The organism is Nostoc mirabile CHAB5784 (assembly GCF_020829645.1).
Taxonomy (GTDB): domain Bacteria; phylum Cyanobacteriota; class Cyanobacteriia; order Cyanobacteriales; family Nostocaceae; genus Nostoc; species Nostoc mirabile.
Genome location: NZ_JAIVFS010000023.1, coordinates 57,672 through 107,688, shown reverse-complemented (window position 1 = coordinate 107,688; position 50,017 = coordinate 57,672). Strand labels below are relative to the sequence as shown.

Below are 50,017 nucleotides of genomic sequence, written 5' to 3'. Positions count from 1 at the left end.
TGGAGCAGATATACTACAGAATTGTTAAAGGTCGCGGATGCTTTGAGGCTGACAAGATAATATTTTTAATCTCTAATTCCATTTGATTTGCGTTCTCTCATATCGCTTTTAGTCTAAACTCCAGTTTGAGATAATAGCTGGATTTACGCCGTGCTGTGCTAGCAGGGCTATTTCATTCTCCGAAAAGCCCGCCTCAGAATGAATTCTGAGTCTAATAGCGAAAGTCATCTAAAGATGACTGAGAAAAGGTTCTAGTCCGTTTTAACGGACTTTAGCTATTAGCCTAGAACTTTAGTTATGGGCGGTTTATGTATAGAATGAAATAGCCGTGCTGTGCTAGTTAATTTAACTGCGGTAAGCTATAACGGCATAAAACGGATCTCCTCCAGCTGCACCCAACCACTGTAAGAAATTGGGTAATGTTGACTTATGAGCTATAACTTCTGCGGTTGTAAATCCTGGAACTGAGGCGAAATACTCTTTGACTAATTCTACTCGCTGTGCTTCTGAAGCCTCCCGCCAAGCTTGAATCGCTTTTTCAAAAAACATCCGGTTAGAAAAGCTGATAATTGCCACACCACCGGGTTTGAGAATGCGGTAAATTTCAGAAAATACTGCTTCTGGATATTGCACATACTGCACAGATACGCAATTGAGAACAGCATCAAAATCTTCATCTGGTAAAGGTAGCTGCGGATTTTCGTTAAGATTTTGCACAAAGTAATGATTTAAACGGGGATTTCGTGCTAGTTCTTCACCGTTGAGTCCGTGTCCCTCCACATGGGCAAACTGCATTTCTTCTGGCAGATGAGATACCCAGCTGCTCATCATATCAAAAATACGGGTGTTGGGTTTGAGGCGATCGCGATATAAATCCGTTAACTGTTGAATAAATCCTTCATCCACATGGGTAACAAAGCGGGGATAGGCATAGAACAGCTTATCGTCTGTATCGTCTAATTTCAGGCGTTGATTCGGTCTTAACTGCATAAATCTCTGTTTTGGAGGACTTTTTCCGAAAATTACTGCAATTTCAGATATTTTTTAACAAACACTATGTAACATATTTTAATAACAGCAGGACACAAAAACGAGTCTAAATAGCAGCATTCGATTTTTATCAATTCAATGTTATATAAACTACACTTGTTGCAGCATATTTGGCGACAAATCCGCCTAGTAGCACCATTACCCTATGTTAGTTTGTTAGTTTGGATACTGCCCTTATTACTATTTACTTCTGGGCACAATAGCCTAATGGCACATGATGAAGCGCTTTATGCATCGCGTGCCCGTCTGATGTTTGATTCTGGTAATTGGATAACTCCTTGGCAAAATGCACATCATAAAACCCCTGGCCCTTATTGGATAATTGCCAGTTTCTACAAGCTGTTTGGTATGAGTGATACTAGTGCGCGTCTTCCTAGTATGATTGCTAGCATTTTTAGCTTATGGGTTGTGTATGAAATCGGCAAAAGTATGCTAGGCAAAAAATTAGCAAGGCTTGCTGCTGCAATTTTAAGTGTGGAATTTCTCTGGCTGCAATACTCTCGCTTAAGTACACCTGATGTCCCGATGGTTCTCTTGGTACTTTTAGCTATTTTGTCTTTAATAAAAACGGAATTACATCCTAAATATCGCTATTTTTGGAGTTTTATAGCTGGTTTCAGTTTAGGTTTAGGTTTCTTAGTCAGAAGCTTTATGATTTTTTTGCCAATCATAGCTTTATTCCCTTATTTAATTTGGGAACATCGCCGCCATCGTCATCTTACTAACCCAATTTTATATTTAGGCTTTTTCGTAGGTTTAATACCTACCTGTGTTTGGCTGTGGTTAAGCTGGCAGCACTACGGAAATCAGAGTTTTGAGGAGTTGCTGAAGTTTGTTGTGCAGCTAGGTTCTGAAAATAATGATAAAAATGATCGGCTGTTTTATTTATGGAATATTCTTTTAAAAGCATTTCCTTGGGCTTTTTTCGGACTTTTAGGTTTGTTTTTGACTGTTCGTCGTCCTATTCATCGTTATCAGTTAATATTAGTTGGCTTTCCACTTGTGCTATTTTGTGAACTTAGTCTTTTTAGCACTCGTCTCCCTCACTATAGTCTTTGCCTTTATCCGTTTATAGCTTTGTTTGCATCTGTGGGTTTAAACTGGTTAGGTAGTATTTACGAGAGAGGAATTCCTCCACAATTACCTTTTCAAAAAGGTAAAATAAATATATTAAGCCTTTTTGCAAAAAAGAATCTTCCTCGAAATCTCAGTTATGGCTTTGGTGGGTTCGGTGTTTTACTTGTAATAGCGAGTATTGGCGTTCTTACTTGGGGTGGTTCTGACATCCGCAATTATGCAACTATTGGCTTGGCTATAAGCTTGGGTTGGTTAATTTTACCTGTGGTGTGGATTAGTCGTTACCACTTTGGCAAGAAGTTTCTCACAGCACGTTATTGGATTGCAGGTTGGTTAATTCCCTGTTGGCTGGCTTTGGCGATGACGGGTAGCATAGGGCTTTTAAGTGACTATAACCCTGTTTTGAAATCTTTCTTACAACAAAGTGCGATCGCTTCAATTCTCCAATCTCATCCTACCTACTATGTGCAAATAGACCAGAAAACCCAAGTACTGTTTGATTTCTATCTTTCTATTCATGCCCAACAAGTAGCCTCTATTTCCCAAATACCACCTTTGAGCTATGCTTGGATCTATACTGACCAGTCCCCGAAATTATCTCGACCTCACCGCATTATCGGTACTGTCAAAGAGTACCAGCTGATTCAATTTATTCCCTAAGACAGATGCCAAGGAAGTATTGCTAAAAAAATTAATCTAGTTATAATAATAGTACGCATACTAAGTATTTTGCTAAATGGTTTCTACATCTAATCACTCCCCAGCTTTAGATTCGTGGCAGCAAAATCTGGCACCATACAATTTGGGTTACAGAATCAAATTAGTCTCACAATTGCTCGGACGCAAGTTTACAGAGAGGCTAGAACCCTTTGGACTTACGCCATTTCACTGGCTAGTGTTGTGCTGTTTGTGGCAAGAAGATGGTTTACCTACTTCTAGTATTGGGGACAAACTCAAACAAGTGGGGGGGACTTTGACAGGCGTACTAGATCGGATGGAAGAACGCGACTTGGTGCGTCGAGAACGCGACACTTACGATCGCCGCATCTGGCGAATCTGGCTCACGGATGCAGGTAAGGAACTAGAAGCTGTTTTACCCCCAATCGCCGCAGCCGTGCGTGATGAAGCGATGGACGGCATTTCCTTTGCTGATCGAGAACTATTTTCCCAAATCTTGAATCGAGCGATCGCTAACCTCTCCTAAAAGCCAATACGAAGCCGCAAAAGCTGCGATCGCGCAATCGGAAGCATCGCTTAAAGACGCACAATTGCAACTATCTTACGCCAATGTTACCGCCCCCAGTACCGGACGAGTTGGTAGGAAAAACGTCGAAATTGGCAACCGAGTCCAAGCGGGAACACCATTAATGGCGATCGTGGATAACCAGTATTGGTTAATTGCGAACTTCAAAGAAACTCAATTAGAAAATATGCGGCCAGGAGAAACAGCAGAAATCAAGCTGGATGCTTTTCCTCATCATACCTTTGTTGGTCGTGTTGACAGTATTTCGCCAGCTTCCGGCGCTCAGTTTGCCTTATTGCCACCGGATAACGCTACAGGTAACTTTACCAAAGTTGTGCAACGCATTCCAGTAAAAGTAGTTTTTGACCAAAAGAGCATTCAAGGGTACGAATCGCGGATTACTCCGGGGATGTCTGCGGAAGTTGCTGTGGAAGTTAAGTAATATCATGTTCCTCAAATTACCCATAATAAAAGAACCCCACCCCCAACCCCTCCTGCTTGCGGGGAGGGGAGCTAAAGCGCAGCTTTTGCGGGGTGGGGTTCAGGTATGGCACATCATCGCCTTGAGTTTGTTTCAAGGATTTATTAACGCCTTAGATGCGCCAGCCCGTCAAGCTTTTGTGCCAGAATTGGTGGAACACAGAGAAGATTTAGCCAATGCGTAGACGCGTTCGCGGAGCGTCTCGTAGAGAAGCGGCTTGTCGTCAGACATCGCTATCAACTCTACAATGATCAACGGTGCTAGATTAATTGGCCCTGCGATCGGGGGTTTACTAATTGCCAGGGTTGGAACTGCTTATTGTTTTGTGTTGGGGTTAAATCCCCATTACAAAACAAAATTTACGTTAGCGCAGCGTTAGCGAGTCCGCGAGCGTCATTACGAATTACGAATTACGAATTATTTAATGAGGTATTTTATAGCAATACTAAAGGAGTTGTAAAAATTATTGTTTAAACGAACCACAGAGACGCAGAGTACACAGAGAGAAGAATAAAGGGATTTTTTTGCAAATGATTTAGGACTGCTATTATATAGTGTTCAACTAATTGAACTACAGCACAAAATCAAGCGATGTCTACGACGGGCTACGCCTACGCATCTATATCTAATATAGTTCGTCGGGAAGCGTTTGTAATGGCTTTTAACGATTGTTTTTACTTGATTGGCATTGCTTTGTTGCTGAGTGGCCTTGCCGTTTTATTCTTTAAAAAGGTGAAGGCAACTGGTAGCGCTGTTGCTCATTAAATTTGTTATTATGAGTTAAAATGTTTGATAAAACTTTAAGGTACTAAAATGGTCATTAGCCAAAGTGAGTACTATATCTCCCCAGAAGAGTATCTAGAAGGCGAGAAAGTAAGTGAAATCAAACACGAGTATATTGATGGGCAAGTCTACGCAATGGCAGGAGCAAGTGATGCTCATGTCACAGTCACCATGAATGTATCAATGCTGTTACGAAACCATCTCCGGGGTAGTGGTTGCCGTGTCTACATGTTAGACATGAAAGCACAAATTGATGTCATAAATCGCTATTTTTATCCCGATGTGATGGTGACTTGTGATACACGAGATAAAGAATTTGAATATTTTAAGTCCCATCCTTGCTTAATTATCGAAGTGCTTTCTGAGTCAACAGAAGGCTATGACAGAGGCAAGAAATTCGCTAGTTACCGACACTTAGAATCATTACAAGAGTATGTGCTAATTTCACCAGATCGAATGAGTGTCGAATGCTTCCGTCGCAATGAGGAAGGACATTGGGTACTTTACCCTTATGAAAAAGAGCAAGAAGTGCATTTAGCTAGCGTTGATTTTCGGTGTGCAATCGCAGAAATATATGAAGATGTAGTATTAGTACCCTAATCCAAAAATAAATTTACTTGCTCTGTATCATTAGTCTGTTTTGGTCATAGGGACAACCAAGATTATATTTCTATTGTATCAAGAAAGGTAGAAGGCACGATAGCGCAGAGGTAGCGAGTCTGCAAGCGTCGGCACGAGGAATTTATTTGCTCAGAATTTCTCCTCTCAGACTTTTTTGAATTTTGAATCTTTCAATCCAAAATTGAAAATCCAAAATTCGAGGATTGAATAGCGTTAATATTAGCTACAAATTTGCTTTCGATACTTTTTCAATTTGCCCAGTAAAGTATGCTTCCTCATGTTTGAGTTGTTGCGCTATTTCTAATCCTTTTTGAAAAGCTGTTAATGCTTGAGGAAAATCTTTACGTTCTAGATACAATTGCCCAATTTGGTCATAAGCTTGCATCAATCCGTAAAAGTTGGCGGCTTGCGTCTGTGTCTCTACAAGAATTTCGCTAGCCTGCAAAGCCTCCCCTGTTTGTCCTTGAGAACAGTACAGGGCAATTAACTTCTGCAAAGCTTCACCAGCACGAACGTACTCCTTTAATTGCCAAGCGGTGGTATAAGCTTCTTGATAATTTTTAAAAGCCTCTAGCAGTAAGTTAGGATCTTCCTTTGCTAGAGATTCGTAATTTGAAGCGATCGCTAGCTTTAATTCTGGTATTTCAGTAAGATTATTTTCACTAACGTAAATTTCTACTAATTTATTAAGTACATTTAATGACTGCTGCGGTTGGTTTGTCTGGTCGTAAATTTCAGCCAGCTGTTGCAGATATGTTACCTCGTTTACACCAACGCCAAGGGAAGTAGCTAAACTCAATAATTCCTCGTAGATTGGCGCGGCTTTGGGATAATCAAACCAACTCAAATGTAGTTCCCCAATTGTCTTGAGGGTTTCTACTACTGCTGTTGTATTTTTTTGCTCTCGCACCACTAACAAAACTTGGTTGTAAGCTTCCACAGCTAGTTTAGGCGATCGCACATTTTGATAAGCTTGACCTAGCGATCGCCACAATTCTAGATCAATTGGAGCAGTTGTTTTCTGAGATTGTGCCTGCTTTTGAATTGCTTGCAATCGCTGCGTAATATATTGTACTTCCTGCCCATCATTTTGCTTCCAGGCGATCGCCCCGACTCGTGATAGTGCTTGCACCTCTGCTAATGAACCTAAAAAGCGCCGCAAACGAAGTTCCCGGTTCCAAATTTCAAACGCCGCCACCTGATCTCCTGCTTGCAGTTTTGCTGCTGCTTCTTGATTTAAGGCATCCAGTGCTGGTTCTAATTTTTGCTGTTCTTGGAGAGTTAACGGCTGTTTATCCTTGGGCAAACGTGGTAGCAGTGGATCGGGTGTGGTAATTTCTAGGGGACTAGGAGGAAATTTATCCAGTGGTTTCGGCTTTTTAGTCTGTGCCCAAGTCAATGAACTGCTAAAGAGTATAGCGGCAGTAACAATCAAAATTAAGCGCCTGAGCATGGGTACTTTACCTTGCCTTGAGTTAGTTGCATGAGGTGAACTACCCACACTGTACCGTCAGGTCAGTGTGGGCTTCCAATTTCACGGAAGATTGCCTCATCTTGGATTTGCGTCCGCGAATTGGTCTTACATCCTCTCCATTGGCGTTAGCCTCCCCCGTCCCAGAGGAGGACAGCATCCTGATGCCTTCTGCTCTAATATTGCTTGATGCGTTCCCGTCTCTATCGTGATGAGTGCCGCAACTTGGGCAAGTCCAAGTCCTTACATCTAGAGGTAACTCCGATATTTGGTAATGGCAATTAGAGCAAAGCTTGGAACTGGGGAACCATCGATTTATTTCTATCAACTTCCCACCACTACGTTCTAGTTTGTAGCTAAGGAAATTTACAAAGGTTCCCCATCCTGTATCAGATATAGCATGAGCTAGTTTGTGGTTACGAACCATGCCCTTGACATTTAGGTTCTCAACTACTACGACTTGGTTGTTATCAACTATATTTCTAGATAGTTTATGTAGGTAGTCTTGGCGGACATTGCTGATCTGTTCGTATACCCTAGCGACAATCTTATTCGCTTTTCTACGACGATTACTGCCTTTCTTTTTCCGTGCAGCAATACGTTGTTTTACAGCTAATTTCCTTTCATATTTGGATAGGTGTTTTGAATTTGGATATTTGGATGTTTTTTCGCCATCGAAAGTAATAGCAAAATCCTTAATTCCTAAATCAATACCAATTATCTTACCCTCGTTTTTCGACACGGGGCAGTCACCTTCATATTCCATCAAAACGGAAGCGTAGTATTTACCAGATGGGCATTTACTGACTGTAACTGTTTTGATTATTCCATCAAGCGGACGATGGATTTTAGCTTTGACTACGCCTAGTTTACCGGGGAATTTCAAAGACCCATCAACCTGTTTTACCTTTTGGGGATATTGGATTGATTGGCGGTGATGTTTTGATTTGAATCTTGGATATTTTGCTCTACCCTCAAAAAAGCTTTGATATGCACGGCTAAGATTGAGACTCACGGATTGCAAAACCTGAGAATAACACTCCCCCAACCATGCTGTATCTTTCGCTTTTTTTAGTCCTGGAAGCAAAGAATTTAGACCAGACTGAGACAAGCCCTTACCAGTTGCCTTATAGGTTTCAATACATTGATTTAACCCATAATTCCACCACCAACGCGCACATCCAAAATGTTGAGCTAACACCTGAATTTGTTCATCGGTGGGGTATATCCTGACTTTTACCGCTTGTCGTCTCATCTAAACTTCTCCAAATCTCGACCTGTTACTATTATACATATATTTTAGTAACATTATTCAGGAAATATTTGGCGACTTCTCATACATCTCCTGCCTCGCCTTACGGCATTGGTCGGAGATGCATTCGTCGTCGCCCGCCTTATATCCCGCCACTGATTTGGAGTACCAAATGAGCGTGGGGGACTTACGGCGAATTAGTTAATTATCCCCATGCCCTATTATTTTTACCTTATTCCAGCAATTCTGAAGCGTCACTGACTGAAGATTGCAGGGGAGGCAGGGAGTGTCAAGTCTCTATCTAGTCTACCCAGTCAATAAGTCAAGTTAATATAAAGTTAATACAAGCAAAGCTTTTTAAGTGTAATTGCTGAATTTTAATAGCATATTTACATAATTTATGCAAGCGAAAATCTCTTGAAAATGCTTGGTAAATATACTGAATAATTGAACAAAATTTATTATTTGCCTTTTTATGAGTCAGAAAATATACGCTCACAATAATTAACTAATATAGATATCCTTTATAAGAGCCAATTTGCTCTAAAAGTTAAGAAACTTGGTATCAGTTAGCACGACTATGACGAGTAGTATCGTGAAAAACTTTTGGCATTACTGATTTCAAGTATGAATTCAAATATATAGACGCGATATATCTCGTCTATATATGGGTTTTGATATTAAACAAAATCAAATTCATACTTCTTATTCAGCAAGCCAATTTTTTCATCGGTCTTGTTTGGTGGAACGAAGATATAGCTGCTTGGACTGGGGCTGCTAGTCACCCTTCTCCTTCTGTGCGGTATGAAGACGCTAACGCGTAGCTTGCTTCTCCGTAGGAGTACGGCTCTTCTAAGGTCGCTAAAGCTGCACTAATGGGCTGTTACCCGTCTACAGCGCTGGCTCACCGTTTTTACCAATTTAGTCAGCAGCTACTTTTTCAACTAGGAAGGTAAAAAATGAAATGGGCTATTTACAAAAAGAATACGGGCAGTTTTGTAATAGCAGTGGCAATCATGGCTGGTGTTGGCGTCGTCTCGTATCTGAGTTTGCTTCAGTATAGAGAAAACGCTCAATGGGTCACACATACACGCGAGGTGCTGGAAAAGACTAAAGAAGTAATGTCACAGATCAAAGATGCAGAGACTGGACAACGGGGCTATCTTCTCACGGGCAAAGAACGGTATCTAGAACCCTATCGCACTGTAACTGACGAGATTGTTCAGAAACTTAAGGCTCTGCGCCAATTGACTGCGGATAACCCCAATCAACAGGGGCGGCTTGATCGCCTTGAACCCATGATTGCCAAAAAACTAGTTTTGATGAAACAGGCGATTAACGCCAGGAGCAAAAATTTAGAGTCCGCGCTGCAAATAGTTCAGACAGATCAAGGTCAGCAGATCATGGAGGACATCCGAATGCTGACTACAGCTATGGAAAACGAAGAGAATGAGTTGTTGAAACAGCGGTCAAAAGAGGCGAACGCCAGCGCTCATCAAACAACTTTGCTGACTATTTTTGGCAGCACTATAGCTTCTATTCTCGTCGGTTTAGCAGCCATGATCACCAATCAGGAACTCGCCAAACGCAAGCGGATGGAAAATTCTCTGCAAAAAGCTCGTGATGAGTTAGAAATAGAGGTTAACAAACGGACTGCCGAACTTAGAAACACTAACGAAGAATTGCAAACTGAAATTAATGAGCGTAAAAGTGCAGAGTCAGAGATTCTGCGCCTGAACGTCGAGCTTGAGCAGCGAGTAGCAGAACGCACAGCACAACTCGAAGCCACTAATAAAGAGATGGAAGCATTTAGTTATTCTGTATCTCACGACCTGCGGGCCCCCTTGCGGAGCATCGACGGCTTTAGCCAAGCGCTACTAGAAGATTATAGTGATAACCTTGACGCACTAGGCCAAAACTACCTCCAGCGAGTGCGTGCAGCCACCCAGCGAATGGCACAACTGATCGACGATTTACTGAATCTGTCACGACTAACGCGCAGTGAGATGCGTTGCGAAAACGTTGATCTGAGCGCACTGGTGGAGGCGATCGCAAGTGAGTTGCACAAAACACAACCAGAACGCCAAGTAGAGTTTGTCATTACACCGGGATTGGTTGCCAATGGTGATACTCATCTTTTACGGATCGTGCTAGAAAACCTGCTGGGTAATGCGTGGAAGTTTACAGGAAAAAATCAAAAAGCACGCATAGAATTTGGGCTTTTGCAGCAAGATGACACCCATGTTTATTTTGTCCGTGATGATGGCACAGGCTTCGATATGACCTATATTGACAAACTCTTCGGTGCTTTTCAACGCCTGCACGCCATGACTGAGTTTGAAGGCACTGGCATCGGACTAGCTACTGTGCAGAGGATTGTTCACCGTCATGGTGGCCGTGTCTGGGCCCAGAGCGCACTAGAGCAAGGCGCAACATTTTACTTCACCCTTTAACTAGAGGAAAACATACAACATGATTTTACTTGTAGAAGATAATCCTGATGATGAAGCGCTAACCCTACGCGCACTCAAGAAAAACAATATTATGAACGAGGTAATAGTGGCACGCGATGGGGTAGAAGCCCTAGATTATCTCTTTGGTAAAGGTGTATACGCCGATCGCGACATGAGCGTTATGCCAAATCTCATCCTCCTGGATTTGAAGTTGCCTAAAATGGATGGTTTGGAAGTTTTGCGACACCTGCGAACCGACGACAGGACAAAAATCCTTCCCGTCGTCATTCTCACCTCGTCCAAAGAGGAGCAAGACTTAATCAATGGTTACAGCTTGGGTGCCAACAGCTATGTTCGCAAACCAGTAGACTTTTCCCAATTCAGTGAAGCAGTGCGACAACTAGGATTGTACTGGTTTGTCTTAAACGAATCACCGCCAAGGATATAGCTTACCAATCCTCCAAAATCAGGTTATAGATACAAAGCTGACTTTCTTAATTACGAATTACGAATTACGAATTACGAATTACATGGGTATACCACTGCGCGTATTACTTGTTGAGGATTCAGAAGATGACGCTTTCTTGATACTGCGTGAACTGCAACGTGGTGGCTATGAAGTAACCTTTGAACGGATTGATACACCCACAGCCATGAAAGCTGCGATCGCAGGGGAAACATGGGATATCGTCATCTGCGATTATTCCATGCCCACCTTTAGCGCTCCTGCTGCATTGAAGCAAGTCAAGGAAAGTGGACTTGACTTGCCATTTATTATTGTCTCAGGCACTATTGGTGAAGATACCGCAGTAGCTGCCATGAAAGCTGGTGCCCATGACTACATCATTAAAGGTAATCTAGCACGACTTATCCCTGCTGTTGCACGCGAGTTGCGTGAGGCACAGGTGAGACGGGAGCGCAAACAAGCAGAGGAGCAGATTAAAGCATCGCTTCAAGAAAAAGAGGTGCTATTGAAAGAAATTCATCACCGGGTAAAAAATAATTTGCAGATTATTTCTAGTCTGCTCAACCTGCAAGCAGAGTATCTCAAGGACAATCAAGCCCTTGAGGTATTCAAAGATAGCCAGAACCGGATTGAATCAATGGCTCTGATCCACGAGAAACTATATCAATCTCAAGACTTGGCAAGGATTAATTTTGCTGACTATATCCAAGATTTAGTAACTAATTTATTTTATTCATACAACGTTAATTCCAGCGCTATTACCTTGAAAATGAATGTTGAGGAGGTTTTTCTAGCCATTGATGCAGCTATTCCTTGCGGGTTGATTGTCAATGAACTTATTTCAAATTCCTTAAAATATGCCTTTCCCCAAAGAGAACCAGGAGAAATTTGTATTGATTTTTGCTCCATAGAAGCAAATTTATTTACACTTACTATCAGTGATAATGGTGTCGGGTTTGACCAAGATTTTGACTTTAAAACTACAGAATCATTAGGTTTGCGATTAGTCAAAGGTCTAACACATCAGCTAGAAGGTAATATCGATCTTACCAGCGATAATGGAGTGGAGTATAAAATCATATTTCCGAATAAAACTTCCTAAAATTGTAAGTTTCACAAAATTATGAATTCAGTAAATATATTAGTTGTTGAAGATGAAATCATCGTAGCAATGGATATACAAAGTCGGCTAAGAAAATTTGGATATAATGTTCTAGGGCTTGCCGATTCTGGAGAAGAAGCAATTAAGAAAGCAGCAGATGATTCTCTAGATTTAGTTTTAATGGATATTCATCTCAAAGGAAAGATGGACGGTGTGGAGGCCGCTCAGATAATTCATAATATTTTTAAAATTCCAGTAATATATCTGACTGCTAATGCCGATGAATCAACATTGAATCGAGCAAAGGAAACAGAGCCGTTTGGCTACATTCTCAAGCCTTTCAAAGAGAAGGAATTAAAGTTCACTATTGAAATTACGCTTTCTAAACATCGAACGGAAAAAAAATTAAAACAGAATGAACAATGGCTGACTGCTGTACTTAAAAGTATTGGAGATGCTGTAATTACTAGCGACGAATCTGGAACTGTAACTTTTATGAACCCTATTGCGGAGGAACTGACGGGTTGGGATTATTCAGATGCGTTTGGTAAAGAAGCAACAGAAATATTCAATATTGCTCATGAAGAAACTCGGATAATAATTGAAAGCCCGATCAGGCAAGTCCTTCAGTCTGGCGTTACTGTCGGTCTACCAGAACAGACGATACTAATTACTAAAAACGGTGTTGAAATCCCCATTGATGATAGTATTGCAGCAATTAAAGATGACTACGGTAACATTACAGGTGCAGTTTGCGTTTTTCAGGATATCACCGAGCGTAAGCAGATATTGGCGGCACTAGCGCGTCGCCAGCAAGAATTCAAAGCACTAGTTGAAAATGCACCTGATATTATTTCCAGATTTAACACTCAATTGCGCTACGTTTACGTTAATCCAGTTATTGAAAAGATTACAGGAATATCAGCCGAAACATTTATCGGCAAAACAAACACAGAGTTAAATCTGCCAGAAGAATTTTGCCGGATATGCGATCATAAACTCCAGCAAGTTTTCCAAACTAAGCAAGAAACCGACTTTGAATGCAGTTTAGCGATCGCTTCCCAAAAAAAACATTACCATACCCGTCTTGTGCCTGAGTTGGCTAGCGACGGCTCAGTATTTTTTGTTTTAAGTATCGCTCGAAACATTACTGCTCTAAAAGTTGCAGAGGCGCAATTAATTTATGACGCTTTTCACGACATACTAACCGGTTTGCCAAATCGCGCCTTATTTATGGAACGGCTAGAACGTGCGCTGATGATGGCAAAACGACGTGCAGACTATACATTTGCTGTTCTCTTTCTAGATCTAGATCGCTTCAAAGTTATCAACGACAGTCTCGGCTACATGATTGGCGATCAACTATTAACTGCCCTTGCTAGAAGACTGGAGAACTGCCTCCGTGCTGGAGACACAGTTGCTCGTCTAGGGGGAGATGAGTTTACAATTTTGCTTGAGGATCTCAACAATATCAGTGACGTAACAGGCGTAGTCGAGCGGATACACGAAACTCTGACATCTGCGTTCCAACTCAGCGGATATGAGGTATTTACCACCGTCAGCATTGGCATCGCCCTAAATAAGGGTAATTACAACCTACCACAGGAACTCCTGCGCGATGCTGACATTGCAATGTATCGCGCTAAGGCATTGGGTAAGGCACGCCATGAGATATTTGACTCAACCATGTACACTGAAGTAACGAAGCTATTAGAGTTAGAGATGGATCTACGGCGGGCAGTTGAACGCCAGGAGTTTCAGGTTTACTACCAGCCAATTGTGTTGTTAGAAACTTACAAAATTACTGGTTTCGAGGCTCTCGTTCGCTGGCAGCACCCGCAACAGGGATTAGTTCCTCCAGACAACTTTATTCCACTGGCGGAAGAAACTGGGTTGATTATCCCTATTGGTTATTGGGTACTGAGCGAGGCTTGTCGGCAGATGCGTGCTTGGCAAATACAATTTCCTAGCGAGCCACCCTTGACAATCAGTGTAAATCTTTCCACTAAACAGTTCTCACAGTCCGGGCTAATTGAGCAAATTTCCCAAATTATGCAAGAGACTGGTCTGGAAGGCAACAATTTAAAGCTGGAGATTACCGAAAGCGTACTGATGGAAAATATTCAATCAGCAACTTTTATGCTCTTGCAACTGCAACAGATGAATGTGCAATTACACTTAGATGATTTTGGTATAGGCTATTCATCTTTGAGTTACCTGCACCGCTTTCCAAGTCATGCCTTGAAGATTGATCGTTCTTTTGTTACCAAAATTGGTGCTAATGGGGAAAACTTGGAGATTGTTCAAGCGATCATTACCCTAGCCCAAAGTCTAAATATAGATGTAATAGCAGAGGGTGTAGAAACTATAGAGCAGCTGGCACTACTTAGAGCCATGAAATGCAAGTACGCACAGGGATATTTGTTCTCCAAACCCCTGGATAGCAAGTCGATAGAGACATTAATTGTATCTGGCATTCAGCCGAGACAAGGATAGAGTTACGGAGTCTACTAGTGGAGGCGGGGATTTAAATCCCCGCTAGAGAGCCTAAGCATTTAGCGGCAGGTCATTTACTCTCTTTTTCTCCTCCGGCTCGTTCCCGTGTCAAGCTATCAATAGCATCACCCAAGGCAGTTGTAAGGCTATTGCGGGTTTGAGCGTGGTTATCCTGCTCAATTTTCAGAGCTTGCAAAAGGCGATCGCGTTCTTTGATTACGGCGATGAGTTTAGCTTGCAATTCCTCTACAGATTTTAGTTGTTCTATTTCTTGTTGAATCGCTGTTACTGGTGTTCCAGCAGCCAGTGCCTCGATCGCAAGACAAGAGAGTTTATGCAAGTCTGCCTTAAGGGATGCGATCGCCTGTTGGGCCAATTGGGTATCCGTGCGCCGTTGTTCTGCTTCTGTGTTGTAAAGCTGACGCCATTTTTGGGCGCTTTCCCAAGCCGTATCGCGATCGCCCTGAAGTCCCGCCATCTGCTCTTTGAGTGTCTGAATTTCTGTCAACCACTCTTGTGTTAAAGTTATCGTTTGATTAGTATTTTCAGCCATTATTACCCTTATTCGTACTATAAAAGGACTAAAGTTACATTTTTCGTCAATCAAAAAAGCATGATGGTTTCTTTTTTCATTAGAACAAGAGTACTACTTTGATCCTAAAGACTGAACAATCCATATTGGCATCAAAAGTTTTTTAAAGTAACACCTCAGTAGCTTTTTTGAATGTGAAGTGGCGCAAGCATAACTGCTGTAGCTGTTGAAACAAAAATTAATATTTGAATACTATTTACTGTTGCTTCCCTTTCTTTTCATCCAGTGCTTTTTGAACGGCATCTCTGCAAAATTGCGCTGGATTATCTTGTTTCTGTATTTCTTCCTTCATTTCTTTCGTAGCTCTAAAAGTAACATTTTCAGTTAATTCTTTACTCGGTGGATTGTCAAAATTTTGAGGATTACCTTTACGGTTAGGCATTGTTGAGAGATGTAAATATAGCTTTTTTCGGGGCAAGCATCGAAATACAATTTTAATTCGGTAGGCAATTTACCCTGAGAAAGTTGTTACCTACCGATACCACTTTTAAGGAATGGCTACTCTATGTTTACACGTTCGGAACTGGAAATCAAAACCATCAAAGAACTTCGTGACCTATGCTTACGCTACGGCATCAAACCAACTGGGAATAAAGGGTACAAAACTTCATGGATTACATCGTTGATGGTATTCCCTCGTATGGCGCTATCCCAGTTTGAGGCAGGGAAGGGATTAAAACCTCCTACCTTTGCTTTCATGCAAGCACTGAGTAACGCTATAGATGAGATGAACTCACCTACTGATGAGCAAGCTGCACTCATCAAAATCACGATGGAAGGGAGAATCATGAATTACCCGGATAGATACACCCAAGAGAAGCTATTAGCCTTGCACAAAGCGAAAATGTATCTTGAGATGGCTATCGGGTTGTTGAGTCAATAAAATCCAATCCCTAATACCTAATTCCTGGCTCCCTTCACACCAGAGGGGAGTTTTTGTATATCCTCTAAGTAATTCAACATAAATAAGAGTCATATCATGTTCGCTTGATTACTTATTAAACCCGAAGAACCCCACCCCGCCAAAGCTACGCTTCGTCTCCCCTCCCCGCTTGCGGGGAGGGGATTAAGGGGTGGGGTGCAATGACTGTGGAAATCATAACTAATTATGCGAACATAATATCATTGGGCATGGGGCATGGTTATTCTGCTTGTCCCCTGGTCCCCTTGTCCCCCTACTCCCTACTCCCCACTCCCCACTAGGTATTCTTGCGGTAAAAAGATAAGTGCGATCGCTACGCAAAATTTGGCACAGTAGTTAATAAAGCTAACCAGTTTTAACTCTAAATTATGCCAAAGCCTCGTTTTTTACGCTTCTTTCGCCACCTCAATTGGCGCACGCTCAAAAAAACTTTTGCCAGGACAATGGAAAGACGACTTTTTGGACTCGCCTCGGAAATCGCCTTCAATGCTATGTTATCGCTGTTTCCGGCAATTCTTGCGATCGTTACAGCCATTGGCTTATTAGCAGAATCTTTACAAGCTACCTTTAAACAACTGGCGGCACAACTGAGTCAAGTCCTACCTGAACAAGCCCTGACTCTGATTCGTGATTTTGCTACCACAGAAATTACTAATTCTAGAAACAGTGGTTTATTTTCTCTGAGCTTTGTATTAGCAATTTGGACTGCTTCTGGGGCGGTGAGTACAGCTATGACAGCCTTCGATCAAATCCATCAAATTCCTTCTGAAAACATGCGTCCCTTTTGGAAAGCCAAGCTCGTCTCTCTCGGATTAACAGTCGGGACTATGTTGCTTTTAGTGTTGGCTTCTTTCTTAGTGTTTACCAGCGATCTACTGTTGGCAATAGTAGTGCGCGGAAATGGTTCTTTGATCATCTTGTCGCATCTTTGGCAGCTTTTAAGTTGGCCTTTAGCTTTAAGTATTGTTGCTGTCGCCTTTGGCTTTGTCTATCGCTATGGCCCAAGCCAGTGGAACTCAGGCACACCAATGATGCCTGGAGCAATTTTAGCAGCTGTTTTCTGGGCAATATTGTCTGCCCTATTTCGGCTTTATGTAGCGAATTTTGGCAATTATAATAAAGTCTATGGTGCAGTAGGGGCTGTGATAGTTTTAATGCTTTGGCTGTCGATGAGCGCTGCGGTTCTGTTAATTGGCGATCAGTTGAACGTGACTGTCGGCGAAGATATGCGCCAAAAGCACAGTCAGAATCTCGTGAAAAATATTAATTTGTAAATATCGTTATAAATCCCTGAGAAAATTTTTGCAAAAATTCAGTAGGGGAGTAAAATGTCTAACGATTCAAGACAAACTTAGCGATCGCCTCCATGCCTGATTCTCCTTTTCGATTTTCGATGATTGAACCTGATGCCAAAGCACCCACCTTGAAGCGCCTGCGTCAGTTAAGTCGGCTGCTGGATAATGTTATTACCATTCCTGGTACGCAGATTGGTTTTGGTCTAGATCCAATTATAGGATTAATACCTATTGGTGGTGATTTTTTGGGAATCATGTTTTCTAGCTACATCATCCTAGAAGCAGCGCGACTGGGTGTATCTAGAGCCACTTTAGGCAAAATGGTTCTAAATGTGATCGTTGATGGCTTAGTAGGCGCTGTGCCAGTTTTGGGAGACTTTTTTGATTTTACCTGGAGAGCTAATACTAATAATATCAAGCTGTTGGAAGATTACTTAAAGTTTCCTAGCCAGCAAAAGAGTGCCGACGGGTGGTTTATCTTTGGCGTTTTGGTGGGATTGTTGCTAATTGCCATTGTTTTAGTCGCATTGCCCGTGATAGTAATTAGAATGCTATGGAATGCCTTAACAGGCGGTTAAATTATTTATTGATAACGGAATGAAAGATTGGTGGCAAGCCACTTTTCCTAAAGGGCGGCAAAATCTAATTATTACTGATGCTAAAGGGTATCCTGTACAAATTGCTTATGGCGAAATAGGTAAAGGCAAACCGCTAATTTTATTACATGGCATGGGTAGTTGGAGCTATAATTGGCGTCATAGTATAGCACCATTATCTAAATATTTCCGGGTAATTTGTTTTGATGCCAAAGGTTTTGGTTTTTCCGAAAAACCATTGTCTCGTAGAGAAGACAACGGTCATCAAGTTATTGAGTTTCAAAGAATTATTCAGGCATTATGTGATGAACCCGCAGTGATTGTAGCTGAATCTCTGGGGGGATTAGTTGCCCTTGCTCTTGCTCAAGAAAATCCGCACTTAGTCGGGCAGCTTGTAGTCGTAAACGTACCTATTTTTGCCGAACGTCTACCTCATTGGGCTATGTGGTTACTTGCCCAAACGCCCCTGGAAATAATGCATACAATTGACTTCTTACGTTTGACATATTTGTTTGCACCTCTATTTAGAGAAATTATGGCCATAGAAAGACGTGGGGTATTATTTGATCCGTCAATTTTGACACAAGAAGATGTCTATTGGATAACTTACCCGTTTATTGAACTACCTGGTACAATCGCCAAAGTCGCCGAAGAGTTACAAATAGCAGCGCGAGAAATTGAGAATTGGCAAGAAAATAAGCCAAATATGCTCACCAGAATTCAAAAGAAGCTGGGTGCAATTAAGTGTCCTACACTAATTTTGTGGGGTGAGCAAGATAGTTGGTTTCCTGCTAGTCATGGTGAAAAATTGCATCAGCATATCCCCAATTCTAAATTACAAGTTTTGTCTAACTGCTATCATGATGCCTCAACTGGTGCTTCTAAAGTATTGAATGCAGCGATTATTGAATTTTTACGGGATACTCATTTTTAAAGATAGTTTATGTTTTGATGAGAGAATCCCAAATATGTAAAAATACCTCCCAATTGCCCGCTAGTATTTCAACAATAATTACGAATTACGTTAGCGTAAGCGTTGCGGTAGCGATAGCGCCGGCGGCAAGCGAGTCATCAAGCGTCGGAACGAGCGTCCGTAGGAGCGTCATTACGAATTACGAATTAAATAAAAAGAGAGTGGGAGGAAGCATATCAGTCAGCTTTCAAACTCCCACTCTGCCATTTGCCACTGAAGTGAACAGGAATGTATACAGATGTTGCCCGTTATTTGGGGCTAATGCGTACTTCAACAACAACGTCCGCACACATTTAATATTCCTGTTGCAGCAAATGCCAAACCTGATTATTGATATTTATCTGCTGATAAAATACTCTGCAAATAATTGGTAGAGATAGTTGTTTTTGTAAATCACTTATAGCAAAGTGCTGAGTGCTGAGTGCTGAGTGCTGAGTAAAAACCCAGTTACTTCAAAGCTTTGGGCAATCAACACTGTCCTAAGCTATGTGACTACGGCTATAGTATATAGTGTTTTTACAAAATGAATTTGCTTACGTGGTAGTCCCTGATAACAAAACCCTTGAAGTCGTTTATCTTTGTACAATTTAACTTGGTTAATTAGAATCAGGTTGCCATTTTGGCAGGTTTTTAAATTTCCGAATTGCTCGCCTGTAGCAAGTGCTTGACTAATCGGGAAAAGGCATGACATGAGAGGATGTTTGAAAAGTCCTCTTGTTGGTATCAAAAGTTTTAGATCCTCCTAAATCCCCCGATAAATTGGGGGACTTTGACTCCGGTTCCCCCCTTTTAAAGGGGGGTTAGGGGGGATCTAAAAGTACCTAAAGTCACAGTGAAACACTTTTCAAACAACCTCTGAGGTTTACTGCATTCGCACCCAATTACGGAACAGGTAGCACTATCCAATCTGGGTTTTATGAAATTTAGTAGCTTTGACATTTTTATACCTAGCTTTAATTGCTTAGTATGCCAACCAAAATATTAATTAATTCAGTTAATTCTTCTGGAACTCGATATAATTTGAAGTCTTCAGTTATCTGTTTTTCTTGACGTTTATAAGTAGCAAATCGCCAATCCTCACCAGTCGTTACCGCTCCATAAAGAATTGGTGTATCTGAATTTATCCATTGATCTAGTGCAATTAATTCTACGGCTAATTGTATAAACCCCCTACTTAAGTCTGCTTGTTTAGCTTCAATCACTAACAACCCCTTACCTTTATCAATGTAGTAATCTAAGTTACCTTTGAGTTGGTCGCTGACGCTAATGGGATACTCAATATTCAATTGGGTTTGTGCGATTTCACAAACTTCTAGTAGTATGGGTGCAATAATTGCTTGCTTACGTGCATCTTCACTCAGTAGCTTGACACGTCGGAAATTCCGGTCAATGACTCGTTGCAATTCTGGGATTTGATTGGGGATAGATATCGATTGCGGTAATTGTAACCGTTCACGTTCGTAGTCACAACCCAATTCAGCCAAAATATCTGCTGGAGAAAAAGGTAGTTCAAAATACTTACTAAATGTATAACTTTGACCAGGTTGAATAATTCGAGGTCGATTCATAAATTTTGACTATGACTAAGTAAATACAAAACTCAAGTCAGCTTTTCTTTGATTCAACAACTAACATTTTAGTTAACATATCTCTGATATCATGTCTGCTTGATTACTTATTAAACCCGAAGAACCCCACCCCGACAATCGTCGCTTCGTCTCCCCTCCCCGCAAGCGAGCTACCGTGTACACACAAGTCGAATTTCTTCTTAAATCCCAAAGATTACCTACTTAATCGCAGTGATGGTTAGGGTGGGGTAAAACTAAAGCTAAAACCTTAGTAAATCAGGTTTGGGGTGAGGTTTTGAGAATTTATGCAATAAATATATTGAATTCGGGTGGTCGTTTATTGAATTCGGGTGGTCGTTTATTGAATTCGGGTGGTCGTTTATTGAATTCGGGTGGTCGTTTATTGAATTCGGGTGGTCGTTTATTGAATTCGGGTGGTCGTTTATTGAATTCGGGTGGTCATTTATTGAATTCGGGTGGTCGTTTATTGAATTCGGGTGGTCGTTTATTGAATTCGGGTGGTCGTTTATTGAATTGGAGGTATCGTTGATTGAATTCAATCAGTGGTTAGGGTGGGGTAAAACCCAGATTCAAAGAACAACGTAGAGACTTGTGTGTACACCGTAGCCGCAAGCGAGGAGGGGAATAAGAAGTGGGGTCAATACGGTTCGGTTAGCTTGTTTACCCTGCGAAGATCCCCCAACCCCCCGATAAATTGGGGGGCTAATTTCCTCTTTTACCCCCTTTTTAAGGGGGTCGCCACAGGCGGGGGGATCTTATCCGAACCGTATTGGGAGTGGGGTGCAATGACTGTGGGAATCATAACTAATTATTCGCACACGATATTAAATGCTCATTAGCTTAATAAGCAGCAATTGCCGCTTCTTGTTCACTGCGAAGTGGTATATACTGACAAAACACTTTGTCGCTTTGATACCTAGTGAGCTTGCGGACATGACTAGGAGTAACACCTAATAGCAGTAAATCTTTTGCTCACTGGGGATTCCTGATAAACCACTCTTGGGCGATAGTATAACTGTAGATTCTTTCAATTCTCTCACCTACTATGCCAAAACAGTCTATAGGTCTTGATACCCAAGTATATAATTACCTTTTATCCGTCTCGCTGCGAGAACCGGAGATTCTTTTGAAGTTGCGCCAAGAAACCGCCAGCCATCCCCGAAGTGGAATGCAGATTTCACCAGAACAAGGGCAGTTTATGAGACTTTTGGTGCAGCTCATTGGAGCCAAGAAAACCCTGGAAGTTGGGGTATTTACAGGTTATAGCTCACTTTCTGTAGCTTTAGCACTACCTGCTGATGGGAAGATTATCGCTGCTGATGTGAGTGAAGAATTTACTGCGATCGCCCGGCGGTATTGGCAAGAAGCCGGGGTTGCCGATAAAATCGATCTGCGATTGGCACCAGCTTTAGAAACTTTAGATCATCTATTGGCAACTGGCCAAGCCGAGACATTTCATTTTGCTTTTATTGATGCTGATAAAGAAAATTATGATGGATATTATGAGCGATCGCTGCAATTGGTGCGTCCGGGTGGATTGATTGCTATTGATAATGTTTTGTGGTCAGGACAAGTTGCCCAGGAGCAAAATCAAGATGAAAGCACCCAAGCTATCCGGGCGCTCAACGAGAAGTTACATCATGACGAACGAATAACGCTCTCTCTTGTCCCCATCGCCGATGGGCTTACTTTAGCCATCAAGCGACCTTAATACAATTTGATGCCAACTTACTATTATAGCTGTTTTCAATTTGGTGCAATACAGTAGGGACGCACATTTGTGCTACCCTACCGCGTGTTTTACTTCTATTTAGTTAGAAGTTGTAGCCAAGTCCTAATAGTAGCCCTACATCAGTTTCATCCAGAAAAGCAGCATTTACAGCACCTGTCACCGTAAATCGAGAACCAATAGGAAGGTCTACACCACCAGTTAGCAGTAATCCAAAATCAGTATCGAGATTAACTTCAATCGCGACACCAGCACCAATATAAGGAGATATAGCGAAGGTTCTTTCGCCCACCGACCCTGCTGTGCGGGGAGAAAAATCCAAAGTCAAGGGAACCAAAAACAGTGTATCATCTCCAAAGATCACGGATGGTCGCACTGATATATTGCGTGTCAGACCAATTTTGCTGATCGCTGCAAAGTTACCGTCGCTCAGAGCTGTATCGCTGCCACTCAAACCAATGTTACCAGCAACACCGATATAGCTAGGCCCACCAAGAGTAGTTCTACCTGCGGTAACATTAGGCGTTGTACCATCTGTGGTTCCTGTTGGCGGCTGATTTAACTGACTGATGTTAATATCAGGCGGGACGAGGACTTGATTAATTGCATGGATAACACCATTGCTAGCTTGGACATCCGCCTGGATAACTTGGGCATTATTCACCGTGACTTGATTATTAGCCCGATCTATTTGAATATTTACAGGGCTTTCTTCAGAGGTTCTCAGTTCTCCAGCCGAGAGTTGACTAGAAGTTACTGCACCAGGAACCACATGATATCTCAAAATCTTAATCAAGGCTTCTCTGTTTTCTGGTTGCTGTAACTGCTGTAGGGTAGCAGCAGGCAAAGCAGCAAATGCTTGATCGGTGGGAGCGAAGACTGTATAAGGGCCAGGCTGTTGAAGAATATCTGTTAAACCAGCTGTCTTTAATAAAGAAGTCAGAGTTGTCAAAGAAGTACTAGATGCAGCAAGAGAAACAATATCAGTACCGGTTTGAGTGCCCCCAGTAGTTCCACCGACAATATATTGACTAGCTGGAAGATTGCTAGCAATGGGTTGCACCCTTCCCTGTCTAGCCAAAGCTTGATATAAGAGTGCCGCAGCTTCAGCACGAGTCAGGGGCTGTTGCGGATTGAGTTGTTTTATATCTGGATAATTAACAACAATATTAGATTGTGTTGCTATTGTCACACTATTAACAGCATAGTTTGGGATAGCTGAGGCGTCGGTGTAGTAGGTGCTGAGGTCACTACTGGCTCCAGTGCTACTAGCAGTTAAACCCAAACCATTGGTTACAGCAACGATCGCCTGTACCTTCGGTATTTGTTCAGTTGGTCTAAACACGTTCCCAGGATAGCCTGCCAGAAATCCAGTTTCGTAGGCGTTCTGAATTGCAGAAGCTGCCCAATAGCCAGCAGGAACATCCTTAAATCCACCTGCGCTTAATTGCCGAACTCGATTTTGGTTAGGGAAAGCTTTTTGAATTAGGGCGGCAAACTCAGCACGAGTCACACCTTGATTCGGCCTAAAGCTGCCATCAGGAAAACCACTAATCACGTTATTGTCAGCTAAAGCTTGAATGAAGGGACGCGCCCAATAATCTGAGGAAACATCAGACAAGTTTACTGTTGAAGTAGGCGATGGTGTCGCAGGTGATGGTGTTGCAGGTGATGGTGTCGTAGATGGAACAGTATTTTGAGATAAAGCTGGGGCAGAAATTACTATGGGAGTTATTGTAGCAGCTGTCATTCCCAGAACTACTAAACCAACCCTTGCTGATGGCCAACGAAAGAAACTAAACATGGAAATATCCTCTATTATCTAAATGTTCACCACACAATAGTACAAAATTCCTATTTGGTTTCTGAAAAACCGCATATAACACTAATAAGCATAAGCAATCATATTGTGGTATATGGTATGTTGCAAATAGGACTTACGCAAAATATCTCTCAAACTCTGATTTCTCCGTGCCCTCTGTGCCTCTGCGGTTCGTTATTCCGTAACTCATGCGTAAGTCCTAGCAAAAATAAAGTCACGCGCAAGTAGGCGATTTTTTAACTGAATAAAATCGCAGCCAAGCACTAGGATAATTAGCTTTTAATAGCCGTCTCTTTATAATTGCAGAAGAGCGTTAATGCCGTCAAGCTAAATGCATCATGATCTTTAGCAACATTTAAGAAATAAAATTTGTTTTGGCTATATAATGTATTATTAATCTTTGAGCAAAATTATACAACTAACTAATGGCTGGATTTCGAGGAATAACTTTCACTCTTTAGATAGTTGTCTGTGATGGTAAATTTTCAAATGTTTGACTGAAAATTAGCGATCGCAATCAAAAATTTTGGGCATGATTGCGCCAAGATTTTTGGCTAGGAATTATTTTTTGGCAAAATACAATTTTATAAAAATGAACCCACGGATAAACTAGGATTTTTGAAAGGTGTTTAATATATAACAATTTTGCTCATAACTCCTCTAGAGGTAGGGCAATAAATCCAGTTTACTCCACCCTTGAACCCAGTGTTTTCACATACAGCGTATTTCAGGTAAACGAAGTACACGGGTAGGGGCACAACATGTTGTGCCCCTACGATATCTGTACCTCACGCCTGTTGCAATCTGCTGTAAGTGCAAAGTATTCTCGCGTTTTGAGCTAGTCAGAAGCATGACTATAAAAAAGTTTTAGTTATAGATTTGCTAGGGCAAATCTGCAATTGAGATTAGTAATTGAGTTGGTTGTACAGGTTTGGCAACGTGTCTTTGAAACCCATCTGCTAAGACTTGATCGCGATCGCTTTCTCCAGCATAGGCGGTAAGGGCGATTGCAGGAATTTCCCCTCCTCTTCCTTTGGCATTCCTCTGAGTACCTTAATCAGGTTGTAGCCATCCGCCACACACCAGATTCAAGCAAGATTTACCTGTTTTGCGGGCAGCGATCGCTGGGTGATACCATTTCACTTTAATAATGATACAAATACGCTCTTTTGGGGCATGGCATTGCCCATGCGTGTCAACTTAACGTTAAAAGGGCGGTTATAAACCGCACGCCAGTTGCAACAAGAGTGGCTCGCCGCCCAACGCACTGGCTTGTCTACACGAGACAAAACCTGCCTCCGTGGGTTAAGCAATCAAAGATTTTGTATTAGTCCACGGAGGTGGACGAGAGCGAGAGTGCCGCGAATTCCCTGAGCCAAGGCTTAAGTAGACACCAATGGGCAAAGACAAGCCCCCTTCAAATCAACATTCCAGCAATACAAGCGGTAATAAAACCCGCTAACAATCCGCCAATCATTGACCTTACACCCATGCGAGCTAAATCATGCTGGCGATTAGGTGCTATTCCAGTAATGCCGCCAATGGTAATTCCAATTGAACCTATATTTGCAAAATTACATAAAGCATAAGTCGCAATAATTACTGCACGTTGGGAAATTTTACCACTTTCAATTAGTGCCTTCAAATCCAAAAAAGCAATAAACTCATTCAGAATTGTCTTTGTACCCAATAAAGCCCCCACTTGCCGACAATCAGCCCAAGGTACGCCCATCAGCCAAGCTACGGGAGCCATAATAAAAGACAAAATCCATTGTAATGACAGTTGCTGTAAACCCACAAATGCCCCCAACCATCCCAACAGTGCATTCAGGGCAGCTAATAATCCTAAAAAGGCAATAATCATCACCCCAACATTAACTGCTAACTTCACACCATCAATAGCTCCCGTCGTAGCAGCATCAATTACATTTACATAATTGGTTTCTACATCCGCTTTTGCCTTAAGAGCCGTCTCTGATACTTCTGTTTCTGGATACAGCAATTTTGATACCACCAACGACGTGGGAGCAGTCATAAAAAAAGCAGCAATCAGATGTTCTGCTGGTATCCCAAAGGAGAGATATGCCCCTAATACTCCACCCGCAATTGTGGCAAAACCACCCGTCATCAGGGCATGAAGTTCTGATTGCGTCATATTCGCTACATAAGGTTTAACCATCAGCGCCGACTCTGTTGGGCCCAAAAAGATGTTACCTGCACAAGATAAAGATTCAGAACCCGATGTTTTCATCGTCTTCATCATTACCCACGCCATCACGTTTACGACTCGTTGTAAAATGCCGTAGTAATACAAGACGCTGATGAAGGCAGAGAAAAAGATAATTGTCGGCAGCACTTGGAAGGCAAAGAAATGATCCTTAAAATTTTCTCCAAAGACAAATTTTGCACCAACATCAGAAAATGCTAAAAATTGGCTGACAATATCTCTCAGAGATTTAAACACAGTCAAACCCCAAGGAGTTTTAAGAATCAGCAGCGCCAATGCAAACTCTAATCCCAAACCCCACGCCACTATGCGCCAACGCACCGCACGACGATTAACCGAGAAGGCGTAGGATATACCGATAAAAACTAAAATCCCCAACGCAGAAATAGCGCGTTCCATAATGACTCCCGGAAATGTATCGCAAAGGCACCTGGCCACAAAGCATACACAAAAATCCGCGTGTTTTTATGGGTTTGTAGTCAATTACTAGGGCTTTGATGTTGTAAATAAGGATTTAGCGATCGCACTTCAAATTATTGTAGAAAAACATGGCGGTACTCTTGAGGTTAATTCTATACAGGGTGAGGGTACAGAATTTGCAATTCAAATTCCGATTTAAAATTATCCCTCCTGGCGCGGGTAGCCAAAGCTGAGATGGCTACCAATGAGTGTGTAGAAGTCATTGTGTCTCCTTCCAAAACTCCAAGTGCCCGATACTCTCGTGTTACCCTCACTGACCAAATGTCCTCTTGAGTGTTGATGCACTTGAAATGTAAAGACGGGTGAAATGGATTCTCTGCCCACAGCCAATATGCTTTCCTGGCACTTTGCCTAATTTCGCTGTTCAACTGTCGATACTCAGACCAAAAGGAGGGAAGTACTACTGACTTCATAGCTGGTCGTAGTCCATTGCAGTGCCTTGTCCCTCTGCAATTTCTTGTTTGGCTCGTTTGGCAGCAGCAATAAGTTTTGGTTGTGTTCTCTGGAACGATTCATTCCATCTAATTTCATCTTGCAGATCATCAATGTACTCCCGCAGATGCTCTGCAATCCGATCTTGTACCTCATTGGGTAAAGACTCCATCATTTTAATCACAGTGGTAATTGCTGCTGACGACGTGGTGAATTGCTCTCATGCAACGCTTTGCTCTTAAAGCTAACACCGATCACCTCTCTCTATTCATAAAGCTCTTATGCCTGACGACATCTCTAGCTGAACCTGGCTATCATCTCTAGCGATTTTGCTTGGGTGAAAGCTCTCTCTATCTGAAGCGGGTAGGGCTTTGTATGTTTGTAGTACTGCATCAATAGGCACAGTGGATATAATACTTACACCAGCAACAGGTGATTTCACAGCACTGATCTTTCCTTTTAAAAGCCGTAATGCAACACTAGGTAGATTTGGTGTAACAAGTAGCAACGGATCTGGATTTTCCCATCTGATTCGCGTAGTACCTTGCTTCTTTGCTTTACTTGAGGAGTTATCCAACAAGTGAACGTACATTCCCGATGAGTCAACAGATTCAAATTCAGTACGTATCTTTTTCATCGCTTCAGCTAAACTATGAGCTAGTTTTTGGTCACTATTTGTTGCAGCCATATAAAAGGGATATGTCCAAGGAATTCCATATTTTAGTAAATCGATCTGCTTCTTATGCTTCTGCTCAACAAGTTTTTTTATAAATTTAGGAATGACTAAAGAACAAGCCCATTCTGAAGAATCAAAATTTGATAAAGACGGTAGTAATTTACTGGAGGGATAAAATTCATCTGTAATTTGGGAGTAAAGACAATAAAGAGGAAACAAGCGGTAATGACGTGCAAAATTTAGCAGCAGGCGACGTTGCTCACCTGAACGATAGTTAAGAAAACGACAAGTCGAAGTAATTGGATTAACAACTTTTGCTTGCACTAATAAGGATAACCAAGCACCAGGCTCACCTATGCACCATAACCAGTCAGCACCGCTTTGTGATCCTTCTTCTCTACGACTGAATTTCTTAGTCAGGATAAAATCGCTGTGCTTTCGCGCAATTGTTACCAAGTTTATATCAGTGATACTTTCTTCAAGGATGCCTAAACGAGATGACAGACTATCTTTAATAATGTTGCTTGTCCAAAGTGTACATTCTTGAAATGTTGCACATAAATCGCTAAGTGATAATCTCATGCTCACTCCACATGATGTCTTAAGCTTAACAAATTGTTACTATTTTATAGTGTCTCTCGTGTCTACTTGTGTTTCACAACCCCATGACTGTACGATAATGTGCTTCAATTTGGGCGACGGTTTGAGACTTGCGTTTTGTCTCCCATTGACTGCGGTTAAATAATTCTTGTCGCAATTCATCAACGTTGATTGTTGTCACTTTACCATCAGCAACAATTTGTTTACCATTGACCCAAGCGCTATCAACAACATTGGTAGGACGGCCTAAAACCAATAAACCAATGGGGTCTGTACGCGGAAGCAATGATAAATTGGTGAGGTCATAAAGTACCAAATCAGCTTGTTTACCCACAGTTAAAGAACCGAGCTTGTCTGCTATATTCAATCCCTTTGCACCTCCCAATGATGCCATTTCTACAGCTTGTCTGGGTGTAATCCAGTGTTGATAATCTGAGTCTGTAACATTATGTAAGATAGAACCCATTTTGATCGCTTCTAACAAATCTTGAGAGTCATTACTAGAAGCACCATCGCAACCAAAAGTTACATTTACTCCAGCTTGGCGATATTTTAAAATCGGGGCTATGCCACTGCCTAAACGCAGATTACTTAAGGGATTATGAACAACTGTAGATTGAGTTTCGGCGAGAATGGCGATATCAGCATCATTTAACCAAACGCAATGAGCTAGAGTTGTATGATCGCTCAAATATCCGATTCTTTTCAAATGTTCTACAGCAGTACAACCGTACTTTTCTTGAGCGCGTTTTTCCTGTGCCCTGGTTTCGAGTAAATGAGAGTGACGACAAAGATTATAGCGATCGCTTAACTCACTACACCCCTGAAATAAAGCATCAGTACACAATTGTATCCCTGTTGGTGCAACTAAAATATTTATCCCCTCATCCGGGCGATGAAACTGTCTCACCGCTTCTTCGATGATTTCCAGTGTTGCCGCAGTTGAGCGAAAATAAGGTTCATGCTTTTGGGCTGATTCCCCAGATGGGATACCTGCGCTGAGGGATTCATCTTGAATTAAGGGGGCGATAAAGGCGCGAATTCCCACTTCTCTGTAAGCGCGAGTTGCAATGGCGATCGTTTCTAACTCAAGTCCCGGAATTAACACTAGGTGATCTACTACACTCGTACCGCCGGAAAGTAGAGTTTCCACCGCAGTACCCAAGGCGCTGAGGTAAACCTGTTCGGGATCGAGGGGGGTAAAATCATACAGTTCCGCCAACCATAATTCTAAAGGGAAAACTGACATGATTCCCCGTTGCCACATCTCTGATGAGTGGGTGTGGGCGTTGAAAAAGCCAGGTAGCAGCAGCTTATTTTTGCCATCTATAACAGTGCCGATTGCTTGTAGATTGGGGGCAATGGCTGCGATGCCTCCGGCGAGCTTCGCTAACGCACCATCTACAATCTGTACATCTACCGTTGCATAATCATCATCGGCGGCAATCAAAACATTCTGGATGGTAAAATCTAGCATATTTAACCTTGATTAAGTAATTGTATTCTCAAGTGAATTTCAAGTTACAAAATAGAAAATGGCGTTGCGTATTGCAATTTTATGAATTTACCATTACGGACATTGGGAGTTCCACCAAATGCGTGGACAGTGAATGATGCGATCGCAGATATCACTCGTCCTCAAAAGGCCCCACAACCCGTTATTCTATCAACAGAAACTAAAACCCTGCGCCTAGACTTGGCAAAAGCTGCTATCCTCGTCATTGATATGCAAAACGACTTCTGTCACCCTGATGGCTGGTTAGCGCATATCGGCGTGGACGTAACTCCGGCGCGTCAGCCTATTGAACCTTTGAACAAATTACTTCCAGAACTGCGTGAGGCTGGTGTTCCAGTCATTTGGATAAATTGGGGAAATCGTCCCGACTTGCTCAATATTAGTGCTGGTTCGCGCCACGTCTATAATCCCACAGGGGAGGGTGTGGGATTGGGCGATCCACTGCCAAGCAATGGTGCTAGAGTACTCATGGCAGGTAGTTGGGCCACAGCAGTAGTAGACGAACTAGAAAAAATTCCCGAAGATATTTGTGTGGACAAATACCGCATGAGTGGATTTTGGGATACGCCATTAGATAGTATCTTGCGGAATTTGGGAAAGACAACATTATTTTTTGCTGGTGTTAATGCCGATCAATGTGTGCTAACTACCTTATGTGATGCCAATTTCTTAGGATATGATTGCGTGTTAGTTAAAGACTGTACCGCTACCACTTCTCCTGAATATTGTTGGCTGGCTACATTGTACAATGTCAAACAATGCTTCGGTTTTGTCACTGACTCCCAAAAGATTTTAACAGCGCTGCAAAAGGGTGAGGAGTGAATCAATTTTAGATTTTAGATTTTAGATTGATCCCATGCATAAATTCTCTTTCTTCGATCAATAATTTTAGATTTGTTCTCGTGTTTAAATTCGCTTGATCTGGGACATTTTTGAATTTTGAATTATTCAATTCAAAAACCCAAAATCTAAAATTATTTGATTCAAAACTCGGATTTTAGGAATTTTCATACCCATCGATAACTTCAGAGGGGACAAATAAATGTACGCTACTCGTTGTGTAATTCCGGTTATCAAATCTAGCAAAGATTACCAAGTATATCGCATCAGCCCCGACGCCTCGAATCGATTAGCAATTATCTTTGATTCGACAAATGCTAATACTTCCTTGACTTGCTGTATAGAAATTTTTGATGTTGGTGGACAAACACCCCCAAATCGCCATCAGTGGGCGGTGGAAATGTTTTTCGTCCTCAAAGGCGAAGGGATCGCCATCTGTGACGGCAAGAGTGCCACAATCAAAGCTGGAGATAGTTTATTAGTGCCTCCCACTGGTACTCATTTGATTAAAAATACTGGTTCTACTCGCTTATATACATTGACTGTTATGGTTCCCAATGAAGACTTTTCGGAATTGATTCGCAGTGGTATTCCGGCGGAGTTAGATGCAGAAGATATGGCAGTACTGGGGAGATTCGATGCTTTGATGCCCTGTTAAAATAATTCGTAATTCGTAATTCGTAATTCGTAATTTATTAGGGATTTCTCGTTTCCATGTGAAATACGGGAACGAGGGAATATTATTAGGACTTACGCAAATTATCTCTCAAACTCTGATTTCTCCGTGCCCTCTGTGCCTCTGTGGTTCGTTATTCCGTAACTCGTGCGTAAGTCCTAATTATGAATTACGAATAATTTATTGTTAAAAAACTTTTAGCTTATTAACTACGAACTTTAGTCAAGATTTTTTGGGAATAAAACGAAGCCGATTCTTCGTTTTTGGCACAATCTTGGGCAAACTTAATCAAATGATGTCCGACAAGTCCAACATGAATCAAGTTTTCAATATTACCTGCTTTTAATGCTGGCTTGGCCATTTTCCAAAAAGTTTGACGATAGTTACTAAATATGCCTACTCGCAGCAAAATATTGGCTAAATAAGTTAAACCTTTGCGAATATTAGCCCCAGAGGTGCGAGCTGGGCTGTTAGGTACTTCGATGCGGTTTGGATAGGTGTGTTCCATGTTGTAGGCAAACCGCTGATATAAAAATTCTGGCTCATAAGCAGTTGTGATGCAGCGCCGCCACATTTCAAGAACTTGCTCATAGGGCATCAAAAACTCAACATTTGATTCGCGGCTTTCATCAAAGACAAGTCGTCCTTCTGCTTCTAACCTCCGCCATAAAGGAGTTCTCGGTAATGCATGAAGTAGGTTAATTGTCAACATGGGAATTTGGGATGCCCGAATAAATTCGATAATTCGGTCTGCGGTTTCTGGTGTATCTGTATCTAACCCGATGATGATTCCTGATACTACTTCCATGCCATAGCTATTTAAAACCTGAATTGCTTTTAAGATTGGCATACTCAGATTTTGGTCTTTAGAAATGGCGTGGAGAGCATCTGGTTCTGGTGTTTCGATACCGCAAAAGATTGTGCAAAAATAGGCTTCGCGCATCATTTCCAGCAGTTTTGGACTTTGAGCTAAGTTGAGCGTTGCTTCACAGGCAAACTGGATGGGGTAGCCATTGCGTTTTTGCCAGTCAATCAGATGAGGAAGCAACTTCATGGCGGCGCGGCGATCGCCAACAAAGTTATCATCAACAAAATACACTGCCCCCAGATTGCCAGATTGTCGCATTGCATCTAACTCCGCGACCACTTGCTCTGGTGTTTTCATCCGGGGACTGTTGCCATAGAGTTCTGGAATATCACAAAACTCGCAGCGATAAGGGCAACCACTAGAAAACTGCACATTTGCCAGAAAATAATCATTGATATTCAGCAAATGATAAGCTGGAGTGGGAAACTCTGTTAGGGGTAAACGTTCCTTGGTTTCAAAGCGAATTTGCGCTTGAGGACGTTCCTGGTTTTGGTCTAAATACTCGATCATGCGATCGCTTGCATCTCCCAATTCACCTAAATGTAAAATATCAAATTCCGGATAATATTCTGGACACCCAGATACCGAGGGGCCACCGACAACTGTAATTTTGCCCACTCGATGGGCAAGTTCATTAATTTGATTAATTTGTGGTTTTTGGATATGCATTCCACTCACAATCACCACATCACACCATTGGTAATCAGTTGTCGTTGCTGATTTGACATTCTCATCAATAAACCGCACTTCCCATTCTTGAGGTAAGTAGGCAGCCACAATTAAAATACCTTGGGGTGGCATAAAAGCTCGAACATTACCCATAAGTGGGTAGGCGTGATGAAAAGTACCAAAGGAGCGGCTGTACTTAGGGAAGATGCAAAGGATACGTCGATGTTGCGAGGGAACGTAGCTGGTTCTCTTAGTGGTAAGAGCGGTTTTTGAATCGGCCGCTATATGGGTTGGGTTTTCTAAAGACTTCAGATTCACAGTCATCGCAAATTTCACCCCGAAAAACTGAGCAGCTAATTTGACAATTTATTGACACAATCAGTTGTAATTCCAACTAGCTTACCGTGATATTTCAGAAGTTTTTAATTGTAAGATAGAAAACTTACCCATTATAGGATCATTCATCAGCATATAAGCATATATAAGTGGTTGTTAGCAAATATTTAGCTAATTGCTAGCCCTTGTTATTTTTTAGGCATTTTACCGATAAAGTTGGTTAAAAATTGGTATTGCTGGTACGATTTTAACTAGCATCAATTTTCGGAAAAAACCTATATTGCACCTTTTCTATGAAAAGAAGACAAATTCTTGGCTTTCTGGGTATAGCAGTTGCAGGCTTGCTCCTGGCAATTGGTTTACCATTGGTTACTCCTTCTCCTGGAGTAGCACAATCAAACGCCAGCATAGTAGTCTCCGCAGCCTCCAGCTTAAAAGAGGCCCTACAAGACATTAAGACTTTATACCAACAAAGTAAATCAAATATCAATATTAGTTATAACTTTGGGGCTTCTGGTGCTTTGCAGCAACAGATTGAGCAAGGTGCGCCAGCCGATATCTTTATTTCTGCTGCCAAAAAGCAAGTAGATGCCTTAGAAACAAAAGGATTGTTGCTATCAGGTAGCCGTATTAACCTGGCAAATAACCGTCTAGTCCTGATTGTGGCTCAAGATGTTGTTGGCATCACTAGTTTCAACAATTTAACAGATAGCAAGATTAAGAAAATCGCGATCGGTGAACCCAGAAGTGTACCCGCGGGGCAATATGGAGAGGAAGTCTTAAAGAATTTGAAACTTTATGATCAGGTTAAGTCTAAATTTGTCTTTGGTAACAATGTGCGTCAAGTTTTGGCAGCAGTAGAAAGTGGTAATGCCCAAGCGGGCATAGTTTATGCCACTGATGCCAAAACTTCCAACAAGGTAAAAGTCGTAGTCACTGCTGACGAAAAGCTTCACTCACCAATTGTCTATCCACTGGCAGTAATTAAAGGCAGTAAAAATATTTCTGCTGCCAGACAATTTGTCCAGTTTTTATCTGGCAGTCAATCTAAGACTGTACTCAGAAAATATGGGTTTATTGTGCGGTAAAGATGAATCCAGATAACAAGTTGCTCAAGCAACTTGTTTGTAGGCAAAGGAGCAAGGGAGACAAGGTGACAAGGTAACTGGAGTGAGAACTTGCAACAAGTTTTTCCCCTTGTCCCCCTGTCTCTTCATCTACGGTGTACACACAAGTCTTGCCGCGTATCTTTATTAATAAATCTCGCACTGCGTTTTTATTCCGCCTCGGAATGAATTCCGAGTCTCATAGCTGAAGTCCACAAAGCGTGGACTTTCGCTATCAGCCCTGAACTTCAGTTCTGGGCGGGATGTCGGTGAGTGTGACAGTTTCACTCTGACAAAAATGTGGTTAGAGGATTTTTCGACTTGTGTGTACACTGTAGGCCTCTTCATTGAGGTTTAAGAAGCTGCGGACTGTAATTTTTCTAATCGTGCCAGCACTTCGGAACTATGAATGTTTGGGTTGACTTTGACAAAAGTCTCGCGCAAGACGCCCTGAGGATCGATGATAAAACTGTGGCGCATCGATAAGAAGCCAAGCCACGAACCGTAAGCTTTACTCACGGAACCATCAGTATCAGCCAAGAGAGGAAATTTTAGTCCTTCTGAATCACAAAATTCGGCGTGAGAATCAATATCATCAGCACTTACGCCAATAATCTGGGCATTTTTTTCGAGGTATTGGGGTAAGTCTTGCTGAAAACGGCGAGCCTCTATAGTACAACCAGAGGTGAAGTCTTTAGGATAAAAGTAGAGAACTAACCACTTACCGCGCAAGTCAGAGAGGGAAATTTTGCCATTACCTGTATTGGTTGGCAAAGTAAACTCTGGTGCAGGTTGATTAATTGCAGGAAGTTTACCACCAAGAGCATCAGCAGCAGGGGTAAAATTCAGCCAGCTGATGAGAGAAATACAGCTGGCAAATAATATGCTTAAAAAAGTGCGGCGGGAAATCATGGTGCAAACCAGAATTACAACTTTACACAAGTTTACAATTCTTGGTTGTTACTAATCTCACTCTAAATGAGATTCGGGTGGGGTATCAGTGCTTTCGATGTATTGGCTATCTAAGAGAAAGGCTCCCCTAGTAAAGCGAATACCCCAATATCCACCAGGTCTGCGGTCAATGACTATACCCTCTTCGCCAATGTAAATTACATCGGGGGGGCGCAGCATGGGTATGGGTTCAGCAGTTTTGACGTAGGGCGGTAGTGCCACAACCCGGACTTTACTACCAATTGCGAATTCTTTAGACATCTTATCAAGCTAGGAGTTTTGAATTAACTCATAACTCATAACTAGCTTGAAAGTCTAGTAAATGGGGCATGGGATTGAAGAAGAATTCAGGAGTGAGCAATCTTGACGCTCTGGTGCGAGACGCTGCGCTATCCGCCAGCGATGCACTGAGTTTTGACTGCGCTCAACTACCGCCTGTCGTTCGCGGAGCGTCTCGTAGAGAAGTGTCGCACAAAATTCATTCTGAATTCTGACGCCTCGGCGGAGCGTCTCCGGCTCCGCTCCTGACTCCTGAATTCTGTTTCGATAAATAGGGAAAGGGAAAGGGGAAAAATTTCATCCCCTTTCCGCGTCTTCTGCAAGAAGTCTATTAATTTTTGACTATGGAAAACAATGCTTAGACATTAGTCAAGTTAGCTATTTTTTGAAAAATTATTATTGGGGATTGCCTTGTTGAGGGCGCGAAGGAGCATTTTGACGGAATTGCTCTAATTTTTGGCGCTGTTCGGGGGTCAAGATTGCTTGAATCTGTTGTTTTTTAGACTCCTGGATTTGTCGGATTTGGGTTTTCTGTGCTTCACTCAGATTTAAGTCAGCATAACCACCCTTTCCTCGACGTTGGCCCGGTTGCCGTTGACCTTGACCTGCTTGCCACTCAGCCCGACGTGCTTGTTTCGCTGCCTCCAATTTTGCCTTTTGTTCTGGGGTGTAAACTGCTTCAATTTTGGTGCGGCTATCGCGCTTAATTGCCTGAATTTGGGTTTGTTGGGCATCTGTTAGACCCAATTCTTTCCAAGGGCCCCTTTCTTTTTGTGGAGTTTGTGCAAGTAACACGGGTGAAGGAGAGGCTGTTTGCGCGTTAACAGCAAAGGAGGTTGCAGTTAAAGTTAAGGCGAGAGCGCAAGGCGCACACTTCGTGAACGCTCCAGCGATTAGTGATAATGCTTTGAGTTTCATTACTTATGTGGTGGGTTTTTTATGGTTGGATGCCACTATCATAAGAACTTATCTTTAGTAATCACATGAGGAGAAAGTCATGGTTTTACCCATGACTTTAGTCATGATTGAATTTGGACAAAGATGATTGACAATAAATAGTTAGGAGTTAGGAGTTAGGAGTTAAAAGTTAGGAGTTAAAAGTTAGGAATAATAATTTTTTTGATTATGATTAATTTATAAATGTTTTTTTAGCTTATTACATAATCTTTTTACACACTACATTTACTCTTAACTCTTCACCAAGCGAAAATTTCAAATGGCGGAAAGTATCGCTAAAATATCCAAAACTCCTAACTCCTAACTCATTTATAACTGGAGCGAAGCGGCTGATGAATGGTCTAATTCAAATTAAGAAACATCCTTTTCCGTCTCTGCTTTATCTGGAGTGGACATTACTGGCGATCACTGCATTGACAGCCGTTATACCACCTCCGTTACGGCGTTTTCGTCCTAAGCCTCCAGAACTATCAATTTGTGGTGCATTTCCAGACTTGTCAGTTTGTAGCATATTACCAGAACTATCAATTTATAGTCTGATTGTTTTTGCAGCGATGGGCTTAAGATTACCCAGGAATAACCACGCAAATAAGGTAATCTACACAGGCATTGAAATTTTATTGATTTTAATAATTGGGCTTTTTGGGGAAAGATTTGCTCGGTTGTTTCCCTTTCTCTACATAATTTTAGTTACTCGTAGTTGTTTGATTTTTCAGTTAAATGGACGTTTGTTCGTCACAACTTTGTCATTTGCCTTGTTTTTAGTTACTACACAACTAAAATATCAATTATTCAATTTTCAAGCATCGCCACAGGCACAAGAGCGATATCGATTTTTGATTTTGAATTCGTCGCTGGTATTTGGCTTAAGTTTGGTTTTTGTGTTGTTGATGATGAATGCAGTATTGTCTGAACGGCAAAGTCGAGAAAAGCTAGCGATCGCTAATGAAAAACTGCGCCAATATGCCATGCAAATTGAAAATCAAGCTACTTTAGAAGAACGTAACCGTATTGCTCGTGAAATACATGATTCATTAGGACATTCTCTAACTGCTTTAAATCTGCAATTAGAAACAGCTTTAAAACTATGGCAATCTAACCCAGGTAAAGCTGAAACATTTCTAGCAACAGCAAAGGAATTAGGTTCAAAAGCGCTAAAAGATGTCCGCCAATCTGTTTCTACTATGCGTTCAAATCCTTTACAAGAACAATCTTTAGAACGTGCGATCGCAAGTCTTTCAGAAAATTTCCATCGCTCAAATGGCATTTTACCAATTTATCAAATTAACTTAGAATATCCTCTACCACCTGAAATCAATACCGCTATCTACCGGATTACTCAAGAATCTTTGACAAATATATTTAAATATGCTTATGCAACAGATGTAAAACTAAAAGTGACTATGATAAAAGGAAATTTAAGATTGATAATTCAAGATAATGGTATAGGTTTTGATTTAGGGCAAAATACTACTGGTTTTGGACTTCATAGTATGCGCGATCGCACTTTAGCACTTGGAGGTGAGTTTAATATTAATAGCGCTCCTGGTTCTGGTTGCAAAATTACAGTTAATATTCCCTTAACGAGGTTAACATAATGATTAAAGTGCTACTGGTAGATGACCAAGGTTTAATTCGTCAAGGATTAAGAGCGTTATTAGAATTAGAACCAGATTTAGAGATAGTGGGAGAAGCAGAAAACGGTGAACAGGCGATTAATTTAGTTGCTGAATTTCAGCCAGATGTAGTATTGCTGGATATCCGAATGCCCATTATGGATGGAGTTGCAGCGACGCGAGAAATTCAAAAACGCTTTGGCAAAACTAAAATTTTAGTACTGACGACTTTTGATGATGATGAATATGTATCAGCAGCGTTGCAAAATGGGGCAATGGGTTACTTATTGAAAGATACACCTTCAGAAGAATTAGCTGTTGCTATTCGTGCCGTTTATAAAGGATATACTCAATTAGGCCCAGGTATAGTTAAAAAGCTGTTAACTCAGTTTTCTAATGGTACACCAACCCAATCACCGCCTGTACCGTCTACTTTAGCTGAACTCACTCCTAGAGAGAAAGAGGTTTTGCGGTTAATAGCTACAGGCGCTAGTAACCGAGAAATTGCTCAGGAACTCTACATTTCTGAGGGGACTGTAAAAAATCATGTTACGAATATTTTAAACAGATTAAACTTGCGCGATCGCACTCAAGCTGCAATTTGGGCAAATACCTATTTATCTTATTTGAATGAATCAAGTTAAATAATTCGTAATTCGTAATTCGTAATTCGTAATTTTAACCTCTAGATTAGCTGTAGGGTATATTATCGCTGAAAGTACAACACAATTTTGGGATTATCGGTGTGTTACGGCTTCCATAACACACCCTACATCTGAAAAATTTAGATTTTTTATAGCTTATTTAAATAATTCTAAACATTCATTTTTTAAAAAGCCTTTTGTGACTTTGATATTCCTAAATGAATTAGCGATTACTTCTTCGCAAGATATATTAATTTGTGATTGATTTACAGTAATCAAATCTTGAATTGAAGCACCATATACAATTTCTGATACACCACTCCAAACACAAGCAGTTGCACACATGGGACAGGGTTCACCAGTTGTATATATGCTATAACCTTCTAAAGAAGGGTTTTTAAGTTTAGCTGTTAAACTACGAATAACGTTAATTTCCGCATGGGCTGATGGATCGTTGTCTCTGTTAACAGTGTTATGAGCTACGGCAACGACTTCGTTTTCTTTAACAATCACAGCACCATAAGGCGCATCTCCTTCTTTTGCTTCTGCCAATGCTAAACGCATAAAATATTCTGGGTTCATATAAGCTGGGGTTAACATAAGGATAATGATTAATAATATCGTATTTCTAATGCTATAACTGAGAATTAAAATTAGTTAATGGTCGAATATGTTACTGAGCAGACAAGAAACAGAATTCTACTTAAAAGACCTGGAAACACCATTAGGTAAAGCGATTAATTTAACGCTTGCCGCTATGGTGCTAGTATCATCAGGAATTTTTGTGGCAGAAACTTATAATATTCCTGATTCTGTGCGGTTTCAGTTGAATGTAGCCGATACTGCGATCGTCATTATCTTCGCGGTGGAATATTCACTCCGTCTATGGAGTGCGGAAAACAAAATTAAGTATATTTTTAGCTTTTATTCGATTATTGACTTAATGGCGATTTTGCCTTTCTTTTTAGGAATGGTGGATATCAGCTTTATCCGCCTACTGCGATGGTTTCGGATTTTACGATTAATCAGATTTATCGATAGAAAATTTTTATTCGCCAGTATCAGCACCGAAGATGGAATGATTTTTGCGCGAATCTTATTTACATTATTTGCAATTGTTTTTATTTATTCTGGGTTAATTTATCAAGTCGAGCATCCGGTTAATCCTCAAAATTATGGTACGTTTTTGGATGCATTCTATTTCTCTGTTGTCACAATGACAACTGTAGGATTTGGCGATGTTATTCCAATTTCGGAATTAGGGCGCTTGCTAACAGTCCTGATGATTTTTACAGGAATTGCCCTGATTCCTTGGCAAGTGGGAGATTTAATTAAGCGAGTTGTGAAAACTGCTAATCAGGTAGAAACAGCTTGTTCAGGTTGTGGTTTGGCTTTCCATGATGTAGATGCTGGTTTTTGTAAAAGGTGCGGGACTAAGTTGCCTAGTCGCAGGGTTGATTGACAGAGTAAGTGGTGGCACTGACGGAGCATAAATTTTAGTGTGTGTTACAATATTGTGGTAAAGTATATGACAAACCTGAGAAAGCCAAAATGTTCTAAAAAACGCTGCAAATATTGAGTCATTTAATTTCTCTTACTTTCAGTAATTCCCTAAAAGGAGTAAAGGCAATGAATGCATTACTGCATAATCCAATTGCAGATATGTATGGGCCGGATTTTTTACTGTTTTATTGCTTTGTCATTGCGATCGCATTGGTAGTCTGCTGGTGGCTAGTCCAAGATCCAACCAAAAACCAGCCTCTGCCGTTAATTCCTGCTGAACCAGATCCCTACGAAATCGCTTATTTGCGTTCCCAAGAAACAGGAATCGCCAATGTAGCCTTATTTGACTTGATTGTCCGGGGTTATTTGCAAGTCAGTGGACAATCAATCAGCCAAGTACCAAATCATCCTGATGTATCTCACCTACAGCCTCTAGAGCGTGAGGTATTTGATAAATTCTCTTCTTCTTCCACAGCTAAAACATCTGTTTGGTTGGCAACCGAGAGTATCCAGTCATACAGCAATGCCTATGAAGAAAAACTACAAAATGAGCAATTGTTGTATGCTTCCCAGTGGCAAGAATGGAATATCAAAGTTGGCTTGATTGGAGCGATGATTATTTTCAGCTTGGGGGGCTATAAGCTGCTCATCGCCTTGGGTAAGGGACGCTATAACGCAGGTTTATTAATCACAATTGGTGTATTATCGATTATCTTTTTGCTGTGGTTTGTCAGTAGAGGTACACATCTCAGTCATCGAGGAAAAATGTATCTGCAACAACTTCAAGAAACATTTACCCGATTGCAGCAGAAGGCAAAGTATGACATCCCTTCTGTATTTGACTACAACTTACTGGTGGCACTATTTGGCGTTGAGGCGCTAGCTGGAACCTCCTATGACTCCTACTACAAAGCCTTTTTTCCGCCAACATTTTCTAGAAAAGTTACCACAGTAGAGAGTTCGTCTAGTAGCTTATGCGGTAGCAATTCATGCAGTAGCTCCTCATACAGTAGTAGTTCTCGCAGTAGTAGTTCTGGCACTAGCTCCTCATGCAGTACTAGTTCTGGCTGTAACTCCTCATACTGTAGTGGTTCTGACAGTGGCTCCTCATGCAGTAGTAGTTCTGACAGTGGCTCCTCATGCAGTAGCTCCTCATGCGGTGGTGGTTGCGGTGGTGGTTGTGGAGGAGGTTAAGAGCAATGCTTTCTCATCTCCCTAGTTTAGGCGTGGGGTTGGGTTTTCGAGAACCGTTTAAAAGTGATCTGTTTCTTAACCGTCAGCAGGTTGACTTTTTGGAAATTGTTGCTGAACACTATTTAGATGCATCTTGGCAAAAACAGCAGGAGTTAGAATTGCTTGCTGCTCATTTTCCGATAATTCCCCACGCGATTAATCTTTCGTTAGGTAGTGCTGAAGGTTTGGATACAGATTATTTACGCAAACTTGCAGCACTAATTAAGCAACTTAACCCGCCTTGGTGGAGTGAGCATATCTGCTTTACAAAAGCGGGTGGAGTTGATATCGGGCATTTGTCCCCGCTACCTTATACTCAAGAAGCTGTGGAAGTACTTTGTCGCAACATTGCTTTATTGCGTCGCTGGATTGATGTACCACTGATTCTGGAAAATATCACTTACATGGTACAGCTTCCAGGTGCAGAAATGACTGAAGCCCAGTTTTTAGCCGAGGTGGTAGAACGTTCTGATTGTGGACTGTTATTAGATGTAACGAATCTGCACACTAATGCTGTGAATTACGGCTATGATGTCCATGAGTTTTTGCAACAATTACCGTGCGATCGCATCGTACAATTACATTTTGTTGGTGGACATTGGCATGATGGTGTATTAATTGACAGCCATTCGCAGTCTACACCACTGGAAGTATGGCAACTGATGCAGGAAGTTGTTGCCCGTGTTCCAGTTAAAGGGATTATTCTAGAACGAGATGAAAACTTGCCACTCTTTGCAGAATTGACAAAAGAACTGCAAAAAGCACGGGAGATTAGCGGGAGTTATGGCAGATGGGGTTAGCACAAACCCAGGAAGTTTTAGCCCAACTTTACACCAATACCGATTTCAGAGAGCGTTTCTTTGCTAACCCAGAAGCCGTTGGTGCAGAGTTGGGGCTGAGTTGCGATGAAGCACAAAAGTTAGCTCAACTTTCAACACAAGAGGTAAATATCTTTGCGAATTCTCTAAAGTGGAAACGGTTGGGAGAAGTACGCGAACTACTTCCACGCACTGCGCGGGCGTTGGGTAAAAATTTTACTGCCTTATTTTGGCGATATGCCCAAACCCATGTACCAAAAGGAATCAAAAAACATAGAGAAGATGCGATCGCTTTTGCTAATTTCATCGCCAGAGTTGCTGAAGAGGAAAACCTACATCCACCTTGGATTAGTGATTTGGTGTGCTACGAAAAAACATGGCTGTTGGCTTATGAACCTACTAGCCGCTTAATTGTGTGTTGGTTTCGTTATCCTGTTGGCATAGCGAGTGCAGAGGGGATGAATCGCCAACCAACGATCGCAATTTGGTTTCGGTTCTCAAAGCAATCGCAACTGCGGCATATTGTGCGCTCGTTATAGCGTGCTAATTACCAGGTAGTTCACGCTAAAATAATCTTTCTCTGGCGATCGCTCAAGGATTGAAAATATAACGAATGTCTAACCTCAACCTCCTTTCCGAATATAAAAGCTTTGGTGGCAAACTCGGCTTTTACAGTCATCACTCCTCAACCTGTAACGGTGAAATGCGCTTTGCTGTCTATCAACCACCACAAGCAATTCAAAAACCTGTGCCGATTCTCTATTTCCTCTCTGGGTTAAGTTGCACAGAAGAGAATTTTATGGTGAAGGCGGGAGTGCAGCGCTTTGCAGCTGAGTACGGTTTGATATTGGTTACACCAGATACGAGTCCGCGTAATACTGGCATTGCAGGTGAGGATGATGACTGGGACTTTGGCACAGGTGCGGGCTTTTATGTTGATGCTACAGAAGAACCGTGGCGTCAACATTACCAAATGTATAGTTATGTCGTCCAGGAATTACCTGCTTTAATTACCGCAAATTTCCCTACGCAACCTGAAAAACAAGGTATTTTCGGTCATTCGATGGGGGGACATGGGGCGCTTGTCTGTGCAATGAGAAACCCAGAACTTTACAAATCTGTATCAGCTTTTGCACCTATCACTGCACCTATGCGTTGTTCTTGGGGTCAAAAGGCTTTGGGTGGTTATCTTGGCAACAATCAAGAAAATTGGCGTGCTTATGATGCTAGTGAATTAGTCAAAAAAGTGGGATATCACAGTTCGATTCTGATTGACCAAGGGACTGCTGATAAATTTTTAGCTGAACAATTAATGCCTGAAGTGTTTGAGCAAGCTTGTGCAGATGTTAATCAGCCGCTAAATTTGCGTTATCAAGAAGGCTATGACCACAGTTATTATTTCATTGCCAGTTTTATTGAAGATCATATCCGCCACCATGCGATCGCTTTTAAATAATCAGACCGGAAAAAGGAATTCAGATTTGACACTTTTTTTAATTTTTAGGGATTTTCAAGAAATAATACCAATTCAAAAAATCTTTGCGACAGATTAATCATCTGTAGGGGCGCAAGGCCTTGCGCCCCTACCCGTATATTTGTCGGATTCTTTTTTCAAACTGGTATAAATTATCCAAATAAATGAACCACAGAGACGCAGAGAACACAGAGAGAGGAGAAATAGAGAGGGTTTTGTGTCAGTTTTGGGATATTTTTTTATTTGGACAGCGATCGCCATTGATGCAGATGCTATTGCCCGGGCGATCGCATACACCATTGAGCAGCCCAGTAATGTTGATGTGAATGAAATCATCATCCGTCCGACACGTCAAGAACTTTAGATTTAGGTTTACACTAAAGATGTAAGACACGATTAAAACAAGCTTTGCAGGGACTTAGGTATACACTAAGGAACGTGAATTAAATAAAATGCAAAACTTCATCAATTATCTAGCTTCCCTCTCCAATATATCGGAGAGGGATTGAGGGTGAGGTAAGCTGTCGGACATAAATTGTATGTTATTTAATTCTTATTCCTAACTGTGTCGGAATTAATAAGTCCAGTTTTGCTTGGTCTGCAAGCTATAGGTTCCATCTTTGACATTCACCCGCTCAGGAATCAGATTTAAATCTCTAAATATATTTGCCTGATGCTGTAGAGCCGTGAGCGATTGGTCGTCAATTGGGATGATGGCGCGTTCGGCATTACGCTGCTGTAAAGTACTTACAATCGATGGATCGATTTCATGGTGTTCTGCCATTCGTTGAACCGCTTCTAATTCCTGTCTCTTAGCCCAAGCTCCGGCTTCGTTTACCTCTTCTAAAATCACCTTGAGCAGGTCGGGATAGTCGCGTACCAGTTCTGGAATCGCGTAGTAATAGGTCGGAACTTCTACGGAGGCTTTGTCACCAAATATGCTCTCTAGGTCTGCAATCGAGCGGCCTGGGTAAGCGTTTCGGGATTGAGTTGCTGTGTAGGGAACCCAAATCACCCAAGCATCGACTTCACCCCGGCAGAATCGGGGCAGCGCCTCCGGCTGTGTCAGATAAACTGGCTCAATGTCACTAAAATCGAGGCCGACTTTTTCTAGCGATCGCACAAGCACATAATGGGCGCTTGAGCCTTTGTCAAAAGCAATCTTCTTACCCTTCAGGTCGGCAAGGGTCTGAATCGGCGAATCTTCCGGTACCAGAATCGCTTGACCTTTGGGAGCAGTATATTTTTCCTTAGCCACCCGCACAAATACATGATCCGCAGCTTGAGAGAAGATGCTGGCCGTGCCGCCGCCGCCGCAGAAGTCTATCGTCCCGTTGCTGAGTGCTTCTATCAGAGAAGAGGCTGATAAAAAGCTTGTCCAGGTGACACTCAGTCCATAAGGTTGCAAACGCGTTTCGAGCAAGCCTTGAGCACGGAGAACTTCCAGATTTGTCATTCCCTCTGGATATCCTATTTTGAGTTGCTTGAGCCGCCGCGCTTGTTCAGCTAAGGGCGTGTTGCTAGATTGAGCAGAACGGTTAGAAAACCAGCGATCCAAAACTATACAAAAAATTATACCCCCTATAAACAATCCCACGGTTTCCAGTAACTGGATTGTGGAGCTTTTGGGTAGTTTGAACTGATTCATTAAAGAGGAAAGCTGATTGCCAGATTCAGAAGTGGCAACAGCATGACCGTCAAAAACTAGAGTCAAGACCAAAATCGAGACAAGCCCGATGCAAAATCGAACTGCAAATCTGTAAGTAGCCGATCTACGAGTGGCTGATGCAAGCGACCGTAAGATGTTTTGACCTGTGCATCTAGGCACAAGGTCAATCAAACGGCTAATCATAATGACTCCTTTGATAAATAAATATAGGTGATGGAAATTGCCGGATGAATTGGAGATGGGGGATAAAGTCAAAGCACCGCTTGATATGTATAAACTACCAGATTTGCTCGCTCGTTACACCCAATATGCGATACTCACATTATCATATCGATATTGTGGGAATTCTCTACAAAGTTTGAGCGATCGCTAGTTTGGGTCATCAGATAGGTGTTGAGTGAGGAATGGTGATGGATTGGTTCATTGCAACAATTAAGATCGGGCTAGCTACGGCTGTGGCAACAACGTTTGACGACAATATTTATCTGACTGCTTTTTTTAGCGAGGTTAATCGGACTTTTCGTCCTCAACATGTTGTAATTGGTGAGATTCTAGGGTTCACGGCATTAGTGATAGTCAGTTTGCTTGGTTTCTTACTGGGTCTAGCAATTCCGTCAACTTGGACTGGTCTACTAGGGATTCTGCCAATACTCATTGGCTTGAACAATTTGTTCAACCTGAATAAGGATGACTCAACCGAAGATAAGTCAGCCAATCTGAAAAGAAACTCTAGATTTAGAGGCTTTGATTCCAGAAAGCGATCGCTCTGGGACGTAATCCGCGATCCGCAGACCTATCGAGTCTCCTCGGTAACAATTGCCAACGGCGGCAACAATCTTGGGATCTATATCCCCCTGTTTGCCACTAGCTCAATCCAAAATCTCACTGTGATCGTACCAGTTTGCTATTTCATTGTTTTTTGCTGGCTGTTTATGTCTTATAATCTGACTCGTCTACCTGGTATTGCTTTGGTACTCAGCCGTTATGCTAGCAAGATTTTCCCCTTCGTGCTGATGTGGCTAGGTTTCAGAATTCTGTTAGACAGCGAATCCTATCGTCTTTTTTTACCGAAAACTTGACAAAGAAAATTTAACGGTTTTTATCTTTAAATTACTAAATCTTGAAGGCGTTCTGGTGATTCACCTTTTAAAGGTATCTATGAATCACTTCAGATACCTGCGGATGATAGCCGCCAGATAACTTTCACAGGTCATCTCAATATTTACTATGATGCGGTCATTGCGAGTATTCGTGATGCAGAGTCTATTCTAATATTCGGTCCAGGTGAGGCAAAGGATGAACTGAAATGATCGGCCATTTACGCAACCACAAACCTCAATACCAGGGCTATTTCGTCCTTCGCTTATATAGGTATTTATTTTGGTATTAGTCAAACGCCGATACATGACAGATATATAATTGGTTAAACTTTGTTTTTGATCAAATAAATATGAATTATTTTGACCATTATAAGCATCGAAAAGACTATATCATCCTCTTCATAATTTGGCTGATAGCATTAGCTATAGATAGAGCTTGGTTTTTCTTAGATGAATCGATTCCAGGCTATGATCAAAGCGCACATTTAACGACAGCATTACATCATTATAGAATTTTTCAAAACTTCAATATCTTCTCAGGAAATTGGTGGTTATCTCTGTGGCAATTAACTCCAACTTATCGCGCTCCTTTTCTATATATTTGCACCGTACCATTTTTCATATTGTTTGGACGTGGTTATGACCAAGCAAGTTTGGTCAACTTATTGTATACTGCGATGATTATACTTTCAGTATATCATTTAGGTAATTTTTTATTTAAAAACCGAAAAATCAGCATAACTGCCAGCATATTTTGTCTGTTATTTCCTATTTTGGGAATTATGCGGACAGATTATTTATTAGATTATGGGTTGACAGCAATTGTTACAGTAACTTTCACAATCCTGACGATTTGGAAAGATAGTTATATTGGGTTTTTCTCATGGGGCTTAACTATCATCTTGGGCGTAGGAATAGGTTTAATCTTCTTGACTAAACCTACAGGATTTATTTTTATTTTAGTTCCTAGTATTTGGACATTAATTATTTTTATTAGAAAAGGTAAATTTATCAAGCTAATTCAAACTTGCTCATCTTTGGTAATAGCTTGGTTAATTTGTAGTTTTTGGTATGGCTTAAATTGGTTAACGATTATTACATCGGCATTAAACGCTAACCAAGTCGGAAAAGGTGAGGGTGATCCTTCTCCCACAACTATTGCTGGATGGTTATACTATCCACAGATGATTCCAGAAAGCGTTGGTTTACCAATATTATCTGTGAGTATTGGCATTTTATTAGTTTATCTGATTAAATATCGATTTTCTACTAATTTAATTTCAGTAAATCTTCATAAATCGGCTCGAATTTGGTTATTAGTCACCTTAGTAAGTAGCTATATAATTTGTTCTTTGGGCACAAATAAAGACATTAGATTTATTCTGCCATGCTTTCCTATAATTAGTTTAATATTGGCGGATTTATTCAACTTAATTGAAAATATATATTTTGATAGGCTGAGATTAGCCACTTTAGTATTAAGTAGCATAGTTTTACTGAATAATTTGTTTCCATTACCCCTAATTCAAGCATGGGGTGGTAAACATTTACCTAATGATGATGCTAAGAAATATCCTCTGGAAAAACTGATAAACAAAATCAACGAAACAAATTTATATTTAAGGTCAAATTTAGGGGTAATTCCCGTTGCTATACCTCAGATAAATGAGTTTACTTTAGATTATTTTGGGACATTAGCAGATTTTCGCGTATACGGCAGAAAATTAACAACCAAATTATCTCAGGTAGAGGAAGATTTACAATATTTTTGTTGGTATATCACTAGAGATAATGAACGGGAAGAACCGGGAGAAAGTGGAGAGACTAAACGGAAATTAAAATCTTTAGTCGAATCTTCTACCGATTTGAAATTACAGGGCAATTGGATATTACCTCATGGAGATAAAATGCGATTATATCACTGCAAAAATCCTCATGTAGTTGTTGAAAAAATAAGTAATAGTAAGTCTGTAATTAGTCTAGAAAAAGTTGCAATTTCTCAGCAATTAGTTTTAGATAAAAACAACCCTGTAAATTATGAAATAACAGGTTCATGGGATGATTTACAAAATGGAATATTGCTATTAAAATGGCAAAATAGCCAATCATATTGGTATCACGATCATGCAATAGGCTTGGGTGATTTATACTGTGGCATCAAATGTCATCCTGAAGGAAGTTTCCGAGTAAAAGAAGCCTTAGCTACATTTATTCCTAAAACACTACCACTAGGTAAATATCAACTATCAGCAGTATATTTAGATAGAAGAAACAACAAAATCACATCTTTAAATATTCCAGATATTACTGTAGATGTGACAAATGTAGGAACCGTAGGAAAATCGCCAGCTTTAGATTTAGTTACCCGAACTTCACAACTAGCCGAAGAGTTACAACAGGGTAAATTAAATAATATATTTGTGCAGATAGATAATTTCAATCAATATGATCCTACTCAAGATTATTTAAAACAAATTGAATTTGCGGCTAATTATCATCTGCAAACAGAGCCAAATAACTTAAATTTGCGTTACACTCTAGTCTTATCACAACTTTTACAGCGCCAAGCCCCAGAATTAATCCAAAATTTAATAGAATTAACTAAATATGATGCTCAAAATCCTTACGCGTGGCTTTATTTAGCTGTTGTTTATTTGTATAATTTTCAACCTGCACAAGCTGAACAAAAATTAGCGATCGCAGAACAATTAAAACCAAATATACCCGAATTAAAAACTTTAAAAAGTGTAACAAATGTTATGAAATTTTTGCCACTACAATGGTTTGCCACCAAGGAATAGGAAAAACGGGGAGTTGCTGCTTGAGGGGATCGACAATCAAATCACAGGCGACTTGAGTAAGGGCGCAATCATTGAGTACAAAGCAATGGATGTTGGGTTTCCTTACGTCAACCCAATCTACGACTTCGCCATTGTCGGCAAGTCAGAGCTTTTCCAGAAATTGAATATTAGGATGCATATTTTGTCACTTTATCATCGACAGACTGACATCGCCTTCATACCGTCCTAGAAGCGATAAGATCAAAAATAAATTCATACTGTGTTTATGGTAACCCAACTCAGTGAAGCCAAATCCCAAACTGAACTGGTAATCTCTTGGGAAGCCTTGCCCAAGGATTTTAAACTAGAGGATGAACCAGTGGAGAATACAGGTCAGCCACTTTTGGCTGGTGCTTTGCGTGAAAGCTTAGAAATCAGTGGATTCATCCAAACCCAGATGTTGATAGCTTCAAACTTTGGTCTTTGTGCGACAGTTAACGGGCAATTTATTGCTAAAGCACCTGACTGGGTTTATGTGCCATCGGTGAATCAAG

At 41.2% G+C, this 50,017-nt stretch carries 47 protein-coding genes and 1 pseudogene (1 of these 48 running past the window's edge); 31 read left to right on the top strand and 17 right to left on the bottom strand.

All coding sequences use genetic code 11. From position 1 onward, the window contains the following. Positions 1-345: 345 nt before the first annotated feature. A complete protein-coding gene (locus LC653_RS16980) occupies positions 346-990 on the bottom strand; it encodes a class I SAM-dependent methyltransferase (protein WP_229495577.1) in 645 nt (214 codons plus the stop codon). Between the two features lie 138 nt (positions 991-1,128). On the opposite strand from LC653_RS16980, the gene LC653_RS16975 reads away from it, so the two are divergent. The 6 genes and pseudogenes from LC653_RS16975 to LC653_RS16950 all read left to right on the top strand — a co-directional run bounded on the left by LC653_RS16975 (position 1,129) and on the right by LC653_RS16950 (position 5,234). Then, complete coding sequence (locus LC653_RS16975; RefSeq protein WP_229495576.1) at positions 1,129-2,787, top strand: ArnT family glycosyltransferase; 1,659 nt, start codon at positions 1,129-1,131, stop codon at positions 2,785-2,787. Between the two features lie 76 nt (positions 2,788-2,863). After that, entirely contained in the window at positions 2,864-3,331 is a 468-nt protein-coding gene (locus tag LC653_RS16970) for a MarR family winged helix-turn-helix transcriptional regulator (protein ID WP_229495575.1), read from the top strand. A gap of 64 nt (positions 3,332-3,395) precedes the next feature. Continuing rightward, on the top strand, positions 3,396-3,812 hold the full coding sequence (locus tag LC653_RS16965) for an HlyD family secretion protein (RefSeq protein WP_229495574.1): 417 nt from the start codon (positions 3,396-3,398) through the stop codon (positions 3,810-3,812). Between the two features lie 85 nt (positions 3,813-3,897). Then, positions 3,898-4,182: pseudogene (locus LC653_RS16960) on the top strand (MFS transporter); the annotation flags it as partial. 260 nt (positions 4,183-4,442) lie between these two features. Continuing rightward, complete coding sequence (locus LC653_RS16955; protein ID WP_229495573.1) at positions 4,443-4,616, top strand: hypothetical protein; 174 nt, start codon at positions 4,443-4,445, stop codon at positions 4,614-4,616. 48 nt (positions 4,617-4,664) lie between these two features. Beyond that, positions 4,665-5,234, top strand: coding sequence for a Uma2 family endonuclease (locus LC653_RS16950; protein WP_229495572.1), 570 nt, complete (start codon positions 4,665-4,667; stop codon positions 5,232-5,234). Positions 5,235-5,478: 244 nt separating this feature from the next. On the opposite strand, the gene LC653_RS16945 is transcribed toward LC653_RS16950, so the two are convergent. Both LC653_RS16945 and LC653_RS16940 read right to left on the bottom strand, forming a co-directional pair. After that, positions 5,479-6,708: a tetratricopeptide repeat protein gene (locus LC653_RS16945; RefSeq protein WP_229495581.1), complete on the bottom strand. Its 1,230-nt coding sequence runs from the start codon at positions 6,706-6,708 to the stop codon at positions 5,479-5,481. Positions 6,709-6,748: 40 nt separating this feature from the next. Then, on the bottom strand, positions 6,749-7,981 hold the full coding sequence (locus LC653_RS16940; protein WP_229495571.1) for an RNA-guided endonuclease InsQ/TnpB family protein: 1,233 nt from the start codon (positions 7,979-7,981) through the stop codon (positions 6,749-6,751). Positions 7,982-8,937: 956 nt separating this feature from the next. Here LC653_RS16940 and LC653_RS16935 point away from each other — a divergent pair. From LC653_RS16935 to LC653_RS16920, 4 genes are all read left to right on the top strand, one after another. Beyond that, on the top strand, positions 8,938-10,431 hold the full coding sequence (locus LC653_RS16935) for a sensor histidine kinase (protein WP_229495570.1): 1,494 nt from the start codon (positions 8,938-8,940) through the stop codon (positions 10,429-10,431). Positions 10,432-10,450: 19 nt separating this feature from the next. Then, positions 10,451-10,879, top strand: coding sequence for a response regulator (locus LC653_RS16930; RefSeq protein ID WP_229495569.1), 429 nt, complete (start codon positions 10,451-10,453; stop codon positions 10,877-10,879). Between the two features lie 82 nt (positions 10,880-10,961). Next, positions 10,962-11,999, top strand: coding sequence for a sensor histidine kinase (locus tag LC653_RS16925; RefSeq protein ID WP_229495568.1), 1,038 nt, complete (start codon positions 10,962-10,964; stop codon positions 11,997-11,999). Positions 12,000-12,020: 21 nt separating this feature from the next. After that, on the top strand, positions 12,021-14,495 hold the full coding sequence (locus tag LC653_RS16920) for a GGDEF domain-containing response regulator (RefSeq protein ID WP_229495567.1): 2,475 nt from the start codon (positions 12,021-12,023) through the stop codon (positions 14,493-14,495). Positions 14,496-14,565: 70 nt separating this feature from the next. On the opposite strand, the gene LC653_RS16915 is transcribed toward LC653_RS16920, so the two are convergent. Both LC653_RS16915 and LC653_RS16910 read right to left on the bottom strand, forming a co-directional pair. After that, complete coding sequence (locus LC653_RS16915; protein ID WP_229495566.1) at positions 14,566-15,048, bottom strand: hypothetical protein; 483 nt, start codon at positions 15,046-15,048, stop codon at positions 14,566-14,568. 235 nt (positions 15,049-15,283) lie between these two features. Further along, positions 15,284-15,469: a hypothetical protein gene (locus tag LC653_RS16910; RefSeq protein WP_229482369.1), complete on the bottom strand. Its 186-nt coding sequence runs from the start codon at positions 15,467-15,469 to the stop codon at positions 15,284-15,286. Between the two features lie 123 nt (positions 15,470-15,592). On the opposite strand from LC653_RS16910, the gene LC653_RS16905 reads away from it, so the two are divergent. The 4 genes from LC653_RS16905 (at position 15,593) to LC653_RS16890 (ending at position 18,834) form a co-directional block, all read left to right on the top strand. Beyond that, a complete protein-coding gene (locus tag LC653_RS16905) occupies positions 15,593-15,970 on the top strand; it encodes a hypothetical protein (RefSeq protein ID WP_229495565.1) in 378 nt (125 codons plus the stop codon). A 407-nt stretch (positions 15,971-16,377) separates the two neighbouring features. Further along, complete coding sequence (locus LC653_RS16900) at positions 16,378-17,283, top strand: YihY/virulence factor BrkB family protein (RefSeq protein WP_229495564.1); 906 nt, start codon at positions 16,378-16,380, stop codon at positions 17,281-17,283. A 92-nt stretch (positions 17,284-17,375) separates the two neighbouring features. Then, on the top strand, positions 17,376-17,882 hold the full coding sequence (locus LC653_RS16895) for a DUF4112 domain-containing protein (RefSeq protein WP_229495563.1): 507 nt from the start codon (positions 17,376-17,378) through the stop codon (positions 17,880-17,882). 19 nt (positions 17,883-17,901) lie between these two features. Then, complete coding sequence (locus LC653_RS16890; RefSeq protein WP_229495562.1) at positions 17,902-18,834, top strand: alpha/beta fold hydrolase; 933 nt, start codon at positions 17,902-17,904, stop codon at positions 18,832-18,834. A 992-nt stretch (positions 18,835-19,826) separates the two neighbouring features. Here the strand turns inward: LC653_RS16890 and LC653_RS16885 are convergent. Beyond that, positions 19,827-20,441, bottom strand: coding sequence for a hypothetical protein (locus LC653_RS16885; RefSeq protein WP_229495561.1), 615 nt, complete (start codon positions 20,439-20,441; stop codon positions 19,827-19,829). A gap of 1,066 nt (positions 20,442-21,507) precedes the next feature. On the opposite strand from LC653_RS16885, the gene LC653_RS16880 reads away from it, so the two are divergent. Beyond that, entirely contained in the window at positions 21,508-22,173 is a 666-nt protein-coding gene (locus tag LC653_RS16880; protein WP_229495560.1) for a class I SAM-dependent methyltransferase, read from the top strand. A 103-nt stretch (positions 22,174-22,276) separates the two neighbouring features. Here the strand turns inward: LC653_RS16880 and LC653_RS16875 are convergent, their stop codons facing one another. The 5 genes from LC653_RS16875 to LC653_RS16855 form a co-directional block, all read right to left on the bottom strand. Further along, on the bottom strand, positions 22,277-23,995 hold the full coding sequence (locus LC653_RS16875) for a fasciclin domain-containing protein (RefSeq protein WP_229495559.1): 1,719 nt from the start codon (positions 23,993-23,995) through the stop codon (positions 22,277-22,279). A gap of 1,435 nt (positions 23,996-25,430) precedes the next feature. After that, positions 25,431-26,639: a NupC/NupG family nucleoside CNT transporter gene (locus tag LC653_RS16870; protein WP_229495558.1), complete on the bottom strand. Its 1,209-nt coding sequence runs from the start codon at positions 26,637-26,639 to the stop codon at positions 25,431-25,433. A 490-nt stretch (positions 26,640-27,129) separates the two neighbouring features. Continuing rightward, on the bottom strand, positions 27,130-27,327 hold the full coding sequence (locus LC653_RS16865) for a hypothetical protein (protein WP_229495557.1): 198 nt from the start codon (positions 27,325-27,327) through the stop codon (positions 27,130-27,132). Positions 27,328-27,420: 93 nt separating this feature from the next. Continuing rightward, positions 27,421-28,410, bottom strand: a complete 990-nt coding sequence (locus tag LC653_RS16860) for a DUF6615 family protein (protein ID WP_229495556.1) — start codon at positions 28,408-28,410, stop codon at positions 27,421-27,423. A gap of 73 nt (positions 28,411-28,483) precedes the next feature. Further along, a complete protein-coding gene (locus tag LC653_RS16855; RefSeq protein ID WP_229495555.1) occupies positions 28,484-29,905 on the bottom strand; it encodes an amidohydrolase in 1,422 nt (473 codons plus the stop codon). Between the two features lie 81 nt (positions 29,906-29,986). Here LC653_RS16855 and LC653_RS16850 point away from each other — a divergent pair, with 81 nt between their 5' ends. Together LC653_RS16850 and LC653_RS16845 are read left to right on the top strand one after the other, a co-directional pair. After that, a complete protein-coding gene (locus tag LC653_RS16850) occupies positions 29,987-30,766 on the top strand; it encodes a cysteine hydrolase family protein (RefSeq protein WP_229495554.1) in 780 nt (259 codons plus the stop codon). A 220-nt stretch (positions 30,767-30,986) separates the two neighbouring features. After that, on the top strand, positions 30,987-31,442 hold the full coding sequence (locus LC653_RS16845) for a cupin domain-containing protein (protein ID WP_229488145.1): 456 nt from the start codon (positions 30,987-30,989) through the stop codon (positions 31,440-31,442). A 223-nt stretch (positions 31,443-31,665) separates the two neighbouring features. Here LC653_RS16845 and LC653_RS16840 read toward each other — a convergent pair whose 3' ends face one another. Beyond that, positions 31,666-33,321, bottom strand: a complete 1,656-nt coding sequence (locus tag LC653_RS16840) for a B12-binding domain-containing radical SAM protein (protein ID WP_229495553.1) — start codon at positions 33,319-33,321, stop codon at positions 31,666-31,668. Positions 33,322-33,626: 305 nt separating this feature from the next. Between LC653_RS16840 and modA the strand changes: the two genes are divergently transcribed. Then, a complete protein-coding gene (gene modA, locus LC653_RS16835; RefSeq protein ID WP_229495552.1) occupies positions 33,627-34,421 on the top strand; it encodes a molybdate ABC transporter substrate-binding protein in 795 nt (264 codons plus the stop codon). A gap of 372 nt (positions 34,422-34,793) precedes the next feature. Here modA and LC653_RS16830 read toward each other — a convergent pair whose 3' ends face one another. From LC653_RS16830 to LC653_RS16820, 3 genes are all read right to left on the bottom strand, one after another. Then, positions 34,794-35,351 carry a peroxiredoxin gene (locus tag LC653_RS16830; protein WP_229495580.1) on the bottom strand — a complete coding sequence of 186 codons (558 nt, stop codon included), beginning with the start codon at positions 35,349-35,351 and terminating at the stop codon, positions 34,794-34,796. Between the two features lie 57 nt (positions 35,352-35,408). Further along, complete coding sequence (sipA, locus tag LC653_RS16825) at positions 35,409-35,651, bottom strand: regulatory protein SipA (protein ID WP_229495551.1); 243 nt, start codon at positions 35,649-35,651, stop codon at positions 35,409-35,411. 414 nt (positions 35,652-36,065) lie between these two features. Next, a complete protein-coding gene (locus LC653_RS16820; protein WP_229495550.1) occupies positions 36,066-36,587 on the bottom strand; it encodes a Spy/CpxP family protein refolding chaperone in 522 nt (173 codons plus the stop codon). A gap of 371 nt (positions 36,588-36,958) precedes the next feature. Here LC653_RS16820 and LC653_RS16815 point away from each other — a divergent pair, with 371 nt between their 5' ends. Next, positions 36,959-38,224 carry a sensor histidine kinase gene (locus LC653_RS16815; RefSeq protein WP_229495549.1) on the top strand — a complete coding sequence of 422 codons (1,266 nt, stop codon included), beginning with the start codon at positions 36,959-36,961 and terminating at the stop codon, positions 38,222-38,224. After that, the gene (locus LC653_RS16810; RefSeq protein ID WP_229495548.1) at positions 38,224-38,886 is read left to right on the top strand and encodes a response regulator; all 663 of its coding nucleotides are present in this window, start codon (positions 38,224-38,226) and stop codon (positions 38,884-38,886) included. Before LC653_RS16815 ends, LC653_RS16810 begins: the two co-directional genes overlap by 1 nt. A 156-nt stretch (positions 38,887-39,042) precedes the next feature. Here the strand turns inward: LC653_RS16810 and LC653_RS16805 are convergent, their stop codons facing one another. Continuing rightward, complete coding sequence (locus LC653_RS16805; protein WP_229495579.1) at positions 39,043-39,468, bottom strand: nucleoside deaminase; 426 nt, start codon at positions 39,466-39,468, stop codon at positions 39,043-39,045. An 88-nt stretch (positions 39,469-39,556) separates the two neighbouring features. Here LC653_RS16805 and LC653_RS16800 point away from each other — a divergent pair, with 88 nt between their 5' ends. From LC653_RS16800 to LC653_RS16775, 6 genes are all read left to right on the top strand, one after another. Continuing rightward, positions 39,557-40,348, top strand: coding sequence for an ion transporter (locus LC653_RS16800; protein ID WP_229495547.1), 792 nt, complete (start codon positions 39,557-39,559; stop codon positions 40,346-40,348). Positions 40,349-40,515: 167 nt separating this feature from the next. Then, entirely contained in the window at positions 40,516-41,583 is a 1,068-nt protein-coding gene (locus tag LC653_RS16795) for a TIGR04222 domain-containing membrane protein (protein WP_229495546.1), read from the top strand. Positions 41,584-41,588: 5 nt separating this feature from the next. Further along, positions 41,589-42,422, top strand: a complete 834-nt coding sequence (locus LC653_RS16790) for an MbnB/TglH/ChrH family RiPP precursor modification enzyme (RefSeq protein ID WP_229495545.1) — start codon at positions 41,589-41,591, stop codon at positions 42,420-42,422. Continuing rightward, the gene (locus LC653_RS16785; RefSeq protein WP_229495544.1) at positions 42,413-42,979 is read left to right on the top strand and encodes an SCO6045 C-terminal-like domain-containing protein; all 567 of its coding nucleotides are present in this window, start codon (positions 42,413-42,415) and stop codon (positions 42,977-42,979) included. The genes LC653_RS16790 and LC653_RS16785 overlap by 10 nt, the downstream gene beginning before the upstream one ends. A 74-nt stretch (positions 42,980-43,053) precedes the next feature. Beyond that, entirely contained in the window at positions 43,054-43,896 is an 843-nt protein-coding gene (gene fghA / locus LC653_RS16780; RefSeq protein ID WP_229495543.1) for an S-formylglutathione hydrolase, read from the top strand. Between the two features lie 235 nt (positions 43,897-44,131). Then, a complete protein-coding gene (locus LC653_RS16775; protein WP_229495542.1) occupies positions 44,132-44,278 on the top strand; it encodes a hypothetical protein in 147 nt (48 codons plus the stop codon). A gap of 210 nt (positions 44,279-44,488) precedes the next feature. Here LC653_RS16775 and LC653_RS16770 read toward each other — a convergent pair whose 3' ends face one another. Beyond that, positions 44,489-45,766, bottom strand: a complete 1,278-nt coding sequence (locus tag LC653_RS16770) for a sulfonate ABC transporter substrate-binding protein (RefSeq protein WP_229495541.1) — start codon at positions 45,764-45,766, stop codon at positions 44,489-44,491. Between the two features lie 55 nt (positions 45,767-45,821). Here LC653_RS16770 and LC653_RS46245 point away from each other — a divergent pair, with 55 nt between their 5' ends. From LC653_RS46245 to LC653_RS16750, 5 genes are all read left to right on the top strand, one after another. Beyond that, positions 45,822-45,956, top strand: coding sequence for a hypothetical protein (locus LC653_RS46245; protein WP_267923087.1), 135 nt, complete (start codon positions 45,822-45,824; stop codon positions 45,954-45,956). 37 nt (positions 45,957-45,993) lie between these two features. Further along, positions 45,994-46,662 (top strand): cadmium resistance transporter, encoded by a 669-nt coding sequence (locus LC653_RS16765; protein WP_229495540.1) that lies wholly within the window; start codon positions 45,994-45,996, stop codon positions 46,660-46,662. 371 nt (positions 46,663-47,033) lie between these two features. After that, positions 47,034-49,484 carry a hypothetical protein gene (locus tag LC653_RS16760; protein ID WP_229495539.1) on the top strand — a complete coding sequence of 817 codons (2,451 nt, stop codon included), beginning with the start codon at positions 47,034-47,036 and terminating at the stop codon, positions 49,482-49,484. A gap of 13 nt (positions 49,485-49,497) precedes the next feature. Then, positions 49,498-49,713, top strand: a complete 216-nt coding sequence (locus LC653_RS16755) for a hypothetical protein (protein WP_229495538.1) — start codon at positions 49,498-49,500, stop codon at positions 49,711-49,713. A gap of 36 nt (positions 49,714-49,749) precedes the next feature. Continuing rightward, on the top strand, positions 49,750-50,017 hold the 5' end (the start) of the coding sequence (locus LC653_RS16750; RefSeq protein WP_229495537.1) for a Uma2 family endonuclease. The gene runs 530 nt beyond the window's last position; the window shows 268 of its 798 coding nt (coding positions 1-268); its start codon is at positions 49,750-49,752; the stop codon falls past the right edge of the window.

Excerpts from the sequence above, each read along its gene's own strand:
- LC653_RS16980 (WP_229495577.1), bottom strand. The coding sequence starts at position 990 with ATGCAGTTAAGACCGAATCAACGCCTGAAATTAGACGATACAGACGAT.
- LC653_RS16975 (WP_229495576.1), top strand. The coding sequence starts at position 1,129 with ATGTTATATAAACTACACTTGTTGCAGCATATTTGGCGACAAATCCGC.
- LC653_RS16970 (WP_229495575.1), top strand. The coding sequence starts at position 2,864 with ATGGTTTCTACATCTAATCACTCCCCAGCTTTAGATTCGTGGCAGCAA.
- LC653_RS16955 (WP_229495573.1), top strand. The coding sequence starts at position 4,443 with ATGTCTACGACGGGCTACGCCTACGCATCTATATCTAATATAGTTCGT.
- LC653_RS16950 (WP_229495572.1), top strand. The coding sequence starts at position 4,665 with ATGGTCATTAGCCAAAGTGAGTACTATATCTCCCCAGAAGAGTATCTA.
- LC653_RS16945 (WP_229495581.1), bottom strand. The coding sequence starts at position 6,708 with ATGCTCAGGCGCTTAATTTTGATTGTTACTGCCGCTATACTCTTTAGC.
- LC653_RS16940 (WP_229495571.1), bottom strand. The coding sequence starts at position 7,981 with ATGAGACGACAAGCGGTAAAAGTCAGGATATACCCCACCGATGAACAA.
- LC653_RS16935 (WP_229495570.1), top strand. The coding sequence starts at position 8,938 with ATGAAATGGGCTATTTACAAAAAGAATACGGGCAGTTTTGTAATAGCA.
- LC653_RS16930 (WP_229495569.1), top strand. The coding sequence starts at position 10,451 with ATGATTTTACTTGTAGAAGATAATCCTGATGATGAAGCGCTAACCCTA.
- LC653_RS16925 (WP_229495568.1), top strand. The coding sequence starts at position 10,962 with ATGGGTATACCACTGCGCGTATTACTTGTTGAGGATTCAGAAGATGAC.
- LC653_RS16920 (WP_229495567.1), top strand. The coding sequence starts at position 12,021 with ATGAATTCAGTAAATATATTAGTTGTTGAAGATGAAATCATCGTAGCA.
- LC653_RS16915 (WP_229495566.1), bottom strand. The coding sequence starts at position 15,048 with ATGGCTGAAAATACTAATCAAACGATAACTTTAACACAAGAGTGGTTG.
- LC653_RS16910 (WP_229482369.1), bottom strand. The coding sequence starts at position 15,469 with ATGCCTAACCGTAAAGGTAATCCTCAAAATTTTGACAATCCACCGAGT.
- LC653_RS16905 (WP_229495565.1), top strand. The coding sequence starts at position 15,593 with ATGTTTACACGTTCGGAACTGGAAATCAAAACCATCAAAGAACTTCGT.
- LC653_RS16900 (WP_229495564.1), top strand. The coding sequence starts at position 16,378 with ATGCCAAAGCCTCGTTTTTTACGCTTCTTTCGCCACCTCAATTGGCGC.
- LC653_RS16895 (WP_229495563.1), top strand. The coding sequence starts at position 17,376 with ATGCCTGATTCTCCTTTTCGATTTTCGATGATTGAACCTGATGCCAAA.
- LC653_RS16890 (WP_229495562.1), top strand. The coding sequence starts at position 17,902 with ATGAAAGATTGGTGGCAAGCCACTTTTCCTAAAGGGCGGCAAAATCTA.
- LC653_RS16885 (WP_229495561.1), bottom strand. The coding sequence starts at position 20,441 with ATGAATCGACCTCGAATTATTCAACCTGGTCAAAGTTATACATTTAGT.
- LC653_RS16880 (WP_229495560.1), top strand. The coding sequence starts at position 21,508 with ATGCCAAAACAGTCTATAGGTCTTGATACCCAAGTATATAATTACCTT.
- LC653_RS16875 (WP_229495559.1), bottom strand. The coding sequence starts at position 23,995 with ATGTTTAGTTTCTTTCGTTGGCCATCAGCAAGGGTTGGTTTAGTAGTT.
- LC653_RS16870 (WP_229495558.1), bottom strand. The coding sequence starts at position 26,639 with ATGGAACGCGCTATTTCTGCGTTGGGGATTTTAGTTTTTATCGGTATA.
- LC653_RS16865 (WP_229495557.1), bottom strand. The coding sequence starts at position 27,327 with ATGATGGAGTCTTTACCCAATGAGGTACAAGATCGGATTGCAGAGCAT.
- LC653_RS16860 (WP_229495556.1), bottom strand. The coding sequence starts at position 28,410 with ATGAGATTATCACTTAGCGATTTATGTGCAACATTTCAAGAATGTACA.
- LC653_RS16855 (WP_229495555.1), bottom strand. The coding sequence starts at position 29,905 with ATGCTAGATTTTACCATCCAGAATGTTTTGATTGCCGCCGATGATGAT.
- LC653_RS16850 (WP_229495554.1), top strand. The coding sequence starts at position 29,987 with ATGAATTTACCATTACGGACATTGGGAGTTCCACCAAATGCGTGGACA.
- LC653_RS16845 (WP_229488145.1), top strand. The coding sequence starts at position 30,987 with ATGTACGCTACTCGTTGTGTAATTCCGGTTATCAAATCTAGCAAAGAT.
- LC653_RS16840 (WP_229495553.1), bottom strand. The coding sequence starts at position 33,321 with ATGACTGTGAATCTGAAGTCTTTAGAAAACCCAACCCATATAGCGGCC.
- modA (WP_229495552.1), top strand. The coding sequence starts at position 33,627 with ATGAAAAGAAGACAAATTCTTGGCTTTCTGGGTATAGCAGTTGCAGGC.
- LC653_RS16830 (WP_229495580.1), bottom strand. The coding sequence starts at position 35,351 with ATGATTTCCCGCCGCACTTTTTTAAGCATATTATTTGCCAGCTGTATT.
- sipA (WP_229495551.1), bottom strand. The coding sequence starts at position 35,651 with ATGTCTAAAGAATTCGCAATTGGTAGTAAAGTCCGGGTTGTGGCACTA.
- LC653_RS16820 (WP_229495550.1), bottom strand. The coding sequence starts at position 36,587 with ATGAAACTCAAAGCATTATCACTAATCGCTGGAGCGTTCACGAAGTGT.
- LC653_RS16815 (WP_229495549.1), top strand. The coding sequence starts at position 36,959 with ATGAATGGTCTAATTCAAATTAAGAAACATCCTTTTCCGTCTCTGCTT.
- LC653_RS16810 (WP_229495548.1), top strand. The coding sequence starts at position 38,224 with ATGATTAAAGTGCTACTGGTAGATGACCAAGGTTTAATTCGTCAAGGA.
- LC653_RS16805 (WP_229495579.1), bottom strand. The coding sequence starts at position 39,468 with ATGAACCCAGAATATTTTATGCGTTTAGCATTGGCAGAAGCAAAAGAA.
- LC653_RS16800 (WP_229495547.1), top strand. The coding sequence starts at position 39,557 with ATGTTACTGAGCAGACAAGAAACAGAATTCTACTTAAAAGACCTGGAA.
- LC653_RS16795 (WP_229495546.1), top strand. The coding sequence starts at position 40,516 with ATGAATGCATTACTGCATAATCCAATTGCAGATATGTATGGGCCGGAT.
- LC653_RS16790 (WP_229495545.1), top strand. The coding sequence starts at position 41,589 with ATGCTTTCTCATCTCCCTAGTTTAGGCGTGGGGTTGGGTTTTCGAGAA.
- LC653_RS16785 (WP_229495544.1), top strand. The coding sequence starts at position 42,413 with ATGGGGTTAGCACAAACCCAGGAAGTTTTAGCCCAACTTTACACCAAT.
- fghA (WP_229495543.1), top strand. The coding sequence starts at position 43,054 with ATGTCTAACCTCAACCTCCTTTCCGAATATAAAAGCTTTGGTGGCAAA.
- LC653_RS16770 (WP_229495541.1), bottom strand. The coding sequence starts at position 45,766 with ATGATTAGCCGTTTGATTGACCTTGTGCCTAGATGCACAGGTCAAAAC.
- LC653_RS46245 (WP_267923087.1), top strand. The coding sequence starts at position 45,822 with ATGGGGGATAAAGTCAAAGCACCGCTTGATATGTATAAACTACCAGAT.
- LC653_RS16765 (WP_229495540.1), top strand. The coding sequence starts at position 45,994 with ATGGATTGGTTCATTGCAACAATTAAGATCGGGCTAGCTACGGCTGTG.
- LC653_RS16760 (WP_229495539.1), top strand. The coding sequence starts at position 47,034 with ATGAATTATTTTGACCATTATAAGCATCGAAAAGACTATATCATCCTC.